This is a genomic window from Actinoplanes cyaneus (assembly GCF_016862095.1).
Lineage (GTDB): Bacteria > Actinomycetota > Actinomycetes > Mycobacteriales > Micromonosporaceae > Actinoplanes > Actinoplanes cyaneus.
On sequence record NZ_BOMH01000082.1, the window covers coordinates 1 to 48,395 of the forward strand.

The window sequence follows — 48,395 nt, forward strand, 5'->3', positions numbered from 1 at the left end:
TCCATGCGGACCTGCAGGAGTGGGAGACTGCGGTTGAGGTCACCACCCGAGCATTGCGGACGTCGGGGTTGCCGGCTGCGATACCCATCCGTGTCTGGATTCTCCAGACGAGGGTCCGGGCCTACCGGGAACTCGGTGATCTGGCAGCAGCCCGCGCGGACCTCGAAACGATATGGGAAATCAAGAAGGTGGACGGCGATGCATCGGGCCTGCTTGCAGTAGAGCAGGAGCTGGAAGCCCTGAACGGACGGCAGGCAACTGGACACGCCGAGACCTCGCATGTCCAGAAGGCCTCGCACCCCGATTGACGCTCCGTTACGGAGCTGAGCGGAACCAGGTGGGGGCCAAATGGAGTGTGCTCTGCGTTGGCAGGAGTGCATGACGCGGCGCGAGATGCCTATCGGAACGGTTGTGGTTCAGTGGGTGCTCCATCGGGTCACCGCCCGCATCGCGGCATGGCACCTTCGGTCTTGCTCAGATCGCGAGTGGCTCGACGGTCCGGCATAAATCAGCCCGTCGAGTGGTTGACGCGGTCAGATTCAAGTAACTGACACGTCAATTACTAGGGGGCGGCCATGACCGATCTGATTCTGGGCCTGGACACGTTCGGCGACGTGCCGTCGGACGACTCCGGCGCGCTGCTGTCCGATGCTGCCGCGATCCGCCAGGTCGTCGACGAGGCGGTCCTGGCCGATGACCTGGGCGTGGACGCAATCGCGCTGGGGGAGCACCACCGGCCGGAGTATTCGATCTCGACGCCGGAGACCGTGCTGGCCGGCATTGCCACCCGGACCAAACGGATCAAGCTGGGCTCCGGGGTGACGGTGCTCAGCTCTGACGACCCGGTTCGAGTCTTCCAGCGGTTCGCCACGGTCGACGCGTTGTCGAACGGACGGGCCGAGACCATCCTCGGGCGAGGCTCATTCACTGAGTCGTTCCCTCTCTTCGGCTACGACATGGCCGACTACGACGTGTTGTTCGAGGAGAAGCTCGATCTGTTCGTGAAGCTTCTCGATGAGAAGCCGGTGACCTGGAGCGGCACGACCCGGCCGGCGTTGGAGAATGCGGACGTCTACCCGAAGACCGAGTCGGGACGGTTGTCGGCGTGGGTGGGCGTCGGCGGGTCGCCGCAGTCCGTGGTGCGTACGGCCCGGCACGGTCTGCCGCTGATGCTGGCCATCATCGGTGGGCAGCCGCAGCGGTTCGCGCCGTATGTCGACCTGTACCGGCAGGCCGCGGAACAGTTGGGCACAGTTGCGGGCCTGGTCGGCATGCACTCGCCGGGGTTCGTCGCCGACACCGACGAGGAGGCCAAAGAGCTGTTCTACCCCGCCTACAAGGTGCAGATCGACCGCATCGGCGCGCTGCGGGGCTGGCCCCCTCTGCGGCGATCCACCTTCGATGCCGAGGTCGAGCACGGTTCGCTCTACATCGGCTCGCCGGAGACCGTCGCCCGCCGGATCGCTCAGGGCGCCGGTGCGCTGGGGGTGGACCGCTTCGATCTGATCTACACCGCTGGAGCTCAGTCCACGAGCGCCCGGATGCGGGCCGTCGAGCTCTTCGGTTCGAAGGTTGCTCCCATGGTGCGGGACATGATGGCCTGAGTGTGTTGTTCGCCTGTTCCGCGTCGCGACGCGGAACAGGCGGGCGCGGTGTCTGGCGCAGACGTCCCGACCCTCTGCGCCATCGTCACGGCCGCCAGTACAGCTAATTGATCCAGCGCGCCCGTCGTTGCCGAAAGTCGGCGGCGGATCTCAGCGCTTGGCTGAAGTTGCGACGCTGGCGGCCGGCGACGTGTCGGCCGCGATCTCGTTGCCTTGTGCGTCGAGGCGATGAGTGCGCCAGTAGACATCCCACTCGTCGCCGACGTGACGGGGCACCTTGCCGTCCGGGTAGCGGACGAAGCCCGTATCCGGCTCCTGGCCGTCAGGGACGCAGTAGCTGCCCGGGCCGTTCACCTGCGCTGCCGGGTACTCGCCGTTCTTGCAGGTGGCGTCCTGCGAAGAACAGCCGCTCACCAGCAGGAAGGCGAGTGCCGCTGCTGCCTGGAGTGCGAGCCATCGGCCGCCGTGATCGCGCAGGCCGGATCGGAGGTGTGGCATGAGTGGTTCCTTTCCTGTGTGGCGATCATGCTGGCATGCGTTCGCCAGGACACCGGGCGGCGGCCCTACCCAGCTGGGCGAGACGCGAGCGATGCGACGGTCCTGGCTGACTGCACCGCAGGCAGGAGCAGCCGTTAAGTTGAGAATCATTTGCGTTCTGTGCAACCTTCTGTAGCCCGGCGAGCGTCAGGTGTCTGCCGGAGGCGGCAGCCCGGGTCGGCTCGATAGCACAGGAGCGTCTCGCTCGGGTCGACAGAGCAGGCGACAGGAGATCAGTGGAGATCGCCATCGTGGGCCGTGGGCACCTGGGCTCTGCCTTGTCCCGGTTCTGGTTGGCTGCCGGCCATCAGGTCACTGCTCTGGGCCGCGAAGGCGGGGACGCCAGTGGCGCCGACGTGCTGGTCGTTGCGGTGCCCGCGGTTTCTGTCGCGCGTGCCCTACGGGTGGTCGACGGATACCGCGGGGCGGTGACGATCGACGCGACGAACTTGCAGGGTCCTCCACCAGTCGACCACCTGTCCCTGGCACATCTGGTGCAGTCGCTGGTGGGAGGCCCGGTCGCGAAGGCGTTCAACACTGACTATGCGCTGCTGTACGACGAGATCGAGCGCCAGCAGACCCGTCCGAGCCATCTGTATGCCGCCGACGCAGCCGCCCGGCCCGTCGCTGAACGGCTCATCCGTGACGTCGGCTTCAAGCCGGTCTTCGTCGGAGACCTCAGCCATGCTCCGCTGCTGGAGCAGCATCTACGCCTGGTCCGCGCCATCGCGGCGAACGGGTACGGACCCTACTTCTCCTGGTACGGCGCCCCGGGTGAACTGTGGACCTGACGACCAGCCGTCTGCAGATCCCCGATGCGGATCGTGAGCGCGGTAGTCGATGTTGGGTCGGTTGTGTACGCGGCCCGGTACCGCTAGCCCTACCGCACACCTGCCAGGTAGCTCCATGGTCGGTCAAGTTGATCTCGAGGAGGCTCGAAAGGAATTCGAGTTGAAGGAGATCCTGTGTCCGACCTCTACATGCCCCGCCGGATCGGCCGGGCCGCCGTGGTGCTCGCCGCTGGTGCGGTGGCCGTGGCCGGCACACCAGCCGTCGCGCACGAACGTGACGCTGTCCGGTCGAGCGTGACCGCCTTGGTCAGCGAGAGCCACTTCCCTGGAGCAGTAGCCACTGTTCGCGGCCGCGACAAGAAAGCCCGCCACTACAGCGCGGGAGTGGCCGACCTTCGCACCGGGGCGACAATCCCCGCGAACGCCCAGATCCGGATCGGCAGCAACACCAAGACGTTCACGGCCGTCGTCGTGCTTCAGCTCGTCGGCGAGGGCCGGGTCAAGCTCGACGAGCCGGTGGAGACCTACCTGCCGGGTCTAGTACGGGGCGACGGCATCGACGGGCGGCGGATCACCGTGCGGCAACTGCTGCAGCACACCAGCGGTTTGCCTGACTATGCCGCCCAGTACCTGGCTGACGACATCTTCCCGGTGCAGCACCGCTATGTCACACCGCGGGACCTTCTCGATCTAGCTCTCACCGAGAAGGCCCACTTCGCGCCGGGGCAGAGCTGGGAGTACAGCAACACCAACTACCTGCTCGCCGGAATGCTCATCGAACGAGTCACCGCCCGTCCGGTCGGCGAGGAGATCACTCGGCGCATCATTCAGCCCCTGGGTCTGCGGCACACCTACTTCCCGGGCGCCGGCGAGGAGAGCATCCGGAAGCCGCATCCGATCGGTTACCACGCCTCCACACCCGGCGGGAGACTTCGGAACGTCACGACCTTGGACCCGTCCTGGGCCTGGGCGGCGGGCGGCATGATCGGCACCACCGAGGACCTCAACACGTTCTATTCCGCCCTGCAGGCCGGTCGGCTGCTCGCACCGGCTCAGCACGAGCAGATGCGGACGACAGTGGCTGCGCCCGGCATGTGGGCCGGTGCCCGGTACGGGCTCGGCATCATCAGCACCCCCCTGAGCTGCGGCGGCCTGATGTGGGGGCATGGCGGCGACATCTATGGATACGAGACGCGCGACGGCGTGACCGAGGACGGCCGAGCAGCATCGGTTGCCGTCACCGCGCTGCCCGGGGCGGTGCCGAACTCGCCGAATGCGGCCGACAGCGTGGTCCGCTTCGTCGATGTCGCCCTGTGCCGCTGATCCGATGACGCACGTAGGAGCCTCGTGGTCCCGTTCACCACGGGGATCTATGCCAGGGCCGGTATCTTCCCCGGCCCTGGCATGCGATTGAGGCGTCAGGCGGTGCAGCGCAAGGCATCGACGGATTGCATGCGTGCTGCCTCCGATGACCGGTACGACGACACCCGGAAGCTGACTGCTCGCACGCACTTAGGCGATGACCACCGATACGCGATCGGTCTCCCGAGCCGCACGCTGGGCACCCATCGTGCCAACTGGAGAGCTTGAATGAGTCATGACGTTCGCCCGTCCGTCCGGGACGTGGACGGGTATCGCGAATACGTGTCGGACAGGCTCGACGGCTGGCGTCGCACCGCCTACCGGCTCTGCGGCAACTGGCACACGGCGGAGGACCTCGTCTCCACCGCGGTGCTGAAGATCCTGCGCCACTGGGCGCGGGTCTCCGCGGCCGGCAATCCCGACGCTTACGTGCGGCGCATCCTGATCCGCACGCTGCTCGACGAGCGACGCCGCGCACGACAGGTGGAGCTGCCGGTGGAAGCTCTCCCCGAGCACCCCGGCGGGCGATCCGAGATGGATACGGTGACCGACCGGCGAACCTTGGTGACGCTGCTCGCTGTGCTGCCGCCGAGCCGCCAGCGGATCCTCGTGCTGCGCTACGTCCACGACCTGTCGGTGGAGGAGACCGCGGCGTACCTCGGCTGTTCGCCCGGCAATGTCAAGAGTCAGACGGCTCGCGCCTTGAGCGCACTGCGCAGCCACCCCGGTGTCACGGAACTACTCGCGGACCAGGAGCTCATTGCCCCGTAGCGGGTAAGGTACGCAGTTGCTCCTCCACCTCGCGCAGGCCGGCCGCGTCCTTGGCTGCCGCCCTGATGTCCCGCACTGCCTCGAGGTCGGCTCGCGCCATGGCAACGTTGCCCAGCTGTTGATGGGCTTGAGCTCGAACCAATAGGGTCCGGCTGCGAAGCAGCGCCGTGTCGGGCAAGTCCGAGCACTCGAGAGCGGTGGTGGCAACTCGCACCGCGGCGTCCCACCGATGGAGCCGCAAATGGATCTCCGCGATGCGGCAAAGGGCCCCGACTGTGGTCAAGGCTCTGAGCGCTTCGATAGGTGCCGTGGCTGGGCCTTGAGCCACGGCGGCGGCCCGCTCGAAGGCGCCGGCCGCTTCGTCGAGGCGGTCCATGTGCTGCAAGGCGATGCCTTGACTGATCAGCGCCTGTGACAGTCCGATCCAGTCCTCAGTCTTGGAAAAGAGGCCGACGGCCTCCTGCGCGGCCGTCAATTGCTCCTCACCGGGCCGATCCAATTCCGTAAGCGCCCATGCGCGGTAGTCGCGTGCCCAACCCATCTGACGGTAGTCGCCGGCACGACGAGCGAGGACGAACGCCTCATCGGCATGACGAAGTGCGGCCTCGTACCCGACTACGCAGACGAGTTCTGCCCAGGCAAGATACCCGAGGTGGATCGCTTGGAGCCGATCGTCACCCAGGTGTCTGGCGGCTTCGGTGGAGAGGGCGAATACGTCGTGCCAGCGGTGCCAGTGCGGCCAATGGTCGGAGTACCAGTGCAGCGACTCGGCGACGTCGACCACGAGTTGATGCTCCCCGGCTCGAGCGGCTCCGGTCAGGGCGGCGAACCAGGAGTCACCTTCGGCCTGCAGCCAGGCCGCTGCCTCGTCCGCCGACTGTGCCGGGCCGGTCGCCGACCGGGTGTCACTGCCAGGGACGGGTGGCTCGAACCACTGGCCCGCTTCGATGGTGGCTGTCAGCAGCCACTGCCGCCATCGCTGCTCAGCCGCACGGATCTCCTCCGGCGACTCCTCCTGGCGCAGGCGTGACTCGCCGTACGAGCGCAGCAGATCATGGGTGCGGAACCTGCCGGCGGTCGTCTGTTCCAGCAAGCTCAGCTCGACCAATTCGTCGAGCAGATCGTCCGTGTCGTCGGCCGGCCGCCCGATGAGCACAGCGGCTGCTTCCGTGCTCGTCGTGGTGCCGGCCGCGATCGGCAACCGGCGGAAGAGCCGCCGGGCCGCCGGGGACAGTTGGTCGTACGACACGGCGAACGCGGCGCTGACTTGCAGATCGCCCGCGGTGAGAGTGTCAAGCCGGCGATTGTCAGCGGACAGCCGGGCGATGAGATCGCCCGCTGTCCAACGACTGCGCGTGGCCAGCCGGTTGCCGGCCACCCGTATCGCCAGCGGCACATTCGCACACAGATGGGCGAGCTGCCGCAGCTCCGCGGCAGCCGTCCGGCGGCCGGGTGTCAGCTGTTCGAGCAGCGCGACGGCGTCCGGCCCACTCAACGGCGCCAGCGGCAGCCGGTCGACGCCGTCCAGTCCGCTCAGCATCCGACGGCTCGTGGCCAGCATCACTGCCGGGCCTTCGCCCAATATCGCCGCGCGCAGCTGCTCCTCGTCGGCGGCGTTGTCCAGCACCACGAGGATGCGCTTGCCGGTGCTGACGCGGCGCCACAGGTCAGTGGCTTCGGACAGCTGTTGCGGCACTGCCGAAGCTTGGGGCTCGATCGCCCGGATGAGCCGTGCCAGGACGCCGACCGCGCTCAGCGGATTCTGGGCGAAGCCTTGCAGGTCGACGAAGTATTGACCGTCGGGAAACTTGGCGGAGAGCTGCCTCGCCGCCTGCACGGCCAGGGACGTCTTGCCGATCCCCGGTGGCCCGCTGATCAGTAGACACCGGCCGCCTCGTCCAGCACCGCCGATGCCGTCCCGGATCTTCCGCAATTCGTCGGAACGGCCGGTGAAGTCCGCTACGACCCGCGGTAGCGGCAGGTCGGTGTACGTGTCGATTCGTGGTAGGTCCTTCGTGCGCCCGGCTCGTGCGGCTGCGGCCAGCGCGTGCCGGTCATCGGACGCCAGCCGCAGGGCGTCGGCCAGGGCGGCGATGGTGCTGGCTCGGGGACCTCTGCTCACTCCGCGTTCCATGTCGCCGATGGCGCGATCACTGATGCCGGACACCTCGGAGAGCTGCTCGAGGGTCAGTCCGGCGGCCACGCGCAGCCGACGCAGTAGTGGGCCGAGCGCTGCGGGCGCAGACGTTCCGATCCTGCTCTCCACGCCATCCATGATCACCTACTGACTCAGGAGCAGCAAACGGCCGCCTGTCGGCTGGTGATGCCGGTCTCGCGAGAATCCTCTATTGCTGTCCGGCAAATAGGCGATCGTGACAGATTCGCCACCGACCGGCTGATCGGCATGGTGAGAGCAGACAGACGACCTGTCCGGGTCGTCGCCTCCGGCACGGTGACCGTGCCGGACGTTCCCGTCGATCCGTCAGGCGGGCCGGTGGGGCGAACTCACAGGAGACCGGGCCATGACTGCATCTGTGTTCATCACCATCAACGACCTTTACCGCCGTGCCGCGGTGATCACCTTGTACGGCGAGTTCGACATCAGCGGCGTGGACGCTGTCACGGAGGCGGTCGAGATCGCCTCCGGCCCTGGCAAGCGCTTCGTTCTCGTCGACCTGCACCACTTGACCTTTCTCGACATGGCCGGCACCGGCGCCCTGCTGCAGTGCCGCGCCGCTGCCGCGAGCGCCGGCGTCGACCTGAAGATCACCGGAGCGGCGGGCTTCGTCCGGCGGGTGCTCGACATCGCCGGAGTGCTCCCACTGCTGGAAGGCGGGACCACGCGGCCCCGCGTCGACCGGGCGCTGATGACGGTTCCCTTCCCGGAGGTGGACGCAGCGGCACAGCGGCCGCCGGCATCAGCGATCCGGTCCTTGGTGTCCCCGAGTTAGCGGCAACGACGCCCCGAGCCGGCGGCGACTACGCCGGCAGGTGCTGCAGCCTTGTCCTGGTCCGCTCAGCCCCGGCGTCGTCGTCCGCGGCCTCCTGCAGCCGCAGGATCGTTTCGAGGTCGTCCCTGGCCGGGGTGTTCTCGCCGAGTTGCTGGTAGGCCTCGGCTCGTTGCTCGAGCAGGCGGATCCGGTGCCGGAACGGGATCGGAGTCTCGTGCGGCTGCAAGGCCGTGGTGACTGCGTCCACGGCTTTCTCCCACTGCTGCAGATGCACATACACGTGGGCGGCGTGCGCACGTGCCGAGATCATCGTGAAGTAGGCGATGCTGTCCCGGGGCGCTGTCCGCGGGTCCGTCACCAGCGTGAGAGCTCGCTCGATGGCGTCGAGTGCCTCCTGATGCCGACTCAGTGCCCGTAAAACGTTGCCCAGGCCGATCAAGGCCTGCGGCAGCCCCGCACGGTCACCGGCGGCGGCGAAGTGCTCGACTGACTCCCGCGCCGGCTCGAGCGCCTCCCGGTGATGGTCCTGCGCCAGCAGCGCCCATGCCTGATACATGCGGGCCCACGCCATCTGCTGGCGGTCGCCGGCCCGCCGGGCGAAGAAGAAGGCGCGCTCCGCGAACCGGGTGGCGGTGTCGTACTCGGCCAGACAGAAGTTGTGTGCCCAGGAGAGGTAGCCCAGGTGGGTGGCCTGCAGGCGGTCGTCGCACAGGCGGCTGGCCGCCTCGCTCGACAGCGCGAAGACCTCGTGCCAGCGGCCCCAGTCCAGCCAGTGATCGGAGAACCAGTGCAGGGACTCGGCGACGTCGACGACTCGCTGGTGCTCACCGAGCTCCGCTGCCTCGGACAGAGCGCCGAACCAGTTCTCCGCCTCCGCTGTCAACCACGCCTTGGCGGCCGCCGGCGAGTCGATGACGGCCAGCCGCAGCTCCGGCTGAGGTGCGGTGTTGTCGGGCTCGTACCAGCGACCCGCGACGATGGCGGTGTCGAGCAGCCAGTTGCGCAGCCGTGCCCGCGCCGCCGAGACGGCGTGCGTGTCGTCGTCCTCGCGCAGTCGGAGTTCCGCGTAGAGCCGCAGCAGGTCGTGAAACTTGACCCGGTTGTTCTCCGCTTCCTGTAACAGGCCGAGTTCGATCAGCTCGTCCAGGGCGTCTTCCGCCTCGGTGACGGACTGTGGCGCGACGACAGCGGCTATCGCCGCCCCGCAGGTCGAACCGTACGCCAGGGAAAGTCGCCGGAACAGTCGCCTGCCGTCGTCGGATAGCTGGTCGTACGAGAGTGAGAACGCGGCGCTGACCCCCGACTCGTCGGCGGAGAGCACCGCCAGGCGATGCTGCTCGTCGGACATGCGGGCGAGCAGGCCGCCCGCCGTCTTGCCGGGGCGGCTCGCCAAGCGGTTGCCGGCGACCCGGATCGCCAGCGGCAGGTGGGCGCAGAGCCGCGCGAGCTCGCGCAGCTCGGTCTCTTCGGCCGGGCGATCGGCGGTGATCTGCGTGAGCAGCGCGACCGCCTCCTGCTCCGGCAGCGGGGAGAGCACGACGCGTTCGACGCTTTCCAGTCCGCTGAGCAGACGCCGGCTCGTCACGATGACCAGGGCGGGCCCGTGGGCGGGCATCGCCGCCCGGACCTGTGCCTCGTTCGCCGCGTTGTCCAGGACGATGATGATCCGCTTGTCCTTACTGACGCTGCGCCAGGCGGCAGTGACGTCGGCCAGCCGTGGGGGAAAGCTGCCGGTGGCCGGGTCCACTGCCTGGATCAGCTGCGTGAGCAGCGCCTCCGGGCTCAACGGATGTTCTGCGAGCCCTCGCAGGTCGACGAAGAACTGACCGTCCGGGAAGCGGGGCGCGAGCTGTGTCGCAGCCTGCACCGCCAGCGAGGTCTTCCCGATGCCGGGTTCCCCGTTGATCAACACGATGGGGCACGCACTGTCGACCGGCCCGCTGCCCACACGTATCCGGATGTGGGTCAGTTCGGCGTTTCGTCCGGTGAAATCGGTGAACGGGGCGGGCATCGGCAACGCCTGTGCGGTGGCCGCCGAACCGCGTTTGCGGCCGGCACGGGCGGCGGCGGCCAGCGTCGACCGTTCGGCTGCCGCGATCCCGAGCGCGTCGGCGATCGCGTCGATCGTGCTCGCCCGCGCGCCTCGGCTGGCTCCACGCTCCAGATCGCTGAGCGTGCGGTCGGTGACGCCGGCCGCGGTGGCCAGCTGCTCGAGGGTCATGTCCGCAGTCAGGCGGAGCCGGCGGAGCAGGGGTCCCAGCGCTTCGGGTTCCACCATGTCCACCCCTGTACGAACCGAAGTCACGATCGTCCTGTGCTGATCGGTGAGATACACCGTATCCCCAAGTGGAGGGCGAGATGAGCGCTCCCACACCGATCAGGCCAGGCGGGCCTGTGCTATTCCGGCGGCGTTGCACGCACGACATATGGTCATCGGCGCAGATCCGCTACGGCACGTAATCCGGGCGGCCTGTCCGGCGTAGCCGGAGCCGACCACCTCACCGCCCTCGTATAGGTGGTTGTCGCCGATGGCGACGTGACCGGAGCACCCGTTGCCTGCGCTTACTGCCCCTTAGCGACGCCGTCACTGGCGTGCTGACCGTTTAGGCGAGAAGCACCGATACGTTCGGCCACCACCCCCTGGGACATTCGGTTTGTCCAACGGAAGGGGGCTCGAGATGAACCTCGACGGCAGAACCGTCGTCCTGACCGGTGCCACCAGCGGCATCGGGCAAGCCGCCGCCCGGTTGCTGGCCCCACACACCGGCACGCTGGTCATCCAGGGGCCGCAGCCGGCGTCCGAGGTCGCCGCCCTGATCAAGGAACTTGGCGCCCATACCGAGGTCCACTACGTGGCGGCCGACTTCACGTCGTTCGAACAGGTGCGGCAGGCGGGCGCCGAGATCCGCGCGATGGTGCCGGCGATCGACGTCCTGATCAACAACGCCGGCGTGCCCGGTACCGCACACCGGCAGGTCACCGCGGACGGCAACGAACGCACCCTGCAGGTCAACTACCTCGCGCTGACCCTGCTGACCGAGATTCTGCTGCCGGCGATCCCGTCGGGCGGACGGATCGTGAACGTCAGCTCCACCACGCACCGCATGGTCAGCCTCGCGCTCGACGACCTCAACCTGGCGCACGGGTACGACCCGGTGCGGGCCTACGCCCAGTCCAAGCTGGCGATCCTCACCTATTCCCTGCAGTTCGCGCAGCAGGTGAGCGATCGCGGCATCGGCGTCGTCGCGATCAGCCCCGGCGTGATCAGCACCAGCCTGTTGCATCAGATGTTCGGGGCCGGCGGGGCCCGGGTGGAACACGGCGGGCGGCGTATCGCCGAGGCCGTCACCGCTGACGTGCCCACCGGCACCTACATCGACGACGGCGAGATCGTCGCGCCGAGCGAGGAGGCACGCGATCTCTCGGCCGCGACTGCCCTGGCAGCCCGGACCGCATCGCTGATCCCTTCCTGAACCGCACATCGTCCGATCCCGACCGCAGAGGAGGAAACAGATGGGCAAGCTCGACGGGAAAGTTGCCATCATCACCGGCGGCGCCCGGGGCATGGGTGCCGCGCACGCCCGGCGATTCGTCGAGGAGGGTGCGAGCGTCGTCATCGCCGACGTGCTCACCGACCTCGGCGCCAAACTCGCCGACGACCTGGGCGAACGAGCGATGTTCGCCGAGCTCGACGTCCGGGACCGCGAGCGCTGGACCGACATCGTCACGCAGACCGTGCAACGGTTCGGCCGACTCGACGTGCTGGTCAACAACGCCGGCATCTTCCGGCGCGAGTCCATCGAGACCCACTCGCACGAAATGTGGGACGAGGTCATCGGCGTCAACCTGACCGGCATCTGGAACGGCACGAAGGCGGTCATCCCGGCCCTGAAAGCGGCCGGCGGTGGATCGATCATCAACGTCTCGTCGACAGCGGGAATGACCGGGTACGCCTGGCTGCCCGCGTACACGACCTCGAAGTGGGGCATCCGCGGCCTGACGAAGACCTCCGCCCTCGACCTCGGTCAGTACGGCATCCGGGTCAACTCGGTGCACCCCGGCTTCGTCCGTACCCCAATGACCGAGGAACTCGGCGACAACACCGCCAACGTGGCACTGCACCGCACCGCTGCCGACACCGAGCTGACCCCTCTGGTGCTCTTCCTGGCCAGCGACGACTCCGCCTTCAGCACCGGCGCCGAATTCATCGCCGACGGCGGCGAGTCCGCCGGCCTGCCCGTGCACAACTGATCCAGTTCACCCCCACGAAAGGATTTCGATCATGAGTACTGTCCTGACCGCAAGCCCGCTGGCCGGCCGCATCGCCGTCGTGACCGGTGCATCCAGTGGCATCGGTGAGGCGACTGCTGAGCGGCTCGCCGCGCTCGGCGCCAGCGTGGCGCTGCTGGCCCGCCGTGAAGACCGTCTGAACGCGGCCGTCGCCCGGATCACCGAGCGTGGTGGCCGTGCACTGGCCGTGCCGACCGACGTCACCGACCGTGCCGCCATGGTCCGCGCAGCCGAGGCCGTGCACGACGAGTTCGGCACCGTGGATCTGGTCTTCGCCAACGCCGGCGTCCAGCACGTCTCCCCGATCGACGACCTGACGATCGACGACTGGGACGAGCAGATCAACCTCAACGTCAAGGGCGTCATGAACACCGTTCAGACGTTCGTGCACGACCTGGAGTCGGCGGCCGCCGCCGGCGGGTCCGCTGACCTGATCTTCACCTCCTCCATCGCGGCCACCCGCATCCTGGAGAAGTTCCAGGTGTACTCCGGCACGAAGGCCTACATCAGCCACCTGGCCCGCGTGCTCCGCACCGAGCTCGGCCGCAAGAAGGTGCGCGTGTCGGCCGTCGAGCCCGGCATGGTCGACACCGAGCTGCCGCTGCACGTCACCGATCCGGACGCCACCACGCTGATGGCGGACCTGATCAAGCAGATCGACGTGCTGCAGTCCGCCGACGTCGCCGAGACCGTGGCGTTCGTGGCCTCGGTTCCCAAGCATGTCAACCTCACCGAGATCACCATCCTGCCCACCGAGCAGATCATCTGAGTAGGCCATCGCGCGGCGCTGCCGCCTGCCGGTGGAGGTCGTGGGGGCGACCTCCACCGGCAGTTGTGTGCCCGCGCCCCCGCGGCGGACGAACTCTTCGTGTCTTCTTCCTGGTCTCCCGACGACGGAACCGCTTCGATGGAGGAACCAGAAGAGTCAGCTTGTACGTGGGGGAGAACGAATGCGCGCCATCGCCGCACCATCTGACGCGGAAGCCGGCCGATGAGCACCGGCACCGCGCTGTACGAACGTGACGAGGACCTGGCGTGCCTCGGTCGGCTGTTCGACACCGTACGTGCCGGGGCGGGCGCCGCAGCGGTGGTACGCGGCGTCGAGGGGATCGGCAAGTCCGCGCTGGTCGAGCACGCGCTGGAAACGTACGGCAAGGGTTTCAAAGTTCTGCGGGTGCTGGGCAGCCGCCACGAGCGGGCGGTCCCGTTCGCCGGGTTGCACCTGCTGTCCTGCGCGGTCGGCCCGCAGAGCAGCGATCTCGCCACGGCGGCCCCGATCCTGCACCAGGTGGTGAGCTCCGCCGATCTGCCGCTGGAGCTGACCCGCGCTCTTATCGAGGAACTGCTGGCCTGGCTCGCCGATGTCGCCCAGTCCGATCCGATCGCCTGCGTGATCGAGAACACCCAGTGGATCGACCTGGCCAGTCTGACCGTACTGCGCAATGTCGCCTCCCGGCTGACCGGGCAGCCGGTGCTCCTGCTGTTCGTGCATCGCGACGGCGCTGCCGCGTCCTTCGACGGCCTGCCGACGGTGATCCCGGCCCGGCTCAGCGACGCCGCCGCCCGCGACTTCTTGACCACTCGTGCGCTCGCTCCGATGGATCCCCGGGTCAGGGAGCGGCTGGTGGCCGAGGCCCGCGGCAATCCCGGGCTGCTGACCGACTTCACCGCTACGACGCCGTGGGCGTTCGGCGGAGGATACGACTGCCCCCCGCCACCCGCCTGGACCAATGCGGCGGAGGAACCCTTCCCCGTGCTGGCCACGCTGCCGGAAGCGACCAGGCGACTGCTGACCGTGGCCGCCGCGGACCCGACCGGCGACCCGACGCTGCTCGTCGCTGCGACTCGGCACCTCGGCGTGCCCGACGGCACGCTGCACGCGGCGGAACAAGCGGGCCTGCTGACCGTCGACTCGCATGTGCGGTTCGCGAACCCGCATACGCGCCACACCGTCTATCACGCGGCCACCCCGGAGAACCGGCAGGCAGTGCACCGAGCGATTGCGGCAGTCATCGACCCGCGGACAGACCCGGACCGGCGGGCGTGGCACCGGGCCTTCGCCAGCGACGCCCTGAACGAGGACGTCGCCCAGGAACTCGCCGACGCGGCTCCGCATGCGCGAAAGCGTGGCGGGCTGCCGGCCGCGGCCGTCCTGCTCGGCTTGGCGGCCGCCCGTACCCCGGATCCGGACCTGCGGCGCAGCCGTCTGCTGGCCGCGGCCGACGCCCATCGGCTCAGCGGGAACCTCCAGGCTGCGACGGAGCTGACCGTCGCGGCGCGTACGCACGCCAGCGACACCGGCATCCCGGTCGCGGTCGACGTCCTGGAGGCGCGGATAGCCCTGTCCACGGGGCACAGCCGCAAAGCGCTCACCATGCTTCTGGCTGCCGCGCAGGACGTGGAGGCCACCGACCCCGCCGAGGCCGTCCGAATCCGGCGCGATGCCTACGCGGTCACCGTTCTGCAGGGACGTCTCGCCGACCCGCGAATCGTGACGGAGCTGCGGGCGTCACTCGCCGCGGCATCCGAGGGCGACAGCGGAAGTGACCTCGCCGCCCTGAAACACCTCTCCCGCCAGACCGGCGACGCGTGGGACGAGGAAGCGTTCCGGGACGTCACCCGGGACCGGCTGATCTCGGCACGGCAGGACGGCGCTCTGGGCTCTGTCCCGGTCGTCGCCGCCTACCAGGCCCTGTGGCATCTGCACGCCGGCGAGTTCGAGCTGGCCCGGGAACTCGCCGACGACAGTGACGCGTCGGCCGCTGCCATCGGAGTGCCGCCGCTGTCGCACGTCAGTGCGGTGATTGCGGCGTGGCAGGGCCGGCAACGGCATGTCGAACGGCTCATCGCCGAACGGGAGCCCGGCGTGCTCGCCCGCCAGGAGGGCTGGTTCCTGACCGGCTTCGACTACGCCCGGACGGTGCTGTTCAACGGACTGGGCCGGTACACCGACGCCCTCGAAGCGGGCCGGCGCGCGGCCGAGCTCGACGAAGGCGGTTTCCACGCCTGGCTGCCGGTGGAGGTGGTCGAAGCCGCGGTCCGGGCCGGCCATCCCGAGGTGGCCGAGCCGTTGACGCGGCGGCTGTCGCAGCGAGCGCAGCTGCACCCGTCCTCCTGGAGCCGTGGCCTGGCCGCGTTGTGTCGCGCTCTGCTGGCAACCGGTGCCGAGGCTGAATGCCAATACCAGCAGGCGATCCAAGAGCTGACGAACAGCAGCGCCGCGCCGCGGCTGGCGAGGGCGCACCTGCTCTACGGGGAGTGGCTACGGCGAGGCAGGCGTAAGCGGGAAGCCCGCGTCCAGCTGCGTCTGGCGCATTGTCAGCTGACCGCGATCGGGGCGTCCGCCTTCGCGGAACGCGCCGCGCGGGAATTGGCGGCGACGGGAAGCAGTCTGCAACGTGGCGGGGGCCAGCCCACCCACCAGCTCACCGCTCAGGAACTTGCCGTGGCCCGGTTGGTCGCTGACGGGGCCACCAACCGGGAGGTGGCGCAGACGTTGTACCTGAGCCCGCGAACCGTCGAGGCGCACCTTCGCAACGTCTTCGCCAAGCTGGGCGTCACGTCCCGCAGGGAGATCGCCGACCTCGGCGATCTCAGCGGGCCGGCGGCCGATCCGGCGCTCACCGCGATTCCGGCCTGAGCACGAGCCGGCGCAGTCCCCGGGCCGCGGAACCCGGGGACTGCGGTGCCTCACTGCTTGGCGGCGGCGAGCAGCCGGTCGCGGGACTGCTCGACCGCGTCCCTGAGCTGTGGCAGGTCGACGTCCAGGACCGTGCCGGCCCACTTGCGGACCTGACCGGCGATGAGAACGGCGTCGATGTTGCGGGCGTCGCTGCCCAGCACCACCGTGCCGATCGGGTCGTTGAGCGGCATGTTGTTGAGGTCGTCGGCGCGGATCATCAGCAGGTCGGCCTGCTTGCCAGGAGTCAGGGAGCCGGTCACCGATGCCAATCCGTTGGTGCGGGCGCCCTGCAGGGTGGCGAAGTCGAGAACATCGTGAGTGGTGATCCGGGGCGGGATGCGGTCAGTCCCGTAGCCGGCGTTCACGGCGCGCATCCGCTGGATGGACAACAGGGTGCGCATCTGGATGAACATGTCGCCCGGCAGGGCGACTTCCACGTCGATGCTCAGGCCGGGACGGATGCCGACAGCGAGAGCCTCGTCCACGGCGGGCACCGCGGTCTCCAGGCCGATCTGGGCCTCCGAGACCGGGGCCAGCGCCACGGTGGTGCCGGTGTCGCCGATCGCCTTCCACGCCTCGCCGGTGAGGCCGGTCGAGTGGATGAGGGTGACGTCGGGGTTGAGCAGACCCTCGCGTGCCCAGCCGAGGATCGCGGTGGAGGAGGTGGTGCCGAAGACGGCGTCGATGCTGACGCCGATGCCGAGGTCCCGGGCGACCTGCGCCAGCCGCGGACCGTAGGCCAGGTCCGGACCGGCGATCTCGTCGGTGGCCAAGGTGGCCAGGCGAAGGGTCAGCAACTGGTCCACCGAGCTGAAGTACTGCTGCTGCAGACGGGTCAGGTCGGCCGGCCACTGCCCGTCCCAGTCACCGAAGTGTGGCCGCATCGAGGCGTGGACGCCGCGGATACCGGTGTCCAGCAATGCCTGGACGGCGCTGTCGGAGTGCGCGGCGGTGCGGGCGTTGTGCGAGAAGTCGAGCAGGCACGTGATGCCGCTGTCGATGGCGCTCAGCGCGGCGAGCCGGGTGCCGAGATACACATCCTGCGGCTGGTAGACCGGAGCGTACCGGGCGAGGGTCGACATGACGTATTCACCGAGGTCGTTGACGTCCGGCATGATCCGCCGCAGGGCCGCCTGCCAGGAGTGGCGGTGCGTGTCGACGAAGCCGGGGGACAGGATCGCTCCGGTCGCGTCGATGACGACGGCGCCGTCGGCGGCGGCACCCTGTGAGTGCAGATCGGGCGCCACCGCGGCGATCCGGGACCCCTGCACCAGCAGGTCGCCGCGGTGCAGGATTCCGATCTGCGGGTCCATCGAGATGATCGTCGCGTTGGTGAACAGGATCCTGCGCTGCGGGTCAGCGGCCTGCCGGCGCAGGTCGGCCAGGGTGGCGTGGCTATCGGTCATGGTGCGTTCCTCCAGGTTCTGACACTGCGGAAACCGAAGGCCGGGCCGGATGGCCGGCGTCGGCTGATCCGACGATCGCAGCCGCGGAGACCGGTTCGAATCGGCAGCTTTCGCCTAGAAGGTCGGTGGCCGGTGAACGACGCGAACCGGGCGCCGCAGTCGGGTCCGGGCGGTCCTGGATAGGTGACTTCACCGATTCGACGGGCGCCGGTGTCGGACAGAGTGAGCGGCTGCCGCAACACGCGCTCCGGCATCAGAAAATCCAGTGGGGGTACGAGTGGACATCGCCGTCGTGGGACGCGGGCATCTCGGTTCTGCCCTGTCCCGGCTCTGGACGCGGGCCGGGCACCGAGTCACCACCCTGGGCCGCGACGGCGGGGATGTGGCCGGCGCCGACGTGCTGGTCGTCGCCGTGCCGGCGGCCGCGATCACCGATGCCCTGACCCGCGTCCACGGCTTTCGCGGCACTGTGACCGTCGACGCGACGAACCTGCAGGGCCCACCGCCGGCCGGACACCCTTCCCTGGCGCACCTGGTGCAGTCACTGGTCGGAGGCCCGGTCGCGAAGGCGTTCAACACCGACTACGCGTCGCTGTACGACCAGATCGAACACCAGGCGATCCGCCCGAGTCACCTGTACGCCGCCGACGCCGCAGCCCGGTCGATCGCGGAGCACCTGATCCGCGACGTCGGCTTCGCCCCCGTGTTCGTCGGTGACCTCAACCGTGCCGCACTGCTGGAGCAACATCCGCGACTCGTCCGGGCCATCGCGAACAACGGCTACGGACCGTACTTCTCCAGGTACGACGCACCGGGCGGCCAGTGGCTATGACGCCGATCACCATGACCGGCCGAAAAAGCTCGTTCGAGGAGCAAAGGGATGTGGTGTCGCACGGATGTGACGTTCTCGACCCATGCCGGCAAGATTTCCGGGCGTTTCAACTCGTAGTCTCGGGCAAATGTTCACCACCGTCGGCGCCCTGACCCTGCTTCCCGAGCCGGCATGACCTTCCTCGGACGACACCACGAACGCGCGGTACTGCGCGAACTCATCGAGGGTGCCCGCAGCGCCGCAGGCGATGCCATTCTCGTCACCGGCCCGGCAGGTATCGGCAAGACGGCGCTCATTGCCGAGACCATCGACGAGGCGACCGGCGTCCGCGTGCTGCAGACCACCGGCGCGCAGTACGAGATGGAGTTGCCGTTCGCGGCCCTGCAGCAGCTGCTGCAACCGCTGGCCGCCGGCATCGAGACCCTGCCGGAGCCGCAGGCCCGCGCGGTCGCCTCCGCACTGGGCACGGGCGAGACGGTGGCGCCGACATCCGTGCTGGTCGCCCTCGGCACACTGAACCTGCTCACCTGGGCCGCCCAGGAACGTCCGGTGATCTGTGTCGTCGACGACACGCACTGGCTGGACGACGCCTCATCGCAGGTGCTGGCCTTCGTGGTCCGCCGGCTGAGTGGCGTCGCGGTGTCGGTGATCTTCATGGCCCGCGAGCCGCTGACCTCCGACGCGCTCAGCGGGGTCACCGTGCTGCAGTTGCGCGGCCTGGAGGACACCGACGCCCGCACCCTGCTGCACGCCGGCCTGCGCGCTCCGCTCGACCCGCGCGTGCGCGACCGCATCCTGGCCGAGGCGCAGGGCAATCCGCTCGCTCTGCTGGAGCTGCCACGCAGCGCGGACCTGGGTGCGCTGGCGGGCGGCTACGGCGTCCCCGCGGCCGCCCAGCTGCCCCGCACCCTGGAGGCGAATTTCCAGGAACGGCTGGAACGGCTGCCGGCCCAGGCACGCCGGTTCCTGCTGGTCGCCTCGGCCGACCCGACGGGCGACCCGGTGGTCGTCTGGCGCGCGGCCCGTCATCTCGGGCTCGACCCGGTGGCGGCGTCGCACGGGGTGGACGCGGGACTGATCCAGATCGACATCCGGATCCGCTTCCGGCACCCGCTGGTGCGCTCGGCGATCTACGAGTCCGCCACGGTCGACGACCGCCGGGCCGTCCATGATGCTCTGGCCTCGGCGACGGATGCACTTGTCGACCCGGAACGCCGGGCCTGGCACGCGGCGCAAGCCGCGGCCGGACCTGACGAGCAGCTCGCAGAGGAACTCGAACGGCTGGCGGACCGGGCCCGGTCCCGTGGCGGCCTGGCGGCCTCGGGTGCGTTCCTGGAACAGGCCGCGGTGCTGACACCGGACGCCGGGTTGCAGGCCCGGCGCCTGCTCGCCGCCGCCCGCGCCCGACAGGAATGCGGCGACTTCGGCCGGGCTCTGCAACTTGTCGCCTCCGCCGAGGCCATCGTGCAGGACCCGCTGCTATTGGCCCAGGCACAGGTGGTCCGCGCCCGGGTCGCCTTCGACCGCGGACGTGACGAGCCGGCCGTGCGCGGGCTCATCGCGGCCGCCAGAGCGGTCGGTCCCTTCGACGTGCTGCTCGGCAGGGACGTGCTGTTCGACGCCCTCGCCGCGGCGAACCTCATGGGCCGGTTCGCGACCTGGTCGCTGACCCTCGACCTCGCCGAGGCTGTGCGGGACCTGCCGGTCGACGACGAGCGAATGCGCCCGCTGGACCGGTTGCTGGACCCGTTGATCGCCTGCATCAGCGGCGGGAAGGTCGACCCGGCCGTGATCCGGCCTGTTCTCGACCTCTACCTGGAGCACGGCAGCGAGGACGTCGAGGCGACCCGGGGCGTCGAGCGGTTCGGCATCGGCGAGCTGTGGCTGGCTTGCCAAGCGGCCCTGGACATCTGGGACGACCAGATGTTCATCGCGGCCTCTCGCCAGCAACTCGACTACGCCCGCGACAACGGCGCGCTCGCCGGGATGCCGATCGCGCTGACCTTCCGAGCGATGAGCTTCATCCACGAGGGACGCTTCGCGCAGGCACAGCGGCTCGTCGACGAGGCGTACGCCGTCTCCGCCGAGATCGGCGCGCCGGGGATGGCCTTCATCGACATGTCGATCGCCGCCTATCAGGGCGACCGGCAGCGGGTGCGTGAACTCACCGAGCAGGCCACGGCCGACGCGACCGCCCGCGGGGAGGGCCGGTTGCTGACCGCCGCGGAACTCGCCACCACCACCTCCCTCAACGGCATGGGGCAGTTCGCAGCCGCGGCCGATGCGTGCCGCACCGCCGTGCACTTGCGCGAGCCGGGTTTCCCGCCGTGGCTGATACCGGAGTTCGTCGAAGGCGCCGCCCGCTCCGGCCGACCGCAGGAAGCGCTGGAGATGGTCGAGCACCTGGAACGGGTCGCTGCCGAGATGGATACCGACTGGTGCACCGGGACCGGTCTCTACGTCCGGGCCCTGATCAGTACCGGCGAGCAGGCGGACATCTCCTACCGGGAGGGGATCACGCGGCTGGCCCGCACCACCCGCCGCCCCGACCTCGCGCGGGCCCGCCTGTCATACGGCGAGTGGCTGGCCGGCGAAGACCGCAAGGGTGAGGCCCGCGAGCAGTTGGAAGCCGCGCACGAGATGTTTCTGGGCATGGGCGCCCGGGACTTCGCCGGCCGGGCAAGCCGCGCGTTGCGCGCCGTCACCGGAGTGGTCCGACACCACAATGCCGGAGAGGCCGCGCTGACCGCTGCGGAGCAGGCCGTCACCCGGCTGGTAGCCGGCGGCGCCACCAGCAAGGAAGCGGCGGCCGAGCTGTTCATCAGCCCGCGTACGGTCGACGCGCACCTACGCAGCATCTTCGCCAAGCTCGGGGTGAAGTCGCGCCGCGAACTGCGCGACGTGTACCGGGAGACCGCGGAAGGCCCGCGGTGATCCTGGACGAGCTCAGCCTCCCCGACGTGTTCAGTCCCCGAGTTGCGGCAGCGTGGCCTTGCCGTTGTCGACAAAGCTGAACGTGGTGCGCGTCGAGCCGTCACCGAGTTCCTCGGCGATGAGGCCGTTCTGGGCGGACACCTGAAGGTAGGCCCCACCGCTGCTGATCGTGTAGGTCGACCGCCCGGCCGCGTCCTTGGCCCGCTGCTTGCGGATGCTGAACAGCTGGCCGGAGTCACCGGCGTCGCAGGCGGCCGCCCGGATCGTGAGGGGGTTGCTGCCGTTGGGGGTGAGCTTCATACAGGACGCCTCACCGCCGGCCCTCGCGGTCGCCGTCCTGATCAGGTGCTGCCCGCCGGTCGGTGTGAGAACGAACAGTGCACCGCCGTCGCCGTCCGTGGTCGTCAGCCGGCCGTTGCCGTCGACCGCCACGACCGACCCGGAACTCGGCAGGGGCCGGATGACGACCTGCCGAGTTCCGCCGAGGACGTCGCCGGAGGATCCGGTCGCCGACCGAACAGGGGTGGCCGACGGTGCGCGCGGGCTCGGAGCCGAATCCCCGGTGTCCGGCTCGGCCGGCTTGTCGGGGGTTGTCGGCCTTGCTGACGTCACGTCCGCAGCCGGTGCGTGCGCGGTGGCCGAGGCCGGGGCAGCAGCGTCCGGGGTGGTACTGGAGCAGGCCTGCTGAGTCAGCAGCAGGGCGGCGACCATCACTGTGCCGGTGCGTTTGTGAAGCAAAGAGGTCCCTTTCGGTGCGGCAGGGCGTCGTTCGGTACGAGATCACTCTCGCCGCCCGGTGAACTCCTGGTATCCGTGGCGGTCGCCTATCCGCGCGAAGTTCCGGCCGCCTGCCCCCGGGTGAACCGGTCGCCTGTCTGCGCGCGGTTATAGGCGACGACCACCGATTCCAGCCGGCCGCGGATCTTCGATGGTGGAACCAGCGCCGGCGGGAAGGAGAACGATGAGGCGCAGATGTCGCCACACGCTCGCCGTCACAGTCCTGGCCGCGACGGTCACATCTCAGCAGGCATGCTCGGCCGGTGATCCTCGGACGCCGGCTGCCGCTCCTACAGGAGGACCCGTGCTGTTCAAGAATGTCCAGGTCCATGGCCCCGCCGGGAGCCTGGTCACCGATGTCCGGGTGAAGGACGGCCAAGTTGCCGACACCGGCACCGGCACTGGGCCGGACACGCAAGTCATCGACGGATCCGGCCTCGGACTCGTGGCCGTGGTCCCGGCAACCCGCAAGGACCAGGGGCACATGGTCGGGCGTGTGGAGCCGGGTATCCCGGCCGACCTGCTGCTGGTCCCGCGGGGGAGCATGCCGAGGCTCGGCACACCGTGGTGGCGGGTCATCGTAGGCCGCACCGATCTGCGCGCCTTGCTGACCCGCGGCCAGGTGGTGATCCGCGACGGCGAGCCGCTCGACCGGCCGGCGAACCCGGACGGCGCCCGGGTCGGCGTGTGGATTGACCAGAACGACTGGCTGCATCAGGAACTGCTGCCACAGGGCTGGTACGACGAGACCCGCGGCGGGCGCCGGCATGCCTACACCGGCCGCTACTGGCTCGACGGGAACCGCATCGACTACCTCGACGACTCCGGCTTCTACGCGTTCGGCGAGTTCATCGGTGATCAGCTTTTCCACGCCGAGTTCGTGATGCGCCAGCAAGCGCGCCCGTAACCCGTCACCACCGACAGGCTGCATCGATCACACCGCGGTGATCGGCATGGCTTCCAGCACGGCGGCGACTGCCGCACCACCACAGAACGAGGTTCAGAGATGAAGATTGCGGTATTGGGAACGGGCACCGTTGGCACGGCGCTCGGTTACGGCTTGCTCGACGCCGGGCACGGCGTGGTGTTCGGGGTTCGTGATCCGCAGGGCAGGCAAGGTTTCAGCGCGCCCGTCGCCGAATTGACCGAGGCAGTCACCTCGGCCGAGGTCGTGGTCAACACCCTGCCCGGCTCGGTGACGCTCGAGGTGCTGGGAAGCATCGGTGCGGGCCCGTTCGGCAGCAAGGTCCTGATCGATGTGGCGAACGCCATCACGCCCACCTTCGAACTGATGTATCCGGGCGACAGCCTCGGAGCCAAACTTCAGGCGCTGCTGCCGCAGGTGAAGGTCGTCAAGACCCTCAACACGGTCCCGGCGGCGATCATGACCAACCCGGGTGCCCTGCCGGAACGCAGCTCCGTCTTCCTGTCCGGCGACGACCGCGAAGCCAAGCAGATCACCGGCGGACTGCTCAGCGACCTCGGCTGGCAGCACGAGGATCAGGTCGACCTCGGCAGCATCGCCACCGCGCGGGCCACCGAGCACTACCTGTACCTCTCGCTGGCGATCATGGCGGTCAGCCCGTCCGGCCAGTACAACGTGTCCGTGATCCGCTGACCGATTCCCAGAGCTCGGAGAACCGCGCATGAGCGTGTCCGGTGGCGTCTGGCTGCTGACGGTGACCGGTATTGTCGGTCTGCTGCTGTTCGACTACTTCTTCCACGTACGCCGCACGCACATCCCGTCATTGGGGGAGGCCGCGCGATGGACGGCGGCCTACATCGGCGTCGCCGTGGCGTTCGGGTTCGGTGTACTGATCCTCGGCGGCAGCACGGCGGGCGCCGAGTACTTCGCCGGTTACGTCACCGAGAAGGCGCTGTCGGTCGACAACCTGTTCGTCTTCCTGCTGCTGCTCGCCAGTTTCCGGGTGCCCCGCGCCGACCAGCAGAAGGTGCTGCTGGTCGGCATCACCTTCTCGCTGGTCGTGCGGACCGGGTTCATCTTCCTGGGCGCCGCGCTGATCAACTCGTTCGCGTGGGTGTTCTACCTGTTCGGCCTGATCCTGCTGATCACGGCGGGCAACCTGCTGCGCGAACAGCGTGACGAGGACCGGGCGCCGGACAACATCATGATCCGTCTGGCGCGCCGGGTCCTGGCCACCTCCGAGACGTACGACGGTGACAAGCTCGTCACCGTCGTCGACGGGCGCCGGATGTTGACACCGATGCTGCTCGTGATGGTGGCGATCGGCGGCACCGACATCCTGTTCGCGCTCGACTCGATCCCCGCGATCTTCGGCCTCACCCAGAACACCTACCTGGTCTTCACCGCGACAGCGTTCTCGCTGCTGGGCCTGCGGCAGTTGTACTTCCTGATCGACGGTCTGCTCGACCGGCTGGTCTACCTGTCCTACGGGCTCGCCGCGATTCTGGCGCTGATCGGTGTCAAGCTGATCCTGCACGCTCTGCACGAGAACAACGTGCCGTTCATCAACAGCGGCGACCATGTCGAGGCCGCCGAGATCTCCACAGGTGTCTCGCTGTCGCTGATCATCGGCATCCTGCTGGTCACGGTGGTGTTCTCGCTGCTGAGCCCGAAAGGCCGGGCACAGACGTACGCCAGGGCGGCGCGACGGCATGCCACCGAGTACCTCGACGTCGAGACCGACCCGGCCTACTGCGACGAGATCTACCACCGCCTGATCGAGGACGAGGCACGCATCGACGGCCTGCCGGCCAAACATCGGAACCGGATCCGCAGGGAGAGGGAGCTGCTCAATCTGATGCAGCGTGCCCATGAGTTACACGCGGACCGGGAACGGGCCGGCCGCTGCTTCGTCCCGGCCACGGCAGGTGTCAGCCGGCATCCGCAGTGAGCCGATTACCAGTGCGTCAGACCGTGCGAGATCACGTACGCCTCAGAAGATCGCCTCGCTGAGGTTTTGCGCCGGGGCCCGGATCCCTCCCGGCCCCGGCGCAAGTCGATGCATCAGGCGGGACCGCGTAGTGCGTCGACAGGTTGCATACGTGCCGCACGCAGAGCCGGGTAAAGCCCGGCGAGCAGGCCGACGAGGGCGCCGGCCAGGGGCGCGCCGGCGGCCAGCCGGACATCGAGCACCGGTGTCCAGTCGCGGGCGACGCTGATCACGACGACGGCGACGATGCCGGTGCTGGCGCCGGCGATGCCGCCCAGCAAGCCGACGGCGGTGGATTCGAGCAGGAACTGGGCGGCGATGTGCCTTCGCCGGGCCCCCAGAGCACGGCGCAGACCGATTTCGGCGGTGCGCTCGATGACGGTGACCAGGGTGACGTTGGCGATGCCGAGTGCGCCGACGACCAGAGAGACCACACCGAGGATAAGCAGCAGGCCGCTCACGTCATCGGCCACGCCGGTGCGCAGGCCCGCCGGGTCCGGTGGTGCGTGCACCTGCACCACGGCCGGATCGTTCGGGCTCAGGGCAGCCGGTGCCTGCTGGGCGATGAGCGGGGCCGCACCCAGGGCAGTGGTGATCACCACCGTTGCGAGCGGCCCCAGGTGCAGGGTCTCGTCGCCGGTAGTGAACGGAACGATCACCGAGCCGGCCAGGATCTGCTGATCGGCCCGGCCGATCGGGGCGAGGATGCCGATCACCACGAACGGTGTGCCGGCGACGAAGACCGCCGGCTGGTTGTCGACCCGGGACAGCCCGAGTTGTTCGGCGGCCTGTGCGCCGAGTACGGCGACCCGGTCACGTCGCGCGATGTGCCCGGCGTCGAAGAACCGGCCGAGGGCGATGCCGGTGCGGGCGGCGTCGGGAAGGGTCGCGGTGGACCCGGCGACCGGTAGTGCCCGGTCGAGCACCCGTTCAGGATCTCGGACGGTGTTGGCGCGCACCGACGCCTCCGAGCCCGCCGCCGTTTTGGCGTAGGCGGCCACTGCGGTCACCCCGTTGAGGCGGGACAGATCGTCGAGTGCTTCCCAGCGCACCGCGGGCGGGGAGTCCGGTGAGGCAGGCACGGCGACGTCGACGGTGACCTCGGTTGCTGTGACCGCGTCGAAACGTCCCGCGATCTGGTTGCCCGCGGTGGCGGACACGCCGAGGGTGGTGACGAGGGTGCCGATGCCCAGCACCGTCGCCAGGACGGTCAGTGCTGTTCGCGCCGGCCGGACGCCGATGCCGGCCAGTGCTTCGCCGGCCAGGTCCCGGGCGTCGAGCCGGCTGATCGGTATGCCGCTCAGGCGGCGCCGGCCGATCACCGAGTACCGCCCAGCACCGGCAGCGGTACCGTCACTTCGGCGGCCACCGGGATCTCGGTCAGCCGGCCGTCAGCGATCCGGACCCGGCGTCCGGCCCGTCGGCTGACCGTCTCGTCGTGGGTGATCACGACGAGGGTGGTGCCCGCCGCCCGCAGGTCGTCGAACAGATCGAGCACCGCCGCGGTGTTCACGCTGTCGAGGTTGCCGGTCGGCTCGTCGCACAGCAGTAGCGCCGGTGTACCGATCAGAGCTCGCGCGATGGCGACCCGCTGCCGCTCACCTCCGGAGAGGTGCCCGGGCCGGAAATGGAGGCGGTGGCCCATGCCGACCCGGTCGAGCGCGGCGGTGGCGCGTTCGCGCCGGTCACGGCGGCGCCCACCGGTGTACAGGTCTCCCAGCATCACGTTCTCCATCACGTCGCGGTGCGCGAGCAGGTGGAACGACTGGAAGACGAACCCCAGACGAGCCCCGCGCAAGGCCGTACGAGTGACGTCGTCCAGCCTTGTCGTCTCTCTGCCCTCAAGGTGGTACGTGCCACTGTCCGGCAGATCAAGCAGGCCGAGGATGTTCAGCAGAGTCGACTTGCCGGAGCCGGAGGGGCCCACAATGCTCACGTAGTCGCCCGGCCTGACCCGCAGGTTCACGTCGGTGAGTGCGGCGACGGGCGGGTCGGAGGCGAACATCCGGCTCACACCGGCCAGGTTGATGATGTCGGTCATTGGGTGCCGACCACGACTCTGTCGCCGGCCACGACGGAACCCGCAGCCTCAGGAGTGATCTGCACGAAGCCGCCGGTGGACAGGCCCGCTCGGACCGGCACGTCGCGCACCGCACCGGACGCGTCCTGCACGCTCACGCGGGCCTGCCCGTCGGCTGAGGTGAAGACCGCGGCAACCGGCACACTCAGTACCGCCTGCCCGGTGCCACCCACCTTGATGACGACCTTGAACGCCTGACCGGTGAACGCGGCAACGCTGCCGGGTTTCGCCGGCGCCAGTTGGATCGGGATTCCGCTGACCGAGGGGGCAGCTGTCTCCTGCCCACCGGCTACCTGCCCGGTCGGTTGCTCAGGTGCCGGTGCTGCCGCAGCGCCCAGAGCGGTCAGCTTCGCAGGGAACTGGTCGCCGGCCGGATGCTGCAAGGTCGCCGCCATGCCGACCTTCAACAGGCCCGCGTCATCGGGGGTGACGGTGCCGTTGACGACCAGCGTCGGATCGGCGACGGTTCCGATCACCCCCGATGCCGGCGCGCCGGTCTTGGCGGTGACGGTGACCAGCCGTACGGGCAGTTTCGGCAGGAAGAGGATCTCGCCGCTGGCGATGCTCGTCCCGTACGTCTTGCGGTAGTCGGACAGGGCGGTGCGGGCGTCGGCAAGCGCGGTGCCGCCGGCGGCCCGTGCGGTTTCCGCGGCTTGTTCCAGCTGGCGCAGCTGGGTCCGCTGTGCGGGGGTCGGGCCGGCCGCCTGGTAACCGCGCTTGTCGTACCAGGCTTTGACCGCGTTGAGCACGTTGTCGTCGATGGCGCCGCTCGAGGAGATGTTGCGGTCGGGCAGCAGCAGCCGCAGGGCGGCCCGTAACTGCCGGACGTCGTCGCCCGCGCTTCCCCGGGTCAGGGTTCGGTACATCGGCACCTTGCCGGGCAGCACGAACACCGGCCGGCCGCTGACCTCCAGCAGCATGTCGCCTGCTCGCAGGGTCCGGTTCGCGGTGGGCGCCTTCGTGATCAGCGGTGCCGCCGCCGGGTCACCCTCGCCGACGGCCACTGAGCCGGTCAACGTGACCGGCTGCGGTGTCCCGTACTGCAGGGTGCCCTGAGCGTTAACCGTCGCGGTCAGGGCCCGTTGTTCGACAGCGACAGTGATCAGCGATGCCGGTGGCGGGCGGTGCCCCGCGGCGGCGTCAGCGGGTGAGCGCACCTGCGTGCCGACCAACCAGCCGATCGCTCCCGTGACCAGCGCGGCAGCGCTGATCACCGCCACGATGCGCGACGGACCCGACCGGGGAAGCGCGAGCTTCATCGTCAGCCGATCCCGTTGCCGGTCGTGATGACGCTGGCCCACTTGGTCCGTGCGAGGGTGGCGTAGTCGGTGCGGCACTCCAGGTCGTCCAGGGCGGCCTTGATCTCGGTGTCGAGTGCGGACTTCGCCGCGGCCGCGTCGATCTGGCCGGCTTGGGTGAAGGCATCGATCGCTGCGGTGAACTGGCTCTGCTCGATCATGCCCGGTTGCGCGGACGTCACCCGATAACCCTTGGCTTTGAGGCAGCTGGCGTACTTCTGCGCGGCGGCGATCATGGCCGCGTCGTTCTGGAACTTCGCGTACTCCCGGCCGGCAGACGCCTTCTTGTCATTGGACGGTCCACTGCCGTAGTACTTCGCCGCAGCCTCGCCCGCGCAGCCTTGATCGCCCTTGGCGGCACCCTGTTCGGTGCCTGCCTTCGCCTTCTTGGCGGAGCCCTCCAGTGCCACGTCGTAAGCGGCCTGCCGGCTCGGGTCCAAGCCGGCACGGATGGCATTGTTCGGGTTCTTGGCCGGATCCACCGCCGGAGCAGCCACCGCTGGATCGTTGGGATAGACCAGCCGGGAGTAGCCACCGAACCCGTACTTGGCCCGGAACGCCTTCACCTCGTCGGCCGGTTGCAACACTGAGGTCATACCGGCGTACTTGGCCTGCGGGCTGTTGTCACCGAAGTCCAGCGGGTGCGGCACGTACTGGAAGCCTTTCTTCTTCATGCAGTCCGCGATCATGTTCTCGGCCTTGACCTGAGCGGAATCCGGATCGGTGGTCGCGGCGGCCGGACCGGCCCCCGCAGCGGTGTCCGTCGTCGTGGCGTCGGAGGCGTCCGTGTCGCCGCACCCGGCCAGCAGCCCGAAGCTGAGCACGGTCAGGGACACCATCAGTCGTCGCATTGTTGTCCTTGTTGTCGCAGGGTCGTGAGAACGGGCCGGCCGGCCTGCGGAGCCCCGCCGGAGCGAAAGCTGCCCCCGGGATTCCGAACCCCTGACGACTGCGGCACCGGCGAGGTTGCATCGTCCGAAACTTTTTAGATTTGCCCGGACGTATGGCTCTGACCTGCGGAATTGCTGGGTGTCTTTGACCGAAGCGGCTGCCCTGGCATGCGTGGGCCGAGCCTATGACCTTTGCCACGATGATCGAATGCAACACTGGGATGCCAACGGAGCGTCTTGCTCGCATGGCATGTCGCAGGACCAGAGCAGTTCGCACTCGCGCATCGATTCGCCGCTTGATGACCGGCCTTCTCGGTATGTCCTTGGTGGGCCTGACCGCGTGCACCTCGCAGCCGGCTCCTGCGGACCCCGCCTGGGTGCAGTCCACGCCTGCCCTCGGCACCGGGCCCGCCACCAGCGAGGTCGAGGCGCGGCGCGTGGACCGCGTCCAGCCGAAGCTGACCTGGGACAAGTGCGGCACAGCCGAATGCGGCAGTGTCCGACTCCCGCTCGACTATGACGAGCCCGACGGCACGATGATTGAACTGTCGCTCACCCGGGTCAAAGTCAAAGATCGTAAGAATCGGATCGGCACCCTGTTCGTCAATCCGGGCGGCCCCGCGGTGCCCGCCACCGGCTTCGCCCTGCAGGCACCCGACTTCTTCAGCAAGCGGGTGCTGGCGCGCTACGACATCGTCGGCATCGAGCCGCGCGGTGTCGGCGGACGCAACGTTCTGCGGTGCTTCACGTCGCAGGACGGTTTGAGCCAGGCGATGCAAGGGTCGGTCAGCACGTTCCCGTACAGCGCCAGCGAGGAGACAGCAGCCGTGCGGACGGCGAAGGCCGTCGGGCGAGCATGCTCGACCACCGGTAAGGAACTGGCCGGAGCGATGTCCACCGCCGAGGTCGCCCGGGACATGGACGTGCTGCGCCGCGCGCTCGGTGACGAGAAGCTCAGCTTCTACGGCAAGAGTTACGGCAGCTTCCTCGGGCAGGTCTACGCCAACATGTTCCCGGACCGCATCCGATCGGTCGTTATCGACGGTGTGATCGACCCCCGGCGGTGGACCGGCGCAGCGGGCAGCCCGGATCTGGACCCCGGAGCCGCAGCAGAAGGCGCCTACCGGGCCCTGACCGAGATCTTCACCCGATGCGACAAAGCCGGCAGGGTGGCGTGCCCTATCGCCGGGAACGCGGCGCGGACATTCGACGAGCTGGCCCAGCGGCTACGGACGCGATCGGTGACGGTCGACGAGCCCGGCTACGGCAGGATCGCGGTCGGCTATGACGATCTGGTCGCGAACGTCCTCAACAGCCTCTACCTGCCGCAAGGCGCTGACGACATCGTCAGGACCGTGCAGCGGTACCGCGCCGCGGCGCGAACGTCGCCGGCCGCAGCCGAGCCGAACCCGCCGACGGCACAGGCGGGATCTGGTCCGGCGTCCGACTACCCCGGCGAGGGCAGATACGGCGTGACGTGCACCGACATGGACAGTCGCCCGACTGACGCCGCCGACTTCCCGGCTCTGGCCGCGCAGGCCGACCGGAAGACGCCATACTTCGGCCGGCTGTGGACGTGGACGTACTCGGTTTGCGCGAGCGCCACCTGGACTGTGCAGGATGAGGACGCCTACCGTGGCCCCTTCGACCGGCGGACCAGCGAGCCGGTGCTGGTGGTCGGTAACTACTGGGATCCGGCGACCAACTATTCCGGTGCCAAGGCGGTCGCCGGGCTGCTGCCAAACAGCAGGCTGCTCACCAGCGACAACTGGGGACACACGGCATATCGCTTCTCGCCCTGCGTCAAGAGCGCGGTGGACGCATACCTGATCCAGAAGGCGCTACCGGCTGACGGCACCGTCTGCAAGGAGAACCCGCAGCCCTTCGCGTGAAAGCCGTCGGGTCGCGCGGCGCAGATTAGGCGAGTCGCACGGATACCAAGACCCGGCCACGTCAGCAGAATCGGTTCGCGCGGTCATCGGCGCACGGACAACCATTCTAGGGAGAACAGTGCCCAGAGCAGTGCGATTCGAGCGGTACGGCGGCCCCGAAGTGCTGAAGGTCGTGGATGTTCCGCGGCCGGCGACACCGTCGGACCGGGTGCTTGTCGAGGTGGTCACCGCGGCGATGAATCCGGGCGAGATCGGTATCCGCGAGGGTGCCTTTGCCTCGATGTGGCCGGCGGCCTTCCCGGAAGGCCAGGGCAACGACTACTCCGGCGTCGTCGCCGAGGTCGGGCACGACGTCGTGGGTTTCCAGGTCGGCCAGCCGGTGCTCGGCTTCGCGCCGCGGGCCGCCCAGGCTGATTTCGTCGTGGCCGATCCCGCGGCGCTCGCCGCCAAGCCCGCCGGCCTCGGCTGGGACGAGGCGGCGACCATCGCCGGCGTTGGCGCCACCGCGTGGGCCGGCATCGAAGCAGTCGCCCCTCGGGAGGGCGAGACGGTAGTGGTGTCGGCCGCCGCGGGCGGCGTCGGCATCATCACCGCGCAGCTGGCGGTCCTGCGCGGCGCCCGGGTGATCGGTACCGCCGGGGAACGTAACTTCGACTATCTGGCCTCGCTGGGTGTGACGCCGGTCCGCTACGGTCCGGGATTGCTCGAACGTCTGCAAGAAGCCGCGCCCGGCGGCGTCGATGCTTATCTGGACACCTTCGGTGCCGGCAACGTCGATGTGGCGATCGCCCTGGGCGTGCATCCCTACCGGATCAACACGATTGCTGACGGGAACGGCATCCGGCGCTACGGCGTTCACTCCGCCGCGCAGGAACAGGCGGACACCCCGGAAGTTTGGCAGGAACTCGCCCGGCTCGTAGCGGCCGGCCGGATCGTCATCCCGATCGCGCGCGCCTACCCTCTGGACCAGGTCGAGGACGCCTACCGGGACCTGGCCACCCGCCACGTCCGCGGCAAACGGGTGCTGCACGTGATGCCGCCGGAACGACGGGCCGCACTACCTGCCACCTGACCTGCCATGGTCCCGGCGCGGTGCTCCGGCGCGGAGGCGTTCAGCGCCGGAGCACCACAAGCCGATCCGGGCTTATCAGGACGGGTTTTCGCCGACGACGACCTTCACCGTGGAGTGCTTGCGGCGCAGGTCCTTGAGCGGCTGGTATTCCGGGGAATCCCAGAACCGCTGCACGGTCTCCCGGTCCGGGAATTCGTGGATCACCAGGGTCGACGGCTTCCAGTCGCCCTCCAGGACCAGGGCGTTCTCGTCGGTGATGAGGTTGCGGCCACCGAACCGCTCGATCAGCGGCCCGGCACCCTCGACGTACTGCCGGAAGCCCTCGGGGCCGGCGATGTCGAGGTCGATGACAACGAAGGCGGACATGTTCGGTCTCCTTGCTCACTGAGCCGGCGTGGTTGCCGAGCTGTCTCCACGTTAAGGACTCAGCGTGGGCGTTCCTATGCTGCAAACGCCGTCATTCATATTCGGTCGTACCAGCGCGCAGTACTATCGATGGGTGGACGTTTTCAGTGAAGTGATCGCCTCCCTGCGGACCGGCCGGGCGAAGTTCGCCCGTACCCGTCATCTGGGCCGGTGGGGCAACCGGTTCGGGCCGGAGCCGGGGATGGGCTTCCACGTCGTGCTGGCCGGCAGTTGCTGGCTGATCACCGAGTCTGACCCGCCGGTGCAGCTGTCCGCCGGTGATGTCGTGTTGTTGCCGCGTGGAGCAGTGCACGGACTCGCTGGCAGCCCGGACCGCGGCATCAATGCCCTGCCACCGGACTCCGAGGGCCCCGACGGCGGTGACGGCGACGAGGACGCTGGCTGTGCCACTCTGCTGTGTGGCGCCTACCGGCTCGACCACACCCAGGTGCACCCGTTCCTGCGATCCCTGCCGGAGGTCATACACCTGCCGGCGCAACTGGGACATCACCCAGCGCTGCGATCGGCGGTCGACCTGCTCGCCGCCGACCTGTCGGACCCGCAGCCGGGCGCCGACGCAGCCCGGCCGGCGTTGCTCGACTTGCTCTTGGTCTACGTGCTGCGAGCCTGGCTGCGGGAGGAGGCGGCCCGGCAGCCCGGTGCGGGCTGGCAGGCCGCCCTCGACGATCCGGCGGTGGCGGCCGCCCTGCAGCAGATGCACGCCGCGCCGCAGCAGCCCTGGACCGTGCAGGAACTGGGCGCGCTGACCGGGTTGTCGCGCACCACGTTCGCCCGCCGGTTCACCGCCGTCATGGGCCTGCCACCGCTGGCCTATCTCACCTGGTGGCGGCTCAACTGTGCCGCCCGGCTGCTGATCCGCGACGACGCGGCATTGGCCACCGTGGCCCGACGCGTGGGCTACGCCTCGGAATTCGCCTTCGCCAACGCATTCAAACGGCAGTTCGGTGTGTCGCCGGGCCGATTCCGTCGCACTCGGCTGCAGGAACCGGTCCAGCACGACTACGACCTCGCCGGCGTCCCGGCCGGCTGACCCGGCCGGACATTCAGCGGCGCGCCCGCAACGAACCTCAGGGCGGCTACCGCACCACGTCACGAGCCGCACGAGCAGGCTGATCAGAGCTGTTCTCGGAGCCCGCGCTGCCCAGCAACGTCGACCAGCGAGCCTCCTCGAGATCGAGCCGCTCCTGGACCTGCCACATCACGGAGTCCTCCACCTCGTTGCGCGACGCCAAAGTCACCAGTTCACGTCGGAGATGTTCCAGCAGGCGCAGCCGTACCCGGGCGGTGTGCCGTTCGTGCTCGGAGAGCTCCCCGCCACGTCCCCGCTCGTCACGAAGGTCGGCAAGTATCCGCTCGATGATCTCCGGGGACGCGTCACCGCGCACCGTCGGCTGATCCAACGCGGTGACTGCCCGGTCGGCCAGCAGCTGATTGACCGACCGTATCGCCGGCTGCGGATCGTCGTGTTGCGTGCTGATGCGCGACCAGCGGATCACCAGCGGCAGCGTCGCACCCTGCACCAGCAGGGTCATCGCGACGACCATGAAGGTCAAGATCAGGATTTCCGGCCGGTCGGGGAAGACGGTGCCGGCCACCACGGGTGGCACCGTCAGAGCAGCCGCGATGGAGATCCCACCCCGCATGCCGGACCAGCCCAGCACGAGCATGGTCCGGGCCGGGGCGCGCAGCTCCCGCTGGACGGGCCTGCGGTCCACCAGCCGGATGACCCAGGCACAGACGAAGAGCCAAGCGACACGCACGGCGAGCACCACCATGGTGATCAACGCACCCCAAGCCGCCAGGCGCACCGCCGTCGCCTGGTCCACCGCGGTGAACAACCGGCGTACCTGCAAGCCACTCATCACGAACAGCGCACCACCCAGCAGGAAGGTGGTGATCTCCCAGAAGCCGTATGCCTGCAGCCGGGGTCGACCCGCGGTGACCTGCCGAGACCGGCGACTGACGGTAAGCGCACAGCTCACCACGGCGACGACACCGGAGCCGTGCACGGCCTCTGCGGGAACCGCCGCCGCGAACGGCAACGCGAGCGCGACAGCCCCCGTCACGACCGGATCCACTACCCGGCGCAACACCAGCAGGCCGAGCATGCCCGCCACGAGCCCGGCAGTCAGCCCAAAGGCGTACGAGCGGAACAGGTCGGCCCCGAACGACCAGCCGTCGGCGGCCTCCCCCTGGCTGACCGCGATCACAGCGGCCAGCACGACCAGCGCCGTGCCGTCATTGATCAGGCTTTCTGCTCGCAGCACCGTCATCCACCGGCCAGGCAACGCGCGCGCGTACGCCGCGACCGCACTGGCGTCGGTCGGCGCCACCGCCGCGCCCAGTGCCCATGCCGCGATCCACGGCAGCCCGGCCGCATGCGCGGCCACCGCCGCAGCGGCTGCGGTGATCACCACCAGCGGTACGCCGAGCAGCAGGACCGGCCGCCAGTAACGGCGCAGATGGTGGATGGATGTGGAGTACCCCTCCCAGAACAGCAGCACCGGCAGCACGATCAGCAGAACGGCCTCGGGTGGCAGTTCGACATGCGCGGCAGCCGGGACGGCCGACAGCAGGCACCCGGCCAGGAACAGGATGGTCGGCGCCGGCAACCGGATGAGTCGGGCCAAAGCCGGCGAGACGGCGATCAGGCACACCATCGTCACCAGCAGTAGCTGCACTTGCATCGAGGCCTCCTGCACCGAGTCGAGATCGACTCGATGATCCGCGACCCTGGGCTGCGTCGTATCGGTGATCGCCGCCTATTCCGCGCTGGCCACGCACGCCTGCGTGTACTTAGGCAGTGATCACCGATGCGGGGCCTGGCTTTCGGACCGCACGCTGAACACCCGATCGCTAGCCTGGGAAAGCTTGAGCGCTTACGGGCAGTGACGGTGGTCTCAGAAAGATCCGCCGTGGTCGTGCAACCTTGTCGGTCTGCGCCGGCGTCTTTCCTCCGCCGAAGGAGGTAGCTGAATTTGAACGCCGAGGAAGAGGACGAGTTCCGTCAGTTCGTCGCCGCTCAGCTCGGGCCACTGCGCACACAGGCGTATCTCACCTGCGGCAACTGGCACACGGCCGAGGACGCCGTGGCCAACGCCCTGGCCAAGCTGTACCCCCGCTGGGGCAGGGTCGACCGGCCCGACCTATACGCCAGAACCATGGTGTACCGCGCGGTGATCTCCGAAACCCGGCGACCGTGGCGGCGGGAACGCTCGGCAGGCGACGCGCTTCCTGACATCTCATCGGACGACCCCACCACGCTCACCGATGAGCAGCTGCGGGTGCAAGACGCACTCAAGCAGGTACCACGTAAACAGCGGGCCGCTCTGGTCATGCGCTTCTATCTCGGGCTGAGCCTGGAGGAGACGGCAACAGTGCTGGGCACCAGCGTCGGCACCGCGAAAAGCAACACCTCCCGGGGTCTCGCCCGGGTTCGTGAGTTGTTGGCAGCCGAGGCCATCGACCTGACGGTCGGCGAGCTGGAGGAGTGGGCAAATGCGGATGCATGACGTGCTCGAGCTGGCGGTGGCCAGCGAACCGCCGCATGGCAACACCGTGGAAGACATCGTCAACCGGGGGCGGCGGGTGCAGAGGGCCCGACGGGCCGCGGGGACCGGCGTGGGAGCCACGCTGGCAGTGGCTGCCGTCGCCGCCGCGGTCAGTGTGCCGAACCTTCTCCGAGGTGGCGCGCGACCCGTCGACGACAAGGCGGCCACGCCCGTGCCAGCATCGTCGTTCAGCGTTCCGGGCAATCCGTTCACCTTCACCTTTCAGGCGTTCGACGCCGGCCGATGGCACGTGCAGGACCCGGTCGTCGCCTCCACCGCCTACCAGATCGCCCCGGTCCACCTCGATGAGCGGATCACCAACGACGATGCCGTGCCGTCGGCGAACCTTCCCGATCCTTTGAATCAAGGAACCCGCGAGCATGAGCAGACCGTCTCTGCCTATCTCGTCTTGTACCGGCCGGGGGCGTTCGACCCGGCGAAGCTCGAGAACGCGAAGCAGCTCACCGTCGCAGGCCGGCCGGCCTGGCAGCTCACTGGCAAGGGCACCACCCTGGACATCACCCACCGGCTGCTGGCCTGGGAGTACACCCCCGGAGGCTGGGCCGTTCTCGAGTCGTACTCCAACAGCGCGGCTGACCCGTCGGACGCTGACCTGCAGGCAGTTGTCACACAGCTGAAGCCGGGCAAGGTAACCGCGGCCACGCTGCCGTTCCGGATGGTCTACGTGCCGGCCGGCTATCGGGCTGTGGAGCTGGGGTCACACACCATGCCGGGTCTCGACGGCATCGCCACGGCTCGGGACGGCGACTACGGCGGCGCCAAGTTTGCCAAGCCCGCACCCGCGACCACCGGCCTGACCGAGCCGTTCGGCAGCGTCACGGAAGCGAAACTGCCCGGTAGTTTCCTGGTCTTCGTCGGCCGGACCGCCAACTCGAACCAGGGGCCAGGGGACACGACGGTCACGTGCCAGAACGGCACCTGTACGACTCACCGCGTGGACGGCGAAGTCGTTGTCCAGGTGGCGAGCGAAGGCCGGCTCACCGACGCCGAGATGATCAAGGTTATTAAAGGCATCGAGCTGGTCGACGTCGGCCAAACAGCGACGTGGGTGGACGCTGCCACCGCGTTGCGCGCCGAGTTCTGATGGCGCGGCCCGGGCCTGTGGCGACTTCCCCCAGCGCCACGGGCCCGGGAGTAGGCGATCGCTACCGATTCGCTGACCGGCGTCGTCCGCGATCGTCGTACTGCCGCCCATGTCGGGCGGGGTGGAGCAGAGCCGCTGCGGGACAGCCGGTCGAAAGCCGCCACCCGTGACACAGGTGACAGGACAGAACATGCAATCAGACACGGTCATCGCCTTGGAAGGCGTCAGCCGAACCTATGGGGCCGGGCCTACCGCGGTACGCGCCGCCGACGGCATCGACATCAGCTTCCGCCGGGGCAGCTGGACGGCGGTGATGGGTCCGTCCGGCTCCGGCAAGTCCACCCTGCTGCACTGCGCCGCGGGCCTGGAACGTGTCGATGCCGGCCGGGTGATGCTCGGCGACACCGACATCACCACCCTCGACGACGACGAACTGTCGCAGCTGCGGCGTACCCGCATCGGTTTCGTCTTCCAGAGCTTCAACCTCGTAGGCGCACTCACCGCCGAACAGAACGTCGCGCTTCCGCTGCGGCTGGCCGGGCGCCGTCCACCGCGCGCCGAAGTACGCAACGCGCTGGCCGCTGTCGGGCTGGGCGAGCGGGCCGGTCACCGCCCCCGCGAGCTGTCCGGCGGCCAGCAACAGCGGGTAGCCATTGCCCGCGCCATGGTGACCCGCCCCGAGGTGCTGTTCGCCGACGAACCTACCGGTGCCCTCGACACCGGTGCGGCCCGTGACGTGCTGCGGCTACTGCGGGCATCTGCCGACAACGGGCAGACGATCGTGATGGTGACGCACGATCCTGCTGCCGCGGCCCGCGCCGACGCGGTCGTGTTCCTTCGCGACGGCCGGATCGTCGACCGGCTCGCCGGCGCCGACGTGCGTGCCGTCGCGGACCGCCTCGTCGCCCTGGAGGCCTGACATGCTCCGACTGAGCTGGGCAGGCTTTCGTGAACGCTGGACGCTGTTCGCCGGAGCGGTGCTGACGGTGTGCCTGGGTGTGGCGCTGGTGCAATCGTCGCTGTTGCTGCTGGTGTCGGCGTCCACCACGAGCGCACCGGCCGGCGCCGGCGCACTGGCACGCATGAGCTTCGACGCGAGTACCGAGGCGGCGGTGGCGTTGCTAGGGGTGACGCTGGGCTTCGCGGCCCTGCTCGCCGTTTTCATCATCAGTTCCACTTTCGCGTTCACCGTCGAGCAGCGCCGCCGGGAACTGGCGCTGCTGCGGCTCGTCGGCGGAGCCCGGCGCCAGATCCGGCGGCTGCTACTGGCCGAGGCGACACTGCTCGGCCTGGTCGGATCGGCGCTGGGCGTGCCGGTCGGGGTGGCACTCATGGGAGTGCAGACCTGGCTGCTGCACCGGCTGGGATTCGTGCCGGACGGGTTCTCGGGGCAATGGCGCCTCTGGATCGTCGCCGTGTCCGTGGGCACCGGCGTGGTTCTGGCCGTCGTCGGAGTGTCACTCGCCGCCCGCCGCGCCGCCCGGGTCCGGCCGCTCGACGCTCTACGGGACACCGGCGAGGCGACCCGAGTGATGACCACAGCACGACTGCTGACCGGCCTGCTGTTCCTGGCGGGTGCCGTCACTCTGATCGGTCTGTCTCCAGTGGGCGGGGCCGTTGGCGGGCAGGCGATGGCGATGAACGTGTCAGTCTGCGCGGCGATCGCGTTGACCCTGCTCGGGCCCTCGCTGGTACCGGCAGTGGCCCGCCTGATCCCCGCCCGGGCCGCAGGCGTGCTCGGCGGCCTCGCCACGGCGAACCTGCGCGACGACCGGCGCCGGACGGCGTCCACCGCGGCGCCGGTGATCGTCCTGGTGGGGCTGGTACTGGGTCAGGCCAGCGCCTCGTCGTCGTTCACCGCTGCGGGCCAGTTGGAGCAGCAGCGGCGGATCTCCGCCGACCTGGTGATCGACGCGCCCGGACCGACCGGCGACCGAGTCACCACGACACCCGGCGTCGCTAGCGCTTCCACCGAGGTGGAAGTACCGATTGCGTTGACCACTGGCAGCGGTGACCTTGCCTACACCCGTTCCGCCACGGCGCTTCTCGTCGACCCCGCCGGGTACGGGCGGACGCATCCTGGCGCCGGGGACCTGACCGCGTTACGGCAAGGCGCGGTGGTGGCAGGGCCGGGAGCCGACGGGTTCTCCCCGGGCGACACTGTAGGGGTACGCGTAGGCGACCAGGACTTGGGCTCGTTGCCCGTCGTCGCAGCGGTACCGCAGGCGATCGGTGGCGGAGCCACCGTGCTGTTGCCGGCCGGGGTGGTGCCGGCGGAACAGCTCGCCGACGTGCCGTCGCACACTTTCGTGCAGCTGCTTCCGGATGTGTCACGGCAGCAGGCAGTTTCGACCCTGACCGAGGTCGGGACGGTTTCCGACCTCGACAGCTGGCTGGAGCGCGACAGCGTCGCCCGCACCGCCACCAGCACCGGCGTACTGATCATGGTGATGGGCTTGGGTGGCTTGTACGCGCTGATCGGTGTCATCAATTCGGTCGTGGTCGCAGGAGCGACGCGGCCGCGAGAGTTCGCCGCTGTGCGCGTCACCGGATTCACCCGTGGGCAGGTGGTCAGGGCGGCGGTTCTTGAGTCGATCATGGTTGCGTTCGCTGGGTTGCTCCTCGGACTGCTGGCGGCCGCGGGAACCCTCATAGGGGTGATCGCCACGACTGCGGCCGTGGCAGGCACTGTCACGGTGGATGTGCCGTGGTTGCTGGTGGGAGCCGTGGTGGTCGGCACTGTGCTGGTCACGGCGGTGACCAGCGCGCTGACTACCCGGGCGGCCACCAGGCAACCTCCCGTTGCGCTGCTGGGTGCACGTCAGTAACACCGGCACGTGCGACGAGCCATCGCCGAGTCTTGGTGCTACGGCATCGAGGACAAGTAGTACCTGGCGGTGGTCACCGTCGGTGATGACGACGCCTGAGTAGTGGTGCGGGGCGGGCCTTACCCGGGCGCGCCCGGCACCACCGTCCGCACCTTGCCGGGACCGGATCGCCGGTCCGAGCGCGACAATCGACGACGGTCACTGACATCTCGGCGTTCCCACCTACGAGTGAACATCGCCCGGCGGTGGCCGCCGACCGAATGTCCGTCACAGCAGCGAGAAAGTAACAAGCCACCGATGTCTCAGCGGCTGGGTTTCCTCTGGATGAGGTGATCACCGATGCCGCCCCAATTTCCTGCTGAACCCGACTCGCCGGCCTGCGCGTTCGATGCCTGGCTGCAGGAGGCGCCAGCCTCAGGGCGGGAGCGGGGACGAGTCTGGCGCCTGGGTTCGGGCGGTCTCCGGTTCGCGTTCTACGGACGGATCTCGACGGAGGGCTACCAGGATCCGGTGTCGTCGCGGGCCTGGCAGCCGGAGGCGGCGAACCGGGTGATCGCCGGTCGAGGCCGGGTGGTGGTCGAGTTCTTCGACACCGGCACGTCGCGGAGCCTGCCGTGGCGTAAGCGCCCGCAGGCGGCGGCTTTGCTGGATGCGGCCGCAGACCCGGACCGTGAATTCGATGCGGTGGTGGTGGGGGAGTTCGAGCGGGCGTTCGCCGGTGGCACGGCTCTTACGGTTATCGAAATCCTACGAGGGCTCGGCGTACAGATGTGGCTGCCGGAAGCTAGAGGGCCGATCGATCTCGCCGAGCCGGATCATCGGGCTTTGCTGCTGATGCTGGGGCATCAGTCGGAGCGCGAGGTGCTGCGTAATCGTTCGCGGACCAGCGCGGCGATGGCGGCCCAGGTCCGTGAGCAGGGCCGTCATATCGGCGGCCGGCCGCCGTATGGCTACCAGCTCGTTGACGCGGGCCCGCATCCGAACAAGATCCACGCTTCTTGGGGACGGCGGCGGCACCGCCTCGACGTTGATCCGGTGACCGCTCCGCACGTTCGGTGGATCTTCGCGCAACGTCTGGACGGGTGGAGCGCGGCGGCGATCGCGCGGACGTTGAACGAGCGGCGGGTGCCGTCGCCGGGTGCCTACGACCGGGTGCGGAACCCTCATCGGCAGCATGCGGTGTGGACGTTGCGGACGGTCGCAGCAATCCTGGCGAATCCCCGATACGCGGGCCGGCAGGTGTGGAACCGGCAGTTCACCGATCTTCGGGAGGCGGTGCCGGGGGACAAGCGCTCCAGCGTCGGTCCGGTGCGGGTGTGGAATCCGCGCGCGCAGTGGGTGGTTTCCGCCGAGAGTACGCATCCGGCGTTGGTCAGTGACGAGGACTTCGCGGTGGTGCAGCAGATCACCGCTATCGGTGTGCCGCAGGACGGGCTGGCTCGCCGGTACGCGCTGACCGGTCTGTTGATCTGCGGCGTGTGCGGGCGACGGATGAGCGCACATTGGACGCACGGCAAACCCGGATATCGGTGCCGGCACGGGCACACCAGTGCTCATCCGATTGAGGGCGAGTCGCCGCGGTGGGTGTACTGGTCGCAGGCGGGTCTGGTCGGTCAACTACAGGCGACCGATGTCAGATTCTGTGACCTGCAGGATGCCGAGGAGCTGGCCAGTCACCTGAAGGCCCGGGATCTGGTGCTTGTGTGCGGGCCGGGCACGTTGACCGTGGAGGCCGCCGCGTTGGAGCCCACAGAAGATGCAGAAGCTTCCGTTACCCCTGCCGCCGCGACCGCACCTGCGCCCCGGCGGCGTAAACCGGAGCCTTTACAGCTGGCGTTGCCGTTCCCGGCGGACCGCCGTCGGCGGAGCCGATGGTTGCTGTCGCGGAAGACCCAGATGGTCAAGCAGACTGGGAAAACAGAAAACCCCACTGGGTCTCACGTGAGACGTGAATGAACCCGAGGGGTTTAACGTGTCCGGGTGCACCGATGATCTTGATCGGCGGTTGCTGGCTCACCTTGCGGGTAGGCGTCAAAGTCCGGCAGTGCGGCGGTCTCGGGAGCGGCTGGCTACATGCTCAACTGCCGAATAGAGTGCGTCTCCGATATCACCTCGCGTTCGGAGACTTCGCTCCTCGGGTGCGCCTGTGTCATTGACACACTTCCCCTACGCCTCCAGCGCATCGACATGCCGCTGACGGCTCGTGTCAATTTCTGTCGTACCCCTGCTGCATGATCGCGTCGTGACATGGACATCACTGATTCCCGAACCCGTGGGTGAGCCGACGGGCTTCGCGACACTTGACCGCGGACCGCTCGCACCGAGGGGCTGGGACGGAGGACTCCCGCCATCGGATCCGTCCGCCGCCGGCCCGGCGCAGGCCGCAACCTCCGCCTCGGCCGCGGTCTACTCCCGACTCCCGGGGGCTGAACGCATCGTCCGGGAATGGCCCGCGGACTTCCGGCGGCTCGCGGCCCTGCAGGTGCACCTCCACGCCGTCAGGCGCTGGCACTGTGACTGGGCTCCTGACGAGGCGCCAGCCCGCCTGATGCCGGTCCTAATTGACGATCGGATCCGATGGTCGCGCACCGACCTTGCCTGGGCCCTGCGGTCGGCCGACGGCTACGGGCTGTACGACGGTGCGGCCTTCTTGCTTCCCGGATTCATCGCGGCGGCGCTCAGCCCGGCCGAGTTGTCGGGATTCGAGCCGGCGCTGCAGGCCGTGTTCGCCGAGTTCATCAATGAGCGAGACACCCCGCGCCCAGTTCGGCGGCTGCTGGGCGAACGGTATGGCACGGCCCTCTGGCAAATCACCGGCCAGTTGCCGCCCGACCTGTTGCCCCGGCACGACCCGTTCGGTGAATTTGTCCGCGACTTCCTCGGCGAGAGACTCGACGAACCAGGAGCCGCCGAGCTCCTCCGGCACGCCGCCTCGCTGAACAAGCCGTCCCCCACCCGGGCGTGGTTGCGTGCCGGCAGCGCGTTTCCGGTCCGTTGGCCGGCGCCCGTCGTCCTCGACTGTTTCGCGGGCTATCGCGGCTACATCTCTTATGCCTGCGACGAGCTGCTTCGCGGCCTGGTGTGGATCCTGTCGCTGGATCCCTCCGACGAGGCCACCACACTGCTCGGACAGGTTGCCACCACGGCGGGCTCACCCAATGGGCGCAAGGCGGGCCGTTCGGTCGCGCCGCAGACGGCCGCCGCCACCGTTGAAGTGCTGGCCACCCGGTCCGGCCCGGTGCCCGCCCAGGCTTTGAGCGAGATGTCTCGGTCCGTGGCGAACAAGACCTTGCTCGGTCGAGTTCGCACCATGCTCCATCGATTGCCCACGCCGACCAACTGAGCGCCCTTACGCCTTCGTTAGCTCGACATATGGCGCTCACACCGAACATCCGGATCTGCCGCAATCCGTGCTCCCTTTGGCGCTTGGGCTTGCCGGTCGGCCGGACTGAGCCCTGCCGGCTACAGATGGAGCTCGCCGGCCTCGGTAATGTGGGCTACCAGGTAAGTTAGAGCGGCGTTGTGGCACCACCGTTCGACGTGTCGGCTCTCAGCGAGGAGTTCGTTGCCGACGACAGGTCGACCTTGTTCCCATGGCGCCGGTCAGCTTTCGAAAGCTCGCACCTCTACGAAGCCGCGGGCCTCCAGCGAGACGAGACCTGGTCCGCATACCTCGGCCACGTGACGCCGCGATGGCGCCTCCGGCCAGCCGAGTTCCCAGAGGGGCGCCGGGGACTCCTCAAGGCCTTCGAGCACGATGTGTTCTCCAGGGTTGAGTCCGCGGTCATCGCCCATAGCCTTATCCTGCCGGAACTGGTGGGAACCAGGAAGAAGCCGCATCACGCGGGGCCGGGACCCGATACGAGAACATCCGGATCTGCCGCGATGCACCCAGCCGGGGTGAGGATCGCAGATACGTCAGGAAGACTGGAAAGTAAACGCGGCCTGATCGAACCGGCCAGCAGCGAGGTCATCGGCTTGCATCAGCCAGTACAGGCATCCGCAATCGCCCCACTGCATTCTTGCGTCGTCATCGGAGTCGATCTGAACGAGCGAGATCCACTTCTGAGCTTCCTCATGCAGGGACGGATCCGGGTATTCAAAATTACCCTGGCGCTGCAGCGCCGCCTCCATCTCGACAGAGCCTTGGACCGGCTTGGCGTATCCGCCTAGGCGGTGGCGCGGGTGCTCGATCATCGTGCTCATTTCCATCCGGAACGGGTCGCTCTTGAAAGGGTCCGCCATGAATGCCTGATCAGCGTCGGACAGATCGGATACAGCCGTCGCCAGCGCGGGATGGTCCCAATCCGGGCCGGTCATGATCAGCTCTGCGGCCAACGGCACCGCGCGGTACGTCTCAGCGTCCTGCGGCGCTTCCTGCACTGCCGTCGTCGTTGCCGCGGTCACATATACAACGCGAGCCGCCTGTGCCTGAGCCGTCAGCAGGGAGCGCATCGACTGCCGTGCCGAGACGGTGAAGTCGTACTCCGGCTCGGAGCGAAACAACAGGAGGGTGCCGCTGTCCGGAAGTGCGATGTCCAGGCGACTCACCGGCAATCGCCCAAGGTCGAGTCCGGCCACGAAACTCAATGGGTGGCCAGCATCGGAAAGCGGCCATGCCGAGTCGCGCGGCAACGCCGGTAATCCGCCCAGTTGCCCGACCGGCTGCTCGCTCGGCCCCGCTCGGCGAAAGCGGATTGCCGGCCTCAGTAACGCGATCCACCTGTCGGCCACCGCTGGCGGAAGCGTCTCCCGCGCCGCCTCGATCAGCTCGGCCACCTGCGACGTTGAGTCCGAGATTTCCACCGGGCCATCCTGACACCATCTGTTGCGCCGACCACGGCAGAACGACATCACGACCTCGAGCGCTTCATCCTCCACCGGTCCGCGCCGCTTGCTCTTCTGCCGCCGCGAGCGTGATTGCCGTAAGAGAAGATCAAAGGCCGAGCAGCGGTCATCGCGGGGAGAGAACCGCACGAAGGTGCACCGCTGCCCGGCACTTCGACAGGGTAGGCGCCGCTTATCACGGTCTGCCCCGACGGTCAGGGTCGGCGCCGACCGGTCGAAGCGAGCGGTATGACTATCTCCGCTTCACTCCAGCCCAGTGTGGCCTCTTCGACCCACAGCTCTTGCCGGCCGCCGTCGCTGCGTACCTCGGCCGGTACCGCGGCCAATCGCGAATGCACACGGACTCCGACCTCAAGGTCTTCCTGCGCTGGTCGGCTGACCAACCCTTGGACCCGCTGCAAGCAGCACGGGTCGACATCGAGCATTATGTGCGCTGGCTGCAGGATGTTCGCTGCTACCAGCCGTCGACGGTGTCCCGCCGGCTGTCGGTGGTGATCGGCTTCTACCGCGTCTGCGTCATCGACCAGATCCTGCCGCTCTCGCCGGCCGACTATGTCCGCCGACCCCTCGTTCCGCCCGAGTCGCCCACGCTCGGGCTCAGCCATCTGCAGTTCGAGGCGATGATCACTGCCGCCCGGCTGTCGGCCAACATCAACGACTTCGCTCTGGTCGCCATGCTGGGCCTGCTCGGACTGCGGACTTCGAAGCCTGCGGCGCCAACATCGCCGACCTCGGCGAAGAACACGGACACCGCGTGCTCAAGGTTCGCGGCAAGGGCGGCAAGGTCGTTCTCGTACCGTTGCCTCCAGCCGTGGGCCGAGCGATCGACCGCTCAGTCGACGAGCGTGACGACGGCCCGATCCTGCGGAACTCGCGTGGCGGCCGGATGGACCGGCACGCGGCGACCCGGCGGCTCAGGCACCTGGCCGAAACCGCGGATCTGCGGATTCCGAAAATGCACCCGCACATGCTGCGGCATACCTTCGTCACCACCATGCTCGACGCCGGCGTCAGCCTCCGCGACGTCCAGATCGCCGCCCGCCATGCCGACCCGCGCACCACCATCCGCTACGACCGGGCCCGCAAGAACCTCGACCGACACCCGAACTACATCCTGGCCGCCTTCATGGCCTCCGGAACGTAGGCCCGATCAAACGCGCGACCATGCCGAGAAGAGTGCAAGTGCCTTCCGACCTGCGCCATCATCCGCTGAGATGATCCTCGTATGGATATGGCAGGGGGCGTGGAGAAGCTTGAGGGGCCCGAGTACGAACAAGTGTGGGATCGATTCGAGCAACGATTTGAGTTCCGGCCCGGCATGGAGTGCCCCACCTGGCCGGCGATCAAGGAGCCGGCCGATTCCATCACGTGGAGCCTCGACGCCTTGGATGACGATCCGGGCTACGTGAAGCTGGATGCCATGATTGACCTGCTCAACGGCGCGTTATGGGCCTGCACGCCGCCTGAGCGAACTCTCCTGATCCTTGACTGGCATCACGACTGCTATCGGATCAGACCTCATGCCATCACGGCCGAGCATGCGCCAAGGTGGCCGGCCAGCATGATGCCCGACGGTGACTACAACATTCACCTGGCCGAAGACTTCCGCTACGGCACGTTCGGGCATCCCTGGGAGCACACGATCTGCGTCATGGGCGCACCATTACTGCAGCGGGTTACAGAAGATCTCGACAGCATCCTGCTACAGAGAGTCCGCGAAGGGGGTGGACCCAGCGACCGGCGCAACATCCGAACGGAGCGGTAAGCGCTGGGCGGCTGCACGTCATCGTCCGGTCCGGCGGTACGTCGCAACGATGACCTCCCGGACGCTCTGGGCGTCGGTCGGTATCCGGATTTGCCGAGTTGAATGCGACGCGCCACATCCTCACGGGCTACAAAATCAGCCTCACGTCTGAGTTGGCAATTCATTAAAAATTGAGCCCTCGCCCCAATTTAAGATTTGCGTAACGACTTCTCAATCGCCCACCTCAATAACAACTGCCACCTTTGGGTGAGGTTCGTCGCCCGTGTGTTCCTGATTCCTTCGCTTAGCGTCCAGCCATGACGGCAACGCGTCATGAAGGCCGTCGCCTGCAGGAACACCTCCGTCTGGACTTAGGGCGGAGTCTTTGTCCAGTAGTGGATTCTCAACGGCTTGAGCCGCCTGCCAATACCAGTCACTCAAATATCGCGGGAGAAGTCTTACCAATTCACCCGGAGGGCGGTTTCTTACTGGCTCAAATAGATGAGACCATGGCTTGCTGTGCGGAAGGTGAGACTGAAGCGTTAGGCGTCCGCGCCGGGGATTGCCGAGAAAACGTCGAATCACGGCGACTGCGGGCGCTGCCGAGCACCCAAAGTGCCTGATGTCCATGTGGCTGCAGTTGCCACTGGTGGGTGGCCAGCGGCTACAGCCCCCTGGACACGCCCGAGTCGGCACGCCGGCTGGCCAGATATCCGGCCAGCCATTGTATAGGCAATACATCGGCCATACTCGATCACGACGCGCCTGACGGATTAGCAGATCATGTTGATAGACTCCGACGCGAACTTCATGGCGAAACTGCCTATATGAGCCATAGCTAAGTTTCTTAGCCTGAAACCGGAGGGCCGCCCATCGTCTCCTCGAGCTTCCGATCCACCACTCGAAGTCTGCCCCGTTCCACTTTTCTTCAGAGTGATTGAACTTATACATCTCAATTGGCCAAAAACTTCCGGTCAAGCTCAAATAGATTGTGATCAGTGATCGATTCTTCGCCAAAAGTAAGGCCCCGAGCGGGCGCAACTAGGATCTTGTTCCAGGTTTGCATCGCCAGATCGTCAAGAGTGTCAATAATCAGTTGAGAATCGGTGGCGGTTGCTAGGCTACTGGCCATAACCCAAGATTAACCGCAGCTGGGTGCAGGTGGGGGAATATCGGTATTCGCCGCTGGGTGGGGTGCACTCTCATGCCGCTGAGCGGGCGCGCCGGGCTACCGGACTCGAACCGGCTCATGCCTCCGCAGGCGACAGCCTGCATCTTGGGCAACATAATTGAATATGACGCACCCTTCCCATGTGCCTTTGCCCGGGGCGCGGAAGGACAGTAGCGCATGATGCGCTGGGAAAACGAGCCCATCTCAGCGGCGTCCTCTCATGCCGCTGTCATCGCATCACCGCGTGGCACGGCAGCTACCGGCTAGTGCCTCGTCTTTGAACGTTGGCCGTGTAATCCGTCGGTTCTGACGCTGCTTCGGGCAGGCTATCCCTCTCGCTATTGATGTGGGAGGTGATGCCGGGTGGGACGACGCCCGGAGGTGTTCGTGCGGGCGCTGTCGATGGCCGAAGGCCAGCGGCTGCAGAAGATCACGCGAACCGCGAAGAACCCGATCAAGCTGCGCCGGGCGATCGTGGTGCTGATGTCCGGCCAGGGCCAGCCGGCGCCGGACATCGCCTACCTGCTCAAGGCCACCGAGGACTACGTCCGTGACGTGATCCACGCGTTCAACGAGCGGGGGTTCGACGCGCTGGACCCAAAATGGAGAGGGGGCACACCGAACAAGATCAGTGAGCC

40 protein-coding genes and 1 pseudogene are annotated in these 48,395 nt (G+C 68.3%); 27 read left to right on the forward strand and 14 right to left on the reverse strand.

The genetic code is table 11. The annotated features are described in order from the left end of the window. Positions 1-308 (forward strand): hypothetical protein (locus Acy02nite_RS42795; protein ID WP_203755011.1); only part of this gene is annotated, 308 nt, incomplete at its 5' end. Positions 309-575: 267 nt separating this feature from the next. After that, positions 576-1,604, forward strand: coding sequence for an LLM class flavin-dependent oxidoreductase (locus Acy02nite_RS42800; RefSeq protein WP_203755013.1), 1,029 nt, complete (start codon positions 576-578; stop codon positions 1,602-1,604). A 150-nt stretch (positions 1,605-1,754) separates the two neighbouring features. Here Acy02nite_RS42800 and Acy02nite_RS42805 read toward each other — a convergent pair whose 3' ends face one another. Continuing rightward, a complete protein-coding gene (locus Acy02nite_RS42805) occupies positions 1,755-2,102 on the reverse strand; it encodes an SCO0607 family lipoprotein (protein ID WP_239175786.1) in 348 nt (115 codons plus the stop codon). 275 nt (positions 2,103-2,377) lie between these two features. On the opposite strand from Acy02nite_RS42805, the gene Acy02nite_RS42810 reads away from it, so the two are divergent. From Acy02nite_RS42810 to Acy02nite_RS42820, 3 genes are all read left to right on the forward strand, one after another. Continuing rightward, entirely contained in the window at positions 2,378-2,932 is a 555-nt protein-coding gene (locus tag Acy02nite_RS42810; RefSeq protein WP_203755015.1) for an NAD(P)-binding domain-containing protein, read from the forward strand. A gap of 174 nt (positions 2,933-3,106) precedes the next feature. Then, the gene (locus tag Acy02nite_RS42815) at positions 3,107-4,255 is read left to right on the forward strand and encodes a serine hydrolase domain-containing protein (RefSeq protein ID WP_239175787.1); all 1,149 of its coding nucleotides are present in this window, start codon (positions 3,107-3,109) and stop codon (positions 4,253-4,255) included. A 267-nt stretch (positions 4,256-4,522) separates the two neighbouring features. Continuing rightward, on the forward strand, positions 4,523-5,065 hold the full coding sequence (locus Acy02nite_RS42820) for a SigE family RNA polymerase sigma factor (RefSeq protein ID WP_203755018.1): 543 nt from the start codon (positions 4,523-4,525) through the stop codon (positions 5,063-5,065). Here Acy02nite_RS42820 and Acy02nite_RS42825 read toward each other — a convergent pair. After that, the gene (locus Acy02nite_RS42825) at positions 5,052-7,331 is read right to left on the reverse strand and encodes a helix-turn-helix domain-containing protein (RefSeq protein ID WP_203755021.1); all 2,280 of its coding nucleotides are present in this window, start codon (positions 7,329-7,331) and stop codon (positions 5,052-5,054) included. The genes Acy02nite_RS42820 and Acy02nite_RS42825 overlap by 14 nt on opposite strands. Before the next feature lie 256 nt (positions 7,332-7,587). Here Acy02nite_RS42825 and Acy02nite_RS42830 point away from each other — a divergent pair, with 256 nt between their 5' ends. Then, positions 7,588-8,016: an STAS domain-containing protein gene (locus Acy02nite_RS42830; protein ID WP_203755024.1), complete on the forward strand. Its 429-nt coding sequence runs from the start codon at positions 7,588-7,590 to the stop codon at positions 8,014-8,016. Between the two features lie 28 nt (positions 8,017-8,044). On the opposite strand, the gene Acy02nite_RS42835 is transcribed toward Acy02nite_RS42830, so the two are convergent. Then, positions 8,045-10,294 carry an ATP-binding protein gene (locus tag Acy02nite_RS42835; protein ID WP_203755026.1) on the reverse strand — a complete coding sequence of 750 codons (2,250 nt, stop codon included), beginning with the start codon at positions 10,292-10,294 and terminating at the stop codon, positions 8,045-8,047. A gap of 400 nt (positions 10,295-10,694) precedes the next feature. Here Acy02nite_RS42835 and Acy02nite_RS42840 point away from each other — a divergent pair, with 400 nt between their 5' ends. The 4 genes from Acy02nite_RS42840 (at position 10,695) to Acy02nite_RS47400 (ending at position 15,946) form a co-directional block, all read left to right on the forward strand. Further along, complete coding sequence (locus Acy02nite_RS42840) at positions 10,695-11,489, forward strand: SDR family NAD(P)-dependent oxidoreductase (RefSeq protein ID WP_203755029.1); 795 nt, start codon at positions 10,695-10,697, stop codon at positions 11,487-11,489. 40 nt (positions 11,490-11,529) lie between these two features. Next, positions 11,530-12,267: an SDR family NAD(P)-dependent oxidoreductase gene (locus Acy02nite_RS42845; protein ID WP_203755032.1), complete on the forward strand. Its 738-nt coding sequence runs from the start codon at positions 11,530-11,532 to the stop codon at positions 12,265-12,267. 31 nt (positions 12,268-12,298) lie between these two features. Further along, positions 12,299-13,075: an SDR family oxidoreductase gene (locus Acy02nite_RS42850; RefSeq protein WP_203755035.1), complete on the forward strand. Its 777-nt coding sequence runs from the start codon at positions 12,299-12,301 to the stop codon at positions 13,073-13,075. A 222-nt stretch (positions 13,076-13,297) separates the two neighbouring features. Beyond that, positions 13,298-15,946 carry an AAA family ATPase gene (locus Acy02nite_RS47400; RefSeq protein WP_203755038.1) on the forward strand — a complete coding sequence of 883 codons (2,649 nt, stop codon included), beginning with the start codon at positions 13,298-13,300 and terminating at the stop codon, positions 15,944-15,946. A gap of 50 nt (positions 15,947-15,996) precedes the next feature. Here the strand turns inward: Acy02nite_RS47400 and Acy02nite_RS42860 are convergent, their stop codons facing one another. Further along, positions 15,997-17,394, reverse strand: a complete 1,398-nt coding sequence (locus Acy02nite_RS42860) for an amidohydrolase family protein (protein WP_203755040.1) — start codon at positions 17,392-17,394, stop codon at positions 15,997-15,999. A gap of 265 nt (positions 17,395-17,659) precedes the next feature. Between Acy02nite_RS42860 and Acy02nite_RS42865 the strand changes: the two genes are divergently transcribed. Together Acy02nite_RS42865 and Acy02nite_RS42870 are read left to right on the forward strand one after the other, a co-directional pair. Beyond that, positions 17,660-18,226 (forward strand): NAD(P)-binding domain-containing protein, encoded by a 567-nt coding sequence (locus Acy02nite_RS42865; protein WP_203755042.1) that lies wholly within the window; start codon positions 17,660-17,662, stop codon positions 18,224-18,226. 171 nt (positions 18,227-18,397) lie between these two features. Beyond that, a complete protein-coding gene (locus Acy02nite_RS42870; protein WP_203755044.1) occupies positions 18,398-21,160 on the forward strand; it encodes a helix-turn-helix transcriptional regulator in 2,763 nt (920 codons plus the stop codon). Between the two features lie 30 nt (positions 21,161-21,190). On the opposite strand, the gene Acy02nite_RS42875 is transcribed toward Acy02nite_RS42870, so the two are convergent. Then, positions 21,191-21,898 carry a hypothetical protein gene (locus Acy02nite_RS42875; RefSeq protein WP_203755046.1) on the reverse strand — a complete coding sequence of 236 codons (708 nt, stop codon included), beginning with the start codon at positions 21,896-21,898 and terminating at the stop codon, positions 21,191-21,193. 343 nt (positions 21,899-22,241) lie between these two features. Here Acy02nite_RS42875 and Acy02nite_RS42880 point away from each other — a divergent pair, with 343 nt between their 5' ends. From Acy02nite_RS42880 to Acy02nite_RS42890, 3 genes and pseudogenes are all read left to right on the forward strand, one after another. Beyond that, positions 22,242-22,844 carry an Atu4866 domain-containing protein gene (locus Acy02nite_RS42880; RefSeq protein WP_239175789.1) on the forward strand — a complete coding sequence of 201 codons (603 nt, stop codon included), beginning with the start codon at positions 22,242-22,244 and terminating at the stop codon, positions 22,842-22,844. A 99-nt stretch (positions 22,845-22,943) separates the two neighbouring features. Next, positions 22,944-23,555 (forward strand): NADPH-dependent F420 reductase, encoded by a 612-nt coding sequence (locus Acy02nite_RS42885; protein WP_203755050.1) that lies wholly within the window; start codon positions 22,944-22,946, stop codon positions 23,553-23,555. A 28-nt stretch (positions 23,556-23,583) separates the two neighbouring features. Beyond that, positions 23,584-24,564 (forward strand): annotated as a pseudogene (locus tag Acy02nite_RS42890) (TerC family protein); the annotation flags it as partial. A 362-nt stretch (positions 24,565-24,926) separates the two neighbouring features. Here the strand turns inward: Acy02nite_RS42890 and Acy02nite_RS42895 are convergent. From Acy02nite_RS42895 to Acy02nite_RS42910, 4 genes are read right to left on the reverse strand one after another with little or no spacing between them, the layout of a single operon-like run. Further along, complete coding sequence (locus Acy02nite_RS42895; RefSeq protein ID WP_239175790.1) at positions 24,927-26,174, reverse strand: ABC transporter permease; 1,248 nt, start codon at positions 26,172-26,174, stop codon at positions 24,927-24,929. Further along, positions 26,171-26,893, reverse strand: a complete 723-nt coding sequence (locus Acy02nite_RS42900; RefSeq protein WP_203755054.1) for an ABC transporter ATP-binding protein — start codon at positions 26,891-26,893, stop codon at positions 26,171-26,173. Before Acy02nite_RS42900 ends, Acy02nite_RS42895 begins: the two co-directional genes overlap by 4 nt. Then, positions 26,890-28,191: an efflux RND transporter periplasmic adaptor subunit gene (locus Acy02nite_RS42905; RefSeq protein ID WP_203755056.1), complete on the reverse strand. Its 1,302-nt coding sequence runs from the start codon at positions 28,189-28,191 to the stop codon at positions 26,890-26,892. The genes Acy02nite_RS42900 and Acy02nite_RS42905 overlap by 4 nt, the downstream gene beginning before the upstream one ends. A gap of 2 nt (positions 28,192-28,193) precedes the next feature. Next, complete coding sequence (locus Acy02nite_RS42910) at positions 28,194-29,081, reverse strand: hypothetical protein (protein WP_203755058.1); 888 nt, start codon at positions 29,079-29,081, stop codon at positions 28,194-28,196. 239 nt (positions 29,082-29,320) lie between these two features. Between Acy02nite_RS42910 and Acy02nite_RS42915 the strand changes: the two genes are divergently transcribed. After that, entirely contained in the window at positions 29,321-31,012 is a 1,692-nt protein-coding gene (locus Acy02nite_RS42915) for an alpha/beta hydrolase (protein ID WP_203755060.1), read from the forward strand. A 130-nt stretch (positions 31,013-31,142) separates the two neighbouring features. After that, the gene (locus tag Acy02nite_RS42920; protein WP_203755062.1) at positions 31,143-32,084 is read left to right on the forward strand and encodes an NADP-dependent oxidoreductase; all 942 of its coding nucleotides are present in this window, start codon (positions 31,143-31,145) and stop codon (positions 32,082-32,084) included. A 75-nt stretch (positions 32,085-32,159) separates the two neighbouring features. On the opposite strand, the gene Acy02nite_RS42925 is transcribed toward Acy02nite_RS42920, so the two are convergent. After that, positions 32,160-32,450, reverse strand: a complete 291-nt coding sequence (locus tag Acy02nite_RS42925) for a DUF1330 domain-containing protein (protein ID WP_203755064.1) — start codon at positions 32,448-32,450, stop codon at positions 32,160-32,162. Positions 32,451-32,583: 133 nt separating this feature from the next. Between Acy02nite_RS42925 and Acy02nite_RS42930 the strand changes: the two genes are divergently transcribed. Further along, positions 32,584-33,540 carry an AraC family transcriptional regulator gene (locus Acy02nite_RS42930; RefSeq protein WP_203755066.1) on the forward strand — a complete coding sequence of 319 codons (957 nt, stop codon included), beginning with the start codon at positions 32,584-32,586 and terminating at the stop codon, positions 33,538-33,540. Positions 33,541-33,586: 46 nt separating this feature from the next. Here the strand turns inward: Acy02nite_RS42930 and Acy02nite_RS42935 are convergent, their stop codons facing one another. Continuing rightward, positions 33,587-35,197 carry a Na+/H+ antiporter gene (locus Acy02nite_RS42935; protein WP_203755068.1) on the reverse strand — a complete coding sequence of 537 codons (1,611 nt, stop codon included), beginning with the start codon at positions 35,195-35,197 and terminating at the stop codon, positions 33,587-33,589. A gap of 291 nt (positions 35,198-35,488) precedes the next feature. Here Acy02nite_RS42935 and Acy02nite_RS42940 point away from each other — a divergent pair, with 291 nt between their 5' ends. From Acy02nite_RS42940 to Acy02nite_RS42965, 6 genes are all read left to right on the forward strand, one after another. Beyond that, on the forward strand, positions 35,489-36,022 hold the full coding sequence (locus Acy02nite_RS42940) for a SigE family RNA polymerase sigma factor (protein WP_203755070.1): 534 nt from the start codon (positions 35,489-35,491) through the stop codon (positions 36,020-36,022). After that, positions 36,009-37,166: a hypothetical protein gene (locus tag Acy02nite_RS42945; RefSeq protein ID WP_203755073.1), complete on the forward strand. Its 1,158-nt coding sequence runs from the start codon at positions 36,009-36,011 to the stop codon at positions 37,164-37,166. The genes Acy02nite_RS42940 and Acy02nite_RS42945 overlap by 14 nt, the downstream gene beginning before the upstream one ends. 190 nt (positions 37,167-37,356) lie before the next feature. Next, positions 37,357-38,085, forward strand: coding sequence for an ABC transporter ATP-binding protein (locus tag Acy02nite_RS42950; RefSeq protein ID WP_203755076.1), 729 nt, complete (start codon positions 37,357-37,359; stop codon positions 38,083-38,085). Next, positions 38,048-39,994, forward strand: a complete 1,947-nt coding sequence (locus Acy02nite_RS42955) for an FtsX-like permease family protein (RefSeq protein WP_239175791.1) — start codon at positions 38,048-38,050, stop codon at positions 39,992-39,994. The genes Acy02nite_RS42950 and Acy02nite_RS42955 overlap by 38 nt, the downstream gene beginning before the upstream one ends. Before the next feature lie 339 nt (positions 39,995-40,333). Beyond that, a complete protein-coding gene (locus Acy02nite_RS42960) occupies positions 40,334-41,950 on the forward strand; it encodes a recombinase family protein (RefSeq protein WP_203755079.1) in 1,617 nt (538 codons plus the stop codon). A 286-nt stretch (positions 41,951-42,236) separates the two neighbouring features. Continuing rightward, on the forward strand, positions 42,237-43,337 hold the full coding sequence (locus Acy02nite_RS42965) for a hypothetical protein (protein WP_203755082.1): 1,101 nt from the start codon (positions 42,237-42,239) through the stop codon (positions 43,335-43,337). Positions 43,338-43,912: 575 nt separating this feature from the next. Here the strand turns inward: Acy02nite_RS42965 and Acy02nite_RS42970 are convergent. After that, entirely contained in the window at positions 43,913-44,971 is a 1,059-nt protein-coding gene (locus tag Acy02nite_RS42970) for a YwqG family protein (protein WP_203755085.1), read from the reverse strand. A gap of 382 nt (positions 44,972-45,353) precedes the next feature. On the opposite strand from Acy02nite_RS42970, the gene Acy02nite_RS47405 reads away from it, so the two are divergent. Next, positions 45,354-45,986, forward strand: a complete 633-nt coding sequence (locus tag Acy02nite_RS47405; RefSeq protein ID WP_264653434.1) for a tyrosine-type recombinase/integrase — start codon at positions 45,354-45,356, stop codon at positions 45,984-45,986. Between the two features lie 99 nt (positions 45,987-46,085). Next, positions 46,086-46,607: a DUF2716 domain-containing protein gene (locus Acy02nite_RS42980; RefSeq protein WP_239175793.1), complete on the forward strand. Its 522-nt coding sequence runs from the start codon at positions 46,086-46,088 to the stop codon at positions 46,605-46,607. A 210-nt stretch (positions 46,608-46,817) separates the two neighbouring features. Here Acy02nite_RS42980 and Acy02nite_RS47685 read toward each other — a convergent pair whose 3' ends face one another. Then, positions 46,818-47,537, reverse strand: a complete 720-nt coding sequence (locus Acy02nite_RS47685; RefSeq protein ID WP_369009925.1) for a DUF6615 family protein — start codon at positions 47,535-47,537, stop codon at positions 46,818-46,820. Between the two features lies 1 nt (position 47,538). Next, positions 47,539-47,718 (reverse strand): hypothetical protein, encoded by a 180-nt coding sequence (locus tag Acy02nite_RS42985; RefSeq protein WP_203755088.1) that lies wholly within the window; start codon positions 47,716-47,718, stop codon positions 47,539-47,541. Positions 47,719-48,120: 402 nt separating this feature from the next. Between Acy02nite_RS42985 and Acy02nite_RS42990 the strand changes: the two genes are divergently transcribed. Beyond that, on the forward strand, positions 48,121-48,395 hold a 275-nt coding region (locus Acy02nite_RS42990; protein ID WP_239175794.1), incomplete at its 3' end, for a helix-turn-helix domain-containing protein.

What these genes read in the sequence shown, in the direction of transcription:
- Acy02nite_RS42800 (WP_203755013.1), top strand. Translation starts at nt 576, where the DNA reads ATGACCGATCTGATTCTGGGCCTGGACACGTTCGGCGACGTGCCGTCG.
- Acy02nite_RS42805 (WP_239175786.1), bottom strand. Translation starts at nt 2,102, where the DNA reads ATGCCACACCTCCGATCCGGCCTGCGCGATCACGGCGGCCGATGGCTC.
- Acy02nite_RS42820 (WP_203755018.1), top strand. Translation starts at nt 4,523, where the DNA reads ATGAGTCATGACGTTCGCCCGTCCGTCCGGGACGTGGACGGGTATCGC.
- Acy02nite_RS42830 (WP_203755024.1), top strand. Translation starts at nt 7,588, where the DNA reads ATGACTGCATCTGTGTTCATCACCATCAACGACCTTTACCGCCGTGCC.
- Acy02nite_RS42835 (WP_203755026.1), bottom strand. Translation starts at nt 10,294, where the DNA reads ATGGTGGAACCCGAAGCGCTGGGACCCCTGCTCCGCCGGCTCCGCCTG.
- Acy02nite_RS42840 (WP_203755029.1), top strand. Translation starts at nt 10,695, where the DNA reads ATGAACCTCGACGGCAGAACCGTCGTCCTGACCGGTGCCACCAGCGGC.
- Acy02nite_RS42845 (WP_203755032.1), top strand. Translation starts at nt 11,530, where the DNA reads ATGGGCAAGCTCGACGGGAAAGTTGCCATCATCACCGGCGGCGCCCGG.
- Acy02nite_RS42850 (WP_203755035.1), top strand. Translation starts at nt 12,299, where the DNA reads ATGAGTACTGTCCTGACCGCAAGCCCGCTGGCCGGCCGCATCGCCGTC.
- Acy02nite_RS47400 (WP_203755038.1), top strand. Translation starts at nt 13,298, where the DNA reads ATGAGCACCGGCACCGCGCTGTACGAACGTGACGAGGACCTGGCGTGC.
- Acy02nite_RS42860 (WP_203755040.1), bottom strand. Translation starts at nt 17,394, where the DNA reads ATGACCGATAGCCACGCCACCCTGGCCGACCTGCGCCGGCAGGCCGCT.
- Acy02nite_RS42870 (WP_203755044.1), top strand. Translation starts at nt 18,398, where the DNA reads ATGACCTTCCTCGGACGACACCACGAACGCGCGGTACTGCGCGAACTC.
- Acy02nite_RS42885 (WP_203755050.1), top strand. Translation starts at nt 22,944, where the DNA reads ATGAAGATTGCGGTATTGGGAACGGGCACCGTTGGCACGGCGCTCGGT.
- Acy02nite_RS42900 (WP_203755054.1), bottom strand. Translation starts at nt 26,893, where the DNA reads ATGACCGACATCATCAACCTGGCCGGTGTGAGCCGGATGTTCGCCTCC.
- Acy02nite_RS42905 (WP_203755056.1), bottom strand. Translation starts at nt 28,191, where the DNA reads ATGAAGCTCGCGCTTCCCCGGTCGGGTCCGTCGCGCATCGTGGCGGTG.
- Acy02nite_RS42910 (WP_203755058.1), bottom strand. Translation starts at nt 29,081, where the DNA reads ATGCGACGACTGATGGTGTCCCTGACCGTGCTCAGCTTCGGGCTGCTG.
- Acy02nite_RS42915 (WP_203755060.1), top strand. Translation starts at nt 29,321, where the DNA reads ATGATCGAATGCAACACTGGGATGCCAACGGAGCGTCTTGCTCGCATG.
- Acy02nite_RS42925 (WP_203755064.1), bottom strand. Translation starts at nt 32,450, where the DNA reads ATGTCCGCCTTCGTTGTCATCGACCTCGACATCGCCGGCCCCGAGGGC.
- Acy02nite_RS42935 (WP_203755068.1), bottom strand. Translation starts at nt 35,197, where the DNA reads ATGCAAGTGCAGCTACTGCTGGTGACGATGGTGTGCCTGATCGCCGTC.
- Acy02nite_RS42945 (WP_203755073.1), top strand. Translation starts at nt 36,009, where the DNA reads ATGCGGATGCATGACGTGCTCGAGCTGGCGGTGGCCAGCGAACCGCCG.
- Acy02nite_RS42950 (WP_203755076.1), top strand. Translation starts at nt 37,357, where the DNA reads ATGCAATCAGACACGGTCATCGCCTTGGAAGGCGTCAGCCGAACCTAT.
- Acy02nite_RS42960 (WP_203755079.1), top strand. Translation starts at nt 40,334, where the DNA reads ATGCCGCCCCAATTTCCTGCTGAACCCGACTCGCCGGCCTGCGCGTTC.
- Acy02nite_RS47685 (WP_369009925.1), bottom strand. Translation starts at nt 47,537, where the DNA reads ATGTATAAGTTCAATCACTCTGAAGAAAAGTGGAACGGGGCAGACTTC.
- Acy02nite_RS42985 (WP_203755088.1), bottom strand. Translation starts at nt 47,718, where the DNA reads ATGGCCAGTAGCCTAGCAACCGCCACCGATTCTCAACTGATTATTGAC.